The sequence below is a fragment of the Epibacterium sp. ABZ3_068 genome (assembly GCF_056159265.1).
The window spans coordinates 1,995,607-2,051,014 of record NZ_JBSWUV010000001.1 but is presented as its reverse complement, the minus strand read 5'-3'; the positions used below and the strand labels follow the sequence as shown (position 1 = coordinate 2,051,014).

General features: G+C 57.6%; 56 protein-coding genes and 1 pseudogene (1 of these 57 cut by a window edge). 28 read left to right on the top strand and 29 right to left on the bottom strand.

Going from position 1 to position 55,408, the window contains the following annotated elements; translation table 11 throughout:
- The first annotated feature begins 129 nt into the window (after positions 1-129).
- On the top strand, positions 130-1,092 hold the full coding sequence (gene mdh / locus ACXAEW_RS09900; RefSeq protein WP_474941159.1) for a malate dehydrogenase: 963 nt from the start codon (positions 130-132) through the stop codon (positions 1,090-1,092).
- A gap of 114 nt (positions 1,093-1,206) precedes the next feature.
- Here the strand turns inward: mdh and ACXAEW_RS09895 are convergent, their stop codons facing one another.
- The gene (locus ACXAEW_RS09895) at positions 1,207-2,316 is read right to left on the bottom strand and encodes a glycosyltransferase family 2 protein (RefSeq protein ID WP_474941158.1); all 1,110 of its coding nucleotides are present in this window, start codon (positions 2,314-2,316) and stop codon (positions 1,207-1,209) included.
- Between the two features lie 436 nt (positions 2,317-2,752).
- On the opposite strand from ACXAEW_RS09895, the gene sucC reads away from it, so the two are divergent.
- The 11 genes from sucC to ACXAEW_RS09840 all read left to right on the top strand — a co-directional run bounded on the left by sucC (position 2,753) and on the right by ACXAEW_RS09840 (position 14,228).
- Positions 2,753-3,946 carry an ADP-forming succinate--CoA ligase subunit beta gene (gene sucC / locus ACXAEW_RS09890; protein WP_153215732.1) on the top strand — a complete coding sequence of 398 codons (1,194 nt, stop codon included), beginning with the start codon at positions 2,753-2,755 and terminating at the stop codon, positions 3,944-3,946.
- 3 nt (positions 3,947-3,949) lie between these two features.
- Positions 3,950-4,456, top strand: a complete 507-nt coding sequence (locus ACXAEW_RS09885) for a hypothetical protein (RefSeq protein ID WP_153215731.1) — start codon at positions 3,950-3,952, stop codon at positions 4,454-4,456.
- A 3-nt stretch (positions 4,457-4,459) separates the two neighbouring features.
- A complete protein-coding gene (locus ACXAEW_RS09880) occupies positions 4,460-5,299 on the top strand; it encodes a glycosyltransferase family 25 protein (RefSeq protein WP_474941157.1) in 840 nt (279 codons plus the stop codon).
- Between the two features lie 18 nt (positions 5,300-5,317).
- Positions 5,318-6,202: a succinate--CoA ligase subunit alpha gene (gene sucD / locus ACXAEW_RS09875; protein ID WP_474941156.1), complete on the top strand. Its 885-nt coding sequence runs from the start codon at positions 5,318-5,320 to the stop codon at positions 6,200-6,202.
- 237 nt (positions 6,203-6,439) lie between these two features.
- A complete protein-coding gene (locus tag ACXAEW_RS09870; protein ID WP_153215728.1) occupies positions 6,440-6,715 on the top strand; it encodes a hypothetical protein in 276 nt (91 codons plus the stop codon).
- 42 nt (positions 6,716-6,757) lie between these two features.
- Positions 6,758-9,712, top strand: coding sequence for a 2-oxoglutarate dehydrogenase E1 component (locus ACXAEW_RS09865; RefSeq protein WP_474941155.1), 2,955 nt, complete (start codon positions 6,758-6,760; stop codon positions 9,710-9,712).
- Positions 9,713-9,725: 13 nt separating this feature from the next.
- A complete protein-coding gene (odhB, locus tag ACXAEW_RS09860) occupies positions 9,726-11,219 on the top strand; it encodes a 2-oxoglutarate dehydrogenase complex dihydrolipoyllysine-residue succinyltransferase (RefSeq protein ID WP_474941154.1) in 1,494 nt (497 codons plus the stop codon).
- A gap of 131 nt (positions 11,220-11,350) precedes the next feature.
- Positions 11,351-11,803, top strand: coding sequence for a hypothetical protein (locus ACXAEW_RS09855; RefSeq protein ID WP_474941153.1), 453 nt, complete (start codon positions 11,351-11,353; stop codon positions 11,801-11,803).
- Between the two features lie 30 nt (positions 11,804-11,833).
- A complete protein-coding gene (lpdA, locus tag ACXAEW_RS09850) occupies positions 11,834-13,228 on the top strand; it encodes a dihydrolipoyl dehydrogenase (RefSeq protein WP_474941152.1) in 1,395 nt (464 codons plus the stop codon).
- 60 nt (positions 13,229-13,288) lie between these two features.
- A complete protein-coding gene (locus tag ACXAEW_RS09845; protein ID WP_474941151.1) occupies positions 13,289-13,807 on the top strand; it encodes a hypothetical protein in 519 nt (172 codons plus the stop codon).
- Between the two features lie 112 nt (positions 13,808-13,919).
- The gene (locus tag ACXAEW_RS09840) at positions 13,920-14,228 is read left to right on the top strand and encodes an EthD family reductase (RefSeq protein ID WP_474941150.1); all 309 of its coding nucleotides are present in this window, start codon (positions 13,920-13,922) and stop codon (positions 14,226-14,228) included.
- A 186-nt stretch (positions 14,229-14,414) separates the two neighbouring features.
- On the opposite strand, the gene ACXAEW_RS09835 is transcribed toward ACXAEW_RS09840, so the two are convergent.
- From ACXAEW_RS09835 to ACXAEW_RS09820, 4 genes are read right to left on the bottom strand one after another with little or no spacing between them, the layout of a single operon-like run.
- Positions 14,415-15,020: a pyridoxamine 5'-phosphate oxidase family protein gene (locus ACXAEW_RS09835; protein ID WP_474943022.1), complete on the bottom strand. Its 606-nt coding sequence runs from the start codon at positions 15,018-15,020 to the stop codon at positions 14,415-14,417.
- Entirely contained in the window at positions 14,998-15,690 is a 693-nt protein-coding gene (locus ACXAEW_RS09830) for a lysophospholipid acyltransferase family protein (RefSeq protein ID WP_474943021.1), read from the bottom strand. The genes ACXAEW_RS09835 and ACXAEW_RS09830 overlap by 23 nt, the downstream gene beginning before the upstream one ends.
- 50 nt (positions 15,691-15,740) lie before the next feature.
- On the bottom strand, positions 15,741-16,631 hold the full coding sequence (locus ACXAEW_RS09825) for a cell division protein FtsX (RefSeq protein ID WP_474941149.1): 891 nt from the start codon (positions 16,629-16,631) through the stop codon (positions 15,741-15,743).
- Positions 16,628-17,305 carry a cell division ATP-binding protein FtsE gene (locus ACXAEW_RS09820; protein WP_474941148.1) on the bottom strand — a complete coding sequence of 226 codons (678 nt, stop codon included), beginning with the start codon at positions 17,303-17,305 and terminating at the stop codon, positions 16,628-16,630. Before ACXAEW_RS09820 ends, ACXAEW_RS09825 begins: the two co-directional genes overlap by 4 nt.
- Before the next feature lie 212 nt (positions 17,306-17,517).
- On the opposite strand from ACXAEW_RS09820, the gene ACXAEW_RS09815 reads away from it, so the two are divergent.
- On the top strand, positions 17,518-18,420 hold the full coding sequence (locus ACXAEW_RS09815) for a zinc-ribbon domain-containing protein (protein WP_474941147.1): 903 nt from the start codon (positions 17,518-17,520) through the stop codon (positions 18,418-18,420).
- 26 nt (positions 18,421-18,446) lie between these two features.
- Here the strand turns inward: ACXAEW_RS09815 and ACXAEW_RS09810 are convergent, their stop codons facing one another.
- From ACXAEW_RS09810 to argH, 5 genes are all read right to left on the bottom strand, one after another.
- The gene (locus tag ACXAEW_RS09810) at positions 18,447-21,080 is read right to left on the bottom strand and encodes a TIGR02302 family protein (protein WP_474941146.1); all 2,634 of its coding nucleotides are present in this window, start codon (positions 21,078-21,080) and stop codon (positions 18,447-18,449) included.
- Between the two features lie 37 nt (positions 21,081-21,117).
- A complete protein-coding gene (gene lysA, locus ACXAEW_RS09805) occupies positions 21,118-22,383 on the bottom strand; it encodes a diaminopimelate decarboxylase (RefSeq protein ID WP_474941145.1) in 1,266 nt (421 codons plus the stop codon).
- 84 nt (positions 22,384-22,467) lie between these two features.
- Complete coding sequence (locus ACXAEW_RS09800) at positions 22,468-22,626, bottom strand: argininosuccinate lyase (RefSeq protein ID WP_474941144.1); 159 nt, start codon at positions 22,624-22,626, stop codon at positions 22,468-22,470.
- Between the two features lie 47 nt (positions 22,627-22,673).
- Positions 22,674-22,850, bottom strand: coding sequence for a hypothetical protein (locus tag ACXAEW_RS09795; protein WP_474941143.1), 177 nt, complete (start codon positions 22,848-22,850; stop codon positions 22,674-22,676).
- 41 nt (positions 22,851-22,891) lie between these two features.
- Positions 22,892-24,286, bottom strand: coding sequence for an argininosuccinate lyase (gene argH / locus ACXAEW_RS09790; protein ID WP_474941142.1), 1,395 nt, complete (start codon positions 24,284-24,286; stop codon positions 22,892-22,894).
- 20 nt (positions 24,287-24,306) lie between these two features.
- Between argH and ACXAEW_RS09785 the strand changes: the two genes are divergently transcribed.
- The 4 genes from ACXAEW_RS09785 to phbB all read left to right on the top strand — a co-directional run bounded on the left by ACXAEW_RS09785 (position 24,307) and on the right by phbB (position 28,238).
- Entirely contained in the window at positions 24,307-24,870 is a 564-nt protein-coding gene (locus tag ACXAEW_RS09785) for a TlpA disulfide reductase family protein (protein WP_474941141.1), read from the top strand.
- Positions 24,871-25,069: 199 nt separating this feature from the next.
- Positions 25,070-25,909: an EAL domain-containing protein gene (locus ACXAEW_RS09780; protein ID WP_474941140.1), complete on the top strand. Its 840-nt coding sequence runs from the start codon at positions 25,070-25,072 to the stop codon at positions 25,907-25,909.
- 240 nt (positions 25,910-26,149) lie between these two features.
- A complete protein-coding gene (locus ACXAEW_RS09775) occupies positions 26,150-27,325 on the top strand; it encodes an acetyl-CoA C-acetyltransferase (RefSeq protein ID WP_474941139.1) in 1,176 nt (391 codons plus the stop codon).
- A 190-nt stretch (positions 27,326-27,515) separates the two neighbouring features.
- Entirely contained in the window at positions 27,516-28,238 is a 723-nt protein-coding gene (gene phbB / locus ACXAEW_RS09770) for an acetoacetyl-CoA reductase (protein WP_474941138.1), read from the top strand.
- Positions 28,239-28,313: 75 nt separating this feature from the next.
- Here phbB and ACXAEW_RS09765 read toward each other — a convergent pair whose 3' ends face one another.
- A complete protein-coding gene (locus ACXAEW_RS09765; RefSeq protein WP_474941137.1) occupies positions 28,314-28,460 on the bottom strand; it encodes a hypothetical protein in 147 nt (48 codons plus the stop codon).
- A gap of 111 nt (positions 28,461-28,571) precedes the next feature.
- On the opposite strand from ACXAEW_RS09765, the gene ACXAEW_RS09760 reads away from it, so the two are divergent.
- Together ACXAEW_RS09760 and yddG are read left to right on the top strand one after the other, a co-directional pair.
- Positions 28,572-29,519 carry a transcriptional regulator GcvA gene (locus ACXAEW_RS09760; RefSeq protein WP_474941136.1) on the top strand — a complete coding sequence of 316 codons (948 nt, stop codon included), beginning with the start codon at positions 28,572-28,574 and terminating at the stop codon, positions 29,517-29,519.
- Positions 29,516-30,394, top strand: coding sequence for an aromatic amino acid exporter YddG (gene yddG, locus ACXAEW_RS09755; RefSeq protein ID WP_474941135.1), 879 nt, complete (start codon positions 29,516-29,518; stop codon positions 30,392-30,394). Before ACXAEW_RS09760 ends, yddG begins: the two co-directional genes overlap by 4 nt.
- A gap of 121 nt (positions 30,395-30,515) precedes the next feature.
- Here yddG and ACXAEW_RS09750 read toward each other — a convergent pair whose 3' ends face one another.
- The 3 genes from ACXAEW_RS09750 to ACXAEW_RS09740 all read right to left on the bottom strand — a co-directional run bounded on the left by ACXAEW_RS09750 (position 30,516) and on the right by ACXAEW_RS09740 (position 31,848).
- Positions 30,516-30,683, bottom strand: coding sequence for a YdcH family protein (locus ACXAEW_RS09750; protein ID WP_474941134.1), 168 nt, complete (start codon positions 30,681-30,683; stop codon positions 30,516-30,518).
- A 184-nt stretch (positions 30,684-30,867) separates the two neighbouring features.
- Positions 30,868-31,629 (bottom strand): tRNA1(Val) (adenine(37)-N6)-methyltransferase, encoded by a 762-nt coding sequence (locus tag ACXAEW_RS09745; RefSeq protein WP_474941133.1) that lies wholly within the window; start codon positions 31,627-31,629, stop codon positions 30,868-30,870.
- Positions 31,630-31,632: 3 nt separating this feature from the next.
- Positions 31,633-31,848: a putative signal transducing protein gene (locus ACXAEW_RS09740; protein WP_474941132.1), complete on the bottom strand. Its 216-nt coding sequence runs from the start codon at positions 31,846-31,848 to the stop codon at positions 31,633-31,635.
- Positions 31,849-31,905: 57 nt separating this feature from the next.
- On the opposite strand from ACXAEW_RS09740, the gene ACXAEW_RS09735 reads away from it, so the two are divergent.
- Entirely contained in the window at positions 31,906-32,904 is a 999-nt protein-coding gene (locus tag ACXAEW_RS09735; RefSeq protein WP_474943020.1) for a polyprenyl synthetase family protein, read from the top strand.
- 117 nt (positions 32,905-33,021) lie between these two features.
- On the opposite strand, the gene ACXAEW_RS09730 is transcribed toward ACXAEW_RS09735, so the two are convergent.
- The 4 genes from ACXAEW_RS09730 to soxR all read right to left on the bottom strand — a co-directional run bounded on the left by ACXAEW_RS09730 (position 33,022) and on the right by soxR (position 38,074).
- Positions 33,022-33,855 carry a 4-(cytidine 5'-diphospho)-2-C-methyl-D-erythritol kinase gene (locus ACXAEW_RS09730; protein ID WP_474941131.1) on the bottom strand — a complete coding sequence of 278 codons (834 nt, stop codon included), beginning with the start codon at positions 33,853-33,855 and terminating at the stop codon, positions 33,022-33,024.
- The gene (locus ACXAEW_RS09725) at positions 33,848-35,584 is read right to left on the bottom strand and encodes a tetratricopeptide repeat protein (RefSeq protein ID WP_474941130.1); all 1,737 of its coding nucleotides are present in this window, start codon (positions 35,582-35,584) and stop codon (positions 33,848-33,850) included. The genes ACXAEW_RS09730 and ACXAEW_RS09725 overlap by 8 nt, the downstream gene beginning before the upstream one ends.
- Before the next feature lie 211 nt (positions 35,585-35,795).
- Positions 35,796-37,445: an electron transfer flavoprotein-ubiquinone oxidoreductase gene (locus ACXAEW_RS09720; protein WP_474941129.1), complete on the bottom strand. Its 1,650-nt coding sequence runs from the start codon at positions 37,443-37,445 to the stop codon at positions 35,796-35,798.
- 161 nt (positions 37,446-37,606) lie between these two features.
- Complete coding sequence (gene soxR, locus ACXAEW_RS09715; protein WP_474941128.1) at positions 37,607-38,074, bottom strand: redox-sensitive transcriptional activator SoxR; 468 nt, start codon at positions 38,072-38,074, stop codon at positions 37,607-37,609.
- A 90-nt stretch (positions 38,075-38,164) separates the two neighbouring features.
- On the opposite strand from soxR, the gene ACXAEW_RS09710 reads away from it, so the two are divergent.
- From ACXAEW_RS09710 to ACXAEW_RS09700, 3 genes are all read left to right on the top strand, one after another.
- Positions 38,165-38,545: a VOC family protein gene (locus ACXAEW_RS09710; protein ID WP_474941127.1), complete on the top strand. Its 381-nt coding sequence runs from the start codon at positions 38,165-38,167 to the stop codon at positions 38,543-38,545.
- Between the two features lie 246 nt (positions 38,546-38,791).
- A complete protein-coding gene (greA, locus tag ACXAEW_RS09705; RefSeq protein WP_474941126.1) occupies positions 38,792-39,262 on the top strand; it encodes a transcription elongation factor GreA in 471 nt (156 codons plus the stop codon).
- A 27-nt stretch (positions 39,263-39,289) separates the two neighbouring features.
- Complete coding sequence (locus ACXAEW_RS09700) at positions 39,290-40,312, top strand: hypothetical protein (protein WP_474941125.1); 1,023 nt, start codon at positions 39,290-39,292, stop codon at positions 40,310-40,312.
- A gap of 201 nt (positions 40,313-40,513) precedes the next feature.
- Here the strand turns inward: ACXAEW_RS09700 and ACXAEW_RS09695 are convergent, their stop codons facing one another.
- The 4 genes from ACXAEW_RS09695 to ACXAEW_RS09680 all read right to left on the bottom strand — a co-directional run bounded on the left by ACXAEW_RS09695 (position 40,514) and on the right by ACXAEW_RS09680 (position 43,856).
- Positions 40,514-41,776, bottom strand: coding sequence for a molybdenum cofactor synthesis domain-containing protein (locus ACXAEW_RS09695; RefSeq protein ID WP_474941124.1), 1,263 nt, complete (start codon positions 41,774-41,776; stop codon positions 40,514-40,516).
- Entirely contained in the window at positions 41,773-42,297 is a 525-nt protein-coding gene (gene mobB / locus ACXAEW_RS09690) for a molybdopterin-guanine dinucleotide biosynthesis protein B (protein ID WP_474941123.1), read from the bottom strand. Before mobB ends, ACXAEW_RS09695 begins: the two co-directional genes overlap by 4 nt.
- The gene (gene mobA, locus ACXAEW_RS09685) at positions 42,294-42,932 is read right to left on the bottom strand and encodes a molybdenum cofactor guanylyltransferase MobA (protein WP_474941122.1); all 639 of its coding nucleotides are present in this window, start codon (positions 42,930-42,932) and stop codon (positions 42,294-42,296) included. The genes mobB and mobA overlap by 4 nt, the downstream gene beginning before the upstream one ends.
- 90 nt (positions 42,933-43,022) lie before the next feature.
- Positions 43,023-43,856 (bottom strand): formate dehydrogenase accessory sulfurtransferase FdhD, encoded by an 834-nt coding sequence (locus ACXAEW_RS09680; RefSeq protein ID WP_474943019.1) that lies wholly within the window; start codon positions 43,854-43,856, stop codon positions 43,023-43,025.
- 103 nt (positions 43,857-43,959) lie between these two features.
- Here ACXAEW_RS09680 and ACXAEW_RS09675 point away from each other — a divergent pair, with 103 nt between their 5' ends.
- Positions 43,960-44,718, top strand: a complete 759-nt coding sequence (locus tag ACXAEW_RS09675; protein WP_474941121.1) for an AzlC family ABC transporter permease — start codon at positions 43,960-43,962, stop codon at positions 44,716-44,718.
- Complete coding sequence (locus ACXAEW_RS09670; RefSeq protein ID WP_474941120.1) at positions 44,715-45,047, top strand: AzlD domain-containing protein; 333 nt, start codon at positions 44,715-44,717, stop codon at positions 45,045-45,047. The genes ACXAEW_RS09675 and ACXAEW_RS09670 overlap by 4 nt, the downstream gene beginning before the upstream one ends.
- A 10-nt stretch (positions 45,048-45,057) precedes the next feature.
- Here ACXAEW_RS09670 and ACXAEW_RS09665 read toward each other — a convergent pair whose 3' ends face one another.
- The 5 genes from ACXAEW_RS09665 to ACXAEW_RS09645 form a co-directional block, all read right to left on the bottom strand.
- Entirely contained in the window at positions 45,058-45,669 is a 612-nt protein-coding gene (locus ACXAEW_RS09665) for an acylphosphatase (protein WP_474941119.1), read from the bottom strand.
- An 18-nt stretch (positions 45,670-45,687) separates the two neighbouring features.
- Positions 45,688-45,822 carry an aa3-type cytochrome c oxidase subunit IV gene (locus tag ACXAEW_RS09660; protein ID WP_474941118.1) on the bottom strand — a complete coding sequence of 45 codons (135 nt, stop codon included), beginning with the start codon at positions 45,820-45,822 and terminating at the stop codon, positions 45,688-45,690.
- 132 nt (positions 45,823-45,954) lie between these two features.
- Positions 45,955-46,413, bottom strand: a complete 459-nt coding sequence (locus ACXAEW_RS09655) for a DUF6173 family protein (RefSeq protein WP_474941117.1) — start codon at positions 46,411-46,413, stop codon at positions 45,955-45,957.
- A gap of 30 nt (positions 46,414-46,443) precedes the next feature.
- Positions 46,444-47,490, bottom strand: a complete 1,047-nt coding sequence (locus ACXAEW_RS09650) for an MBL fold metallo-hydrolase (RefSeq protein ID WP_474941116.1) — start codon at positions 47,488-47,490, stop codon at positions 46,444-46,446.
- Positions 47,491-47,493: 3 nt separating this feature from the next.
- On the bottom strand, positions 47,494-49,194 hold the full coding sequence (locus tag ACXAEW_RS09645) for an acyl-CoA dehydrogenase (RefSeq protein WP_474941115.1): 1,701 nt from the start codon (positions 49,192-49,194) through the stop codon (positions 47,494-47,496).
- Between the two features lie 185 nt (positions 49,195-49,379).
- Here ACXAEW_RS09645 and ACXAEW_RS09640 point away from each other — a divergent pair, with 185 nt between their 5' ends.
- Positions 49,380-50,330: an L-threonylcarbamoyladenylate synthase gene (locus ACXAEW_RS09640; protein WP_474941114.1), complete on the top strand. Its 951-nt coding sequence runs from the start codon at positions 49,380-49,382 to the stop codon at positions 50,328-50,330.
- Between the two features lie 6 nt (positions 50,331-50,336).
- Here ACXAEW_RS09640 and ACXAEW_RS09635 read toward each other — a convergent pair.
- A pseudogene (locus tag ACXAEW_RS09635) lies at positions 50,337-50,909 on the bottom strand (YqgE/AlgH family protein); the annotation flags it as partial.
- 143 nt (positions 50,910-51,052) lie between these two features.
- On the opposite strand from ACXAEW_RS09635, the gene ACXAEW_RS09630 reads away from it, so the two are divergent.
- Together ACXAEW_RS09630 and ACXAEW_RS09625 are read left to right on the top strand one after the other, a co-directional pair.
- The gene (locus ACXAEW_RS09630) at positions 51,053-51,883 is read left to right on the top strand and encodes a protein-disulfide reductase DsbD domain-containing protein (RefSeq protein WP_474941113.1); all 831 of its coding nucleotides are present in this window, start codon (positions 51,053-51,055) and stop codon (positions 51,881-51,883) included.
- A complete protein-coding gene (locus ACXAEW_RS09625) occupies positions 51,880-52,332 on the top strand; it encodes an NUDIX hydrolase (protein WP_474941112.1) in 453 nt (150 codons plus the stop codon). Before ACXAEW_RS09630 ends, ACXAEW_RS09625 begins: the two co-directional genes overlap by 4 nt.
- Here the strand turns inward: ACXAEW_RS09625 and ACXAEW_RS09620 are convergent.
- Positions 52,302-55,408 carry the 3' portion of an efflux RND transporter permease subunit gene (locus ACXAEW_RS09620; RefSeq protein WP_474941111.1) on the bottom strand. Its footprint extends 286 nt past the window's final position, so 3,107 of the gene's 3,393 nt are visible here — the last part of the coding sequence; its start codon lies beyond the right edge, outside the window — the gene reads right to left on this strand; it ends in the stop codon at positions 52,302-52,304. The two genes, ACXAEW_RS09625 and ACXAEW_RS09620, sit on opposite strands and share 31 nt — an antisense overlap.

The window sequence follows — 55,408 nt, the reverse complement described above, 5'->3', positions numbered from 1 at the left end:
TCTTTTGCAGCTGCGAAGGGGGTAATTTCAAGTGTTTGAAACGGTTTGGATGTGGCTCGACCCTTGCACGATGCTGCGGAAGTCCTTAGGCATCCTCATGACTTTCAACCGGACCGGAGATACATTCCAATGGCTCGACCCAAAATTGCCCTTATCGGCGCTGGCCAGATCGGCGGCACCCTGGCGCACCTCGCAGCCCTGAAAGAACTTGGTGACGTTGTTCTGTTTGACATTGCAGAAGGCACCCCCGAAGGCAAAGCGCTGGACATCGCTGAATCCGGTCCGTCGGAAGGGTTTGATGCCACACTGAAAGGCACCCAGGATTACGCCGACATTGCTGGCGCGGATGTTGTAATCGTGACCGCAGGTGTACCGCGCAAGCCCGGCATGAGCCGCGACGACCTGATCGGCATCAACCTCAAGGTGATGAAATCCGTTGGCGAAGGCATCCGCGACAACGCGCCGGACGCATTTGTAATCTGCATCACCAACCCGCTGGACGCGATGGTTTGGGCGCTGCAGCAGTTCTCTGGTCTGCCGGCACACAAAGTCTGCGGCATGGCCGGTGTTCTGGATTCGGCCCGTTTCCGCCACTTCCTGGCCGAAGAATTCAATGTCTCCATGAAAGACGTCACTGCATTTGTTCTGGGCGGCCACGGCGACACCATGGTTCCGTCTGTGCGCTATTCCACCGTTGCAGGCATCCCGCTGCCGGATCTGGTTGCAATGGGCTGGACCACTCAAGAGAAGCTGGACGCGATTGTTCAGCGCACCCGTGACGGCGGCGCAGAAATTGTTGGCCTGCTGAAAACCGGCTCTGCCTATTATGCCCCCGCAACCTCGGCGATCGAGATGGCGGAAGCCTATCTGAAAGATCAAAAGCGCGTTCTGCCCTGCGCGGCCTATTGCACCGGCGAAATCGGCGTGAAGGACATGTACGTTGGCGTTCCGACCGTAATTGGCGCAGGCGGCATCGAGAAGATCGTAGACATCACCCTGACCAAAGAAGAGCAGGAAATGTTCGACAACTCTGTCAACGCGGTTAAAGGTCTTGTTGAAGCCTGCAAAAGCATCGACAGCTCGCTGGCGTAAGCCATCAGGCAAAACAGAAAAAATAGGGGCACATCTGATGTCCCTATTTTGCATTTTGTTCGTTTAAACTACAGTCGGATAAATTTTAGCACATGGCATATGTTACGCAGACGCCTACTTTTCTGCGCCCGCAATTGTGCTAGCTTCCGTTGGCGTCGGGTTTTCACTATGTGTCGCGCTCAAGGCCGCATCAAAGCTTTTTTCATCCAGGTCTACTCTCAGACCAGGCCAAGTACTTTCAATGGCGGGACGAGGATCAAAGCGTTTGCGCATTAATTTTCCGTGTGCTTCAAGCTTTTGCGCCTGAAAATCATCCACGGTCTGCACCGCATTGAACAGGTGATCGAGCCCTTTTGGGCCTTCCCTCTTCAGAACATCTAACATTTGACTAATGGTTCTGGTTCGGCTTGGTTGCAGCCCTGGACGACTGGGGTCGTTTTGCTTGGCGTGGTAGCGCCAAACCAGTCGCTGCATTTTTTTGGCCCAATGAGCGTTGGTAAAACTATCAAAATGCAACAATGCAGCTTCTGGGTAATAGATCCGAGCTGGATTATTGGCCCAGTCCGCCCGCGGTGCAGGTTGATGCACATCGGGGAGCAGCCCAACGCCTAGGCGGAAAAAGGATTTATAACCGCTGTAGGCCGAAAGGCCTCGGTGCAAAAGCCCTGTATGCGCACCATAAATTTCCTTAAACAACTCAGCATCTGCATCGCTTATTTTCTCGCTTTCTCGCACAAACGGCAAACGAAACACCCCGTCAAAAACATCTTTTGGCGGCCGAGACTGCAAATACACGCGTTCCGCATTTGGGATGGATAGAACAAAAATATCCTCTGGCAAATCAGCGAGAGTTCCCAAAACTTTGTCGCTGTCGATCAGGAATTCATCTGCATCTATGTGTAACAGCCATTGGCATTTGCTGTGTTTGAACGCATGCCGCATATTGTGTTTCTGACGACCAATGATCACGTCGGGGCGCATTCCTTTATGCGCATTTTCCCAGTATGTCTGGTCCGTGACGGTGATTTTGACCCGGTCATCGCCTGCGACCAACTCCTCAAGCGTCGTGTCGGAACGCTCTAGATAAAGATGCATTTCCCGCGCGCCGATTGACAAATGATACGCAACGAAACTGATCAACAAAGGAGTGGGCTCCAGCGCCGTGGTAACGGTACCCCAAAGGCGTAAATCCTTATTTTTACGCCATTTATTCCAGAAACGCATCTTAGTTCTCCTGCATGACCATCACAGGTGTTGTTATCATCGCTCCCAACTTCGCGGCTACTGCAAACTGTGCAAGTTCCAAAAGACAGGTACAATTCGTTCCCTCAATGCCCTAGGGGGCAATTCGCTTCAAGTCCGCACAAGCAGACTCTTGGAAGTCCCGCACCGCATCACTCCTGAAGAACATATCATGCAAATCTCTACCCACTGGCCACGTCCAGTTGGCGGCCTTCGTGACTAAAACGAACATATTGAGACATGCGAATCACGTTAGCGCCCATCGCTTCAGCGCTTGTGATCACACCCAGAAATACCGTGATCACAAAATCAAAAAATCTTCAATATTTCTTCTACCCCGGTCAAATAATCCTTTAACCCTTGGGTCTATCTGGTCTCAATACAGATGGACAATTGTAGCCAGACGGGACAGTTTCTCATGAACATCCATGAATACCAGGCCAAGGCCCTTTTGAAGAGCTATGGCGCGCCAGTATCTGAAGGTCGCGCTGTACTGAAAGCAGAAGACGCCAAAACCGCAGCAGGTGAGCTGGACGGCCCTCTTTGGGTTGTAAAAGCGCAGATCCACGCAGGTGGTCGCGGCAAAGGCTCCTTTAAGGAAGCAGACGCCGGCGAAAAAGGCGGTGTACGCCTGACCAAATCGGTGGAAGAAGCGGCTGAGGAAGCCAAGAAGATGCTGGGCCGCACCCTGGTCACGCATCAGACCGGCCCGGCGGGCAAGCAGGTCAACCGGATCTATATCGAAGCAGGTTCTGGCATCCAGACCGAGCTGTACCTGGCGCTGCTGGTCGATCGCCAGACCTCGCGCATTTCCTTTGTCTGCTCCACCGAGGGTGGCATGGACATCGAAGAGGTTGCCGAGAGCACCCCTGAGAAGATCCTGTCGTTCTCTGTTGATCCGGCCACCGGTTACCAGCCGTATCACGGCCGCCGCATCGCCTTCTCCCTGGGCCTGGAAGGCACACAGGTCAAAGAATGCGTCAAGCTGATGGGGCAGCTGTACCAAGCCTTCGTTGAGAAGGACATGGAGATGCTGGAGATCAACCCGCTGATCGTGACCGACACCGGTACGCTCAAGGTTCTGGACGCGAAGCTGGGCTTTGATGGCAACGCGGTCTACCGCCACGCCGATATCGCAGCTCTGCGCGACGAGACCGAAGAAGACCCCAAAGAGCTGGAAGCGTCGAAATACGACCTGAACTACATCGCGCTTGATGGTGAGATCGGCTGTATGGTGAACGGTGCGGGTCTGGCGATGGCCACAATGGACATCATCAAACTGTACGGTGCTGAGCCTGCGAACTTCCTTGATGTTGGTGGCGGTGCGACCAAAGAGAAAGTGACCGAGGCGTTCAAGATCATCACCTCTGACCCGAACGTCAAAGGCATCCTGGTCAACATCTTTGGTGGCATCATGCGCTGCGACGTGATCGCAGAAGGCGTGATTGCGGCTGTAAAAGAAGTTGGTCTGGAAGTGCCGCTGGTTGTGCGTCTCGAAGGTACCAATGTTGAGCTCGGCAAAGAGATCATCAACAACTCGGGCCTGGACGTCATCGCAGCGGACAACCTGTCCGACGGTGCCGAGAAAATCGTGAAGGCGGTTAAGGGTTAATCGTTGCAGATGTTGAAACCGTTACTTCTCGTTGCTGCACTTGTAGGTCTGGCTGCTTGCCAGACCACAACAAGTGTTCCTGTGCAAAACGATAACACTCCGCTCGAAGCTGTTCAGCCAATTTCCGCGGAACGTGCTGTAGCCCTCTTCAAGGCAACATGCGGTGCATCGTTGCCGAATTTTGCAAACCTGAAGTCCAAGTTGGTGCAGAACGGGTTTACTCATAAAGAACCGACTGGAACTGTTTTCAACATCCGCGAAGACGCTTCGGTAAAGCTTCTCAACGGCCCTGGCGCTGGTCGGTCCTGCTCTTTTGTATACGCGAGCCAACAGTCACGTGACGTGGCATTCGCTGCATATGAAAAAACCTTTGGACCGATTGCACAAACGCCACTTGGCCAGACTGCAGGCTACCAAAGCGGCGGCAAGACAACGCTTGTTTTGCTGACTGACCCCACGCGATCGAACGGATTGAATTACTTCAAGCTAAGCCTGTTGTCACAACGGTAACTTATGAAACTCGCGACGTATCTCATATCTCTGACCCGGGCGACCGGGCGACATGCCCAGATGGGCGTGACGCTTGCGGAGGCGCAGGTGGAGGCGGATTACGTCGAGGCGGTGGATTTGCAGGACACCCCGGAAGACAAGCTGTTGCAGCAGTGCAAGAGCTTTGGCCCCTGGGGTGTGTTTGCGCCGGGCAATATGGCCTGCACGCTGAGCCATGCAAAAGTCTGGGAGACTTTTCTGGCCTCGGATGCGGATGTGGCGCTGGTGCTGGAGGATGATGTCTTCCTGTCGCCGGAACTGCATCACTGGCTTGAGGACCTCAGCTGGTGGCCGGAAGGCTGCCAGATGGTCAGCCTGGAGTTCTGGCGCAGCAAATCAATGCGGGTTCTGTTGGGGGCGTCTTCGCGCTCTCATCTGGGTCGCAAGATTGCGCCAATGTTGTCCCGCTATCCTGGTGCCGCCGGCTATATGCTGACGCGCCAAGGGGCCGAGGTTATGCTGGCGCAGGCACCGTTTGACATGACGGTGGATGCGCTTCTGTTCAATCCGATGGTTTCCGCGCCTGCACGGGATCTGAAGCCTTATCAAATCGCACCTGCCCTGATCAAACAGGGCAATACGCCTCCTGACGAAGGCAGCTTTCTGGGGCATGCCGCGCGCAAGCCTTCGGGAGAGCTTTTGAAACGTCAAAAACGCCTGCGGGGCATCGCGGAATTGAAAGCCGTGCCCCTGCAACTCCTTCGTCTGGTCACGGGGGCCGCGCGTCTGACGCGTGTGACCTATGCCGACCGGACATTCACCGACGACAGCGCGGCGGCTGCCGCACAGGCACAAACCGCATAATCGAAAGGAAGGGACATCATGGCAGTCCTCATCGACGAAAACACCAAAGTGATCTGTCAGGGCTTTACCGGCTCGCAGGGCACATTCCACTCTGAACAAGCCATCGCATACGGCACCAAAATGGTTGGCGGCGTCACCCCCGGCAAAGGTGGCCAGACCCACCTGAACCTGCCCGTGTTCAACTCTGTTCACGAAGCAAAGCACGTGACCGAAGCCAATGCCTCTGTGATCTATGTTCCCCCGCCCTTCGCAGCTGACTCGATCCTCGAAGCGATCGACGCGGAAATGGAGCTGATTGTCTGCATCACCGAAGGCATTCCGGTGCTGGACATGATGAAGGTAAAGCGCGCGCTGGAAGACAGCAAATCGCGCCTGATTGGCCCCAACTGCCCCGGCGTGATCACCCCTGATGCATGTAAGATCGGCATTATGCCTGGTCACATCCACAAGCGTGGCTCGGTTGGCGTTGTGTCCCGTTCCGGCACCCTTACCTATGAAGCGGTTAAACAGACCGCAGACATCGGTTTGGGCCAGTCCACCGCTGTGGGCATCGGCGGCGACCCGATCAAAGGCACCGAGCACATCGACGTACTGGACATGTTCCTGGACGATGATGAGACCCATTCGATCATCATGATCGGTGAAATCGGTGGTTCCGCGGAAGAAGAAGCCGCCGAATTCCTGGCCGAGCAGAAGAAAAAAGGCCGCTGGAAGCCGGTTGCTGGCTTCATCGCTGGCCGTACCGCCCCTCCGGGCCGTCGCATGGGTCACGCAGGCGCGATTGTTGCCGGTGGTAAAGGCGGCGCAGACGACAAGATCGAAGCGATGAAATCCGCTGGCATCGTTGTTGCCGACAGCCCCGCTGGTCTGGGCGAAGCTGTTCTGAAAGCGATCGGCAAGTAATGCCGAACCGAGACTGTCCCTTTGACAGGCTCGACCTGAAGAATTGGGGTGGGCGTTTTGCGCCCGCCTCTGCGCCTGCGCGCCCCAGCAACCTGTACGATTGTGCTGCCAATCGGGCACAAGTGCCCTATTCGCAGCGCGATCCGGTCCGGGTTTCATTCTTCTGAAACCCCTTCAAGGCCACGCTGCCGCAATTGAACTGAAAAGATACGGTCCGAACCCGAACGAGGCACACCAATGACCAGGACAACTTGCTCCATTCGTATCTTAAATCCATTGCCCGTTGGAGCCGCCGCTTTTTGCTGTGTGCTGTTTTCCGTCACCTCAGCCGCTGCCATTACCGCGCCGCGTCAGGGGGTGCTGAACTTTGAACCCGGCACCAAGATCGAAGACATCAAAGCCCGGCTTGCAAATGAAATCTGCAAGGGCGCCGGTTCCATCACCATCACATCCGGACCGGAACCGGCCCTAGACCCGACCAAGGAACAGGTGACGTTTGAATGCAAACCCTGATCCGCGCCCTTCACCCGTATACCGTCTCTTCGGGAGCCTAATATGACCGAACAAAGCCCAAATGACATCTTCCACGCCTCCTCTTTCATGCAGGGGCACAATGCGGAGTACCTGGAGCAGCTTTATGCCCAATACGCCAATGACCCAAATGCCGTTGACCAGGCCTGGGCTGAGTTCTTCCGCCAAATGGGCGATGCAGAGCTGGACGTAAAAGCCGAAGCGCAGGGCCCGTCCTGGGCGCGCGGTGACTGGCCGCCGGTACCTGCGGATGAAGACACCGCAGCGCTGACTGGCGAGTGGCCGGTGGCCCCGGCTGAAGCCAAAGGCGCTGGTAAGAAGATCAAGGAAAAGGCCGCCGCCAAAGGTGTCGAGATTTCGGACGCGCAGGTTCAGCGCGCCGTTCTGGACTCGATCCGCGCGTTGATGCTGATCCGTGCCTACCGCATTCGGGGCCACCTGGCAGCTGATCTGGACCCGTTGGGCCTGCAGGGGCGGACCTCACATCCGGAGCTGGACCCGACCGCTTATGGGTTTACCGAAGCGGATATGGATCGCCCGATCTTTATCGACAATGTTCTGGGTCTGCAGGTCGCTTCCATGCGCCAGATTGTGGACATTGTGCGCCGCACCTATTGCGGTACCTTTGCGCTGCAGTACATGCATATTTCGGACCCCGAACAGTCTGCATGGCTGAAAGAGCGGATCGAGGGCTACGGAAAGGAAATCCAGTTCACCCGTGAAGGGCGCAAGGCGATCCTGAACAAACTGGTCGAAGCCGAGGGTTTCGAGAAGTTCCTGCACGTCAAATACATGGGCACCAAACGCTTTGGTCTGGACGGCGGTGAAAGCCTGATCCCGGCAATGGAGCAGATCATCAAACGTGGTGGTAACCTGGGTGTTCAGGAGATCGTGGTGGGCATGCCGCACCGGGGCCGTCTGTCGGTTCTGGCGAATGTGATGCAAAAGCCCTATCGCGCGATCTTCAACGAATTCCAGGGCGGCTCGTTCAAACCCGAGGACGTGGATGGCTCTGGTGACGTGAAATATCACCTTGGCGCCTCGTCCGACCGTGAATTTGACAACAACAAGGTGCACCTGTCGCTGACCGCGAACCCCTCGCACCTGGAAGCGGTGAACCCGGTTGTTCTGGGCAAAGTGCGCGCCAAACAGGACCAGCTGAACGACGCGTCGCGTACCAAGGTTCTGCCGATCCTTCTGCATGGTGATGCGGCCTTTGCGGGCCAGGGCGTGGTTGCGGAATGTTTCGCCCTGTCCGGTCTGCGCGGTCACCGCACGGGCGGCACCATCCATATCGTTGTGAACAACCAGATCGGCTTTACCACCGCGCCTCATTTCTCGCGCTCGAGCCCCTACCCGACCGACAACGCGCTGGTGGTCGAAGCCCCGATCTTCCACGTGAACGGCGACGACCCCGAGGCCGTAGTGCATGCGGCCAAGGTAGCAACCGAGTTCCGCCAGAAATTCGGCAAGGACGTGGTGCTGGACATTTTCTGCTATCGTCGGTTTGGGCACAACGAAGGCGACGAGCCGATGTTCACCAACCCCTTGATGTACAAGAAGATCAAGGGTCACAAAACCACTCTGTCGCTTTATACCGAGCGTCTGGTCAAGGACGGCCTGATCCCGGAAGGCGAGATCGAGGACATGAAGGCCGCGTTCCAGGCACATCTGAACGAAGAGTTCGAGGCCGGCAAAGACTTTAAACCCAACAAAGCCGACTGGCTGGATGGGCGCTGGTCACATCTGGATAAGCAGGACGCGGATTACCAACGCGGTGAGACCGCGATCAAGCCGGAAACACTGGCCGAAGTGGGCCGTGGCCTGACCAACCTGCCCGAAGGTTATCCGGTGCACAAAACCATCAACCGGTTCCTGAGTGCCCGCGCCAAGATGTTTGAAACTGGCGAAGGTTTTGACTGGGCCACTGGTGAGGCGATGGCGTTTGGCTCTTTGATGACCGAAGGGTATCCGGTCCGTCTGGCCGGTCAGGATGCGACCCGCGGCACCTTCTCGCAGCGCCATTCCGGCATTGTGAACCAGGACACCGAAGAGCGTTACTACCCGCTGAACAACATCCGCGCCGGTCAGGCCCAGTATGAGGTCATCGACTCGGCCCTGTCGGAATATGCGGTTCTGGGGTTTGAATATGGCTACTCGCTGGCGGAACCCAATGCGCTGACCCTGTGGGAAGCCCAGTTCGGTGATTTTGCCAATGGCGCGCAGATCATGTTTGACCAGTTCGTCTCCTCCGGTGAAAGCAAATGGCTGCGGATGTCCGGTCTTGTCTGCCTGCTACCACATGGGTTTGAGGGCCAGGGTCCTGAACACTCTTCGGCACGTCTGGAACGGTTCCTGCAAATGTGTGGCCAGGACAACTGGATCGTGGCGAACTGCACAACGCCTGCGAACTACTTCCACATCCTGCGCCGTCAGCTGCACCGGACCTTCCGCAAGCCGCTGATCCTGGTGACTCCGAAATCCCTGCTACGTCACAAGCTGGCGGTATCAAAGGCAGAGGAATTCACAACCGGTTCTAGCTTCCACCGCGTATTGTGGGATGATGCGGAGACGGGTGCGTCAGCGACCAAACTGGTGTCGGATGACAAGATCAAGCGTGTCGTCCTGTGTTCCGGCAAGGTCTACTATGACCTCTTGGAAGAGCGTGATGCGCGCGGCATCGACGATATCTATATCATGCGGATCGAGCAGTATTATCCGTTCCCGGCGATCTCACTGGTGAAGGAGCTGGAGCGGTTCAAAGATGCACATATGGTTTGGTGCCAGGAAGAGCCCAAGAACCAAGGTGCCTGGTCCTTTATCGAGCCCAATATCGAATGGGTGCTGACCCGTATCAAAGCGAAACATTCGCGCCCGGCCTATGTCGGTCGCGCCACCTCGGCCTCGCCTGCGACAGGTCTGGCCAGCGAACACAAAGCCCAACAAGCCGCGCTTGTAAACGAAGCGCTAAGCATCTGAGGAAGACAGAGAAATGACCACTGAAGTGCGCGTGCCCACCCTGGGCGAATCCGTGACTGAAGCAACCGTGGCCACCTGGTTCAAGAAACCGGGTGACGCGGTGGCGCAGGACGAAATGCTGTGTGAGCTGGAAACAGACAAGGTGACCGTAGAAGTGCCTGCCCCGGCGGCTGGCACCCTGGGTGAGATTGTGGCCCCCGAAGGCGAAACCGTTGGTGTGGATGCGCTTTTGGCGATGATCACCGCCAGTGGCGAAGCCGCAGCGCCTGCACCTGCCGCCGCCCCAGCGGCGGCGCCGGCAGCGGATGCCGGTGCGGCGACCGACGTTATGGTTCCAACCCTGGGCGAATCCGTGACCGAGGCAACTGTTTCAACCTGGTTCAAAGCGGTCGGCGACACCGTGGCCCAGGACGAGATGCTGTGTGAACTAGAAACCGACAAGGTTTCCGTCGAAGTGCCTGCCCCGGCAGCGGGCGTCCTGACCGAGATCACAGCGCCCGAAGGCACCACCGTGGATGCCACAGCCAAACTGGGTGTGATTGGCGGATCGGCGGGGGCAGCTGCCCCGGCTGCTGCGCCTGCTGCAACCGCCGCTCCGGCAGCTGCGGGCAAGGACGTCGCCAATGCGCCATCGGCGGAAAAGGCGATGGCCGAGGCCGGTCTGAACGCCGCCAGCGTTGCAGGCACAGGCCGCGACGGTCGCATCATGAAAGACGACGTCGCCCGTGCGGTTGCCGCTGCGGTTGCCGCCCCGGCTCCTGCTCCGGCACCGGCTGCCGTGCGCGCCCCGGTTCCGGCCGATGATGCCGCCCGTGAAGAGCGTGTCAAAATGACCCGCCTGCGTCAGACCATCGCCAAGCGTCTGAAAGACAGCCAGAACACCGCCGCGATGCTGACCACCTATAATGAGGTCGACATGACCGAGGTGATGGCGCTGCGCAAAGAGTACAAAGACCTCTTTGAGAAGAAGCACGGCGCGCGTCTGGGCTTTATGTCCTTCTTCACCAAGGCCTGCTGCCACGCGCTGAAAGAGGTGCCGGAAGTAAACGCCGAGATCGACGGCACCGACATCGTGTACAAGAACTACGTCCACATGGGCATCGCGGCCGGCACCCCCACTGGTCTGGTTGTGCCGGTGATCAGAGACGCGGACGCAATGGGCTTTGCCGACATCGAAAAAGCCATCGCCGAAAAAGGCAAGCGCGCCCGCGACGGCAAACTGTCCATGGCAGAGATGCAGGGCGGCACCTTCACCATCTCCAACGGTGGTGTCTACGGCTCGCTGATGTCCTCGCCGATCCTGAATCCCCCGCAGTCCGGCATCCTCGGCATGCACAAGATCCAGGACCGCCCGATGGTCATCAACGGTGAGATCAAGATCCGCCCGATGATGTATCTGGCCCTGTCTTATGACCACCGCATCGTCGATGGCAAAGGCGCCGTGACCTTCTTGGTCCGCGTCAAAGAAGCGCTGGAAGATCCCCGTCGTCTGTTGATGGATCTGTAATCTGGTCCCCGACCTTCCCACAGTAGACAGCGCCTGAGCCTAGGTCGGCGCAGTTTTGCTGTAGAAGGTCGGGCGCTGCCCGGCGATGCCGGGCAGTTTTCAATCACAGCTGATGCACCATTGATCAAACGATGACCCTCCTTCCACCTTCATCTACGCAAGTGAACAAGAGCCTTATTGGCTTTTGCGGATTAGGAATGGCGTGTATTTCATGCGTTAGCGCATTCGCTGGCGTATTTACCTCAGGTGTGAGCAGCCTTATGGGGTTCGCGATTTTATTCTTTTGGATCGTACCGCTCATTGTCGGTTTTACCGTTATTGACCACTACCGCGCAAAGAAGCACACAGTCGAAAAGCGCAAATCCAAGTGGACAAACAACGCCATCTTTCTTCTTTTTGTTGCCTATTTTGCAGCAAGATACATATGGGATATCAATCCGCTGGAACCATTCGCACCGCTTATTATCCAACACGGCGCGACGCTCATGTTTACCATCTCCATATTGCTACCATGCCGTCTGGCTTATGCAGCTTGGAAATGGATCGCATCACCTGACACAATAGAAACAACAGACCTAAAGTAGCCCTTCTGAACTAGGGCTGAGGAGCAAACCATGTCCCAATATGACGTCATCATCATCGGCGCAGGCCCAGGCGGCTATGTGTCGGCTATTCGCTGCGCCCAGCTGGGCCTGAAAACCGCCATCGTTGAGGGTCGCGAAACGCTCGGCGGCACCTGCCTGAATGTGGGCTGTATCCCCTCCAAGGCGCTCTTGCACGCGACGCACCAGCTGCATGAGGCAGAGCATAACTTTGCCAAGATGGGCCTCAAAGGCAAATCGCCTTCGGTCGATTGGAACCAGATGAAATCCTATAAGGATGAGGTCATCGGCCAGAACACCGGCGGTATCGAGTTCCTGATGAAGAAGAACAAGATCGACTGGCTGAAAGGCTGGGCCTCGATCCCGGCCGCCGGTCAGGTCAAGGTGGGTGAAGAGACCTACGCGACCAAGAACATCGTGATCGCCTCAGGCTCGGTTCCCTCGTCCCTGCCCGGTGTGACCGTGGACAATGACACGGGCGTTGTGGTCGACTCGACCGGCGCGCTGAGCTTGCCGAAAGTGCCAAAGAAGATGGTCGTCATCGGCGCGGGCGTCATTGGCCTGGAGCTTGGCTCGGTCTATGCGCGTCTGGGGTCCGAAGTCACCGTGGTTGAATATATGGACGCGGTCTGCCCCGGCATGGACAAGGACGTTCAACGCTCCTTCAAGAAGATCCTGGAAAAGCAGGGCCTCACCTTCATCATGGGCGCGGCGGTTCAGGGCGTGGATGCGACCAAGACCAAAGCCAAGGTGAAATACCAGCCCAAGAAAGGCGGCGATGAGGAAGTGATCGACGCGGATGTGGTGCTGGTTGCCACCGGTCGTAAGCCTTATGCCGAGGGTCTGGGTCTGGACGCATTGGGTGTCAAACTGACCGAGCGCGGCCAGATCGCGACGGACGCCCATTGGGCCACCAATGTTCCCGGCATTTATGCCATTGGCGACGTGATCGAAGGTCCGATGCTGGCCCATAAGGCCGAAGACGAAGGCATGGCGGTTGCTGATGTGATCGCGGGCAAACATGGTCATGTGAATTATGGTGTGATCCCGGGTGTGGTTTACACCACGCCGGAAGTGGCCAATGTGGGCGCCACCGAGGATGCACTGAAGGCCGAAGGTCGCAAGATCAAGGTTGGCAAGTTTTCCTTCATGGGCAATGGCCGCGCCAAGGCGGTGGGTCAGGCCGATGGTTTTGTGAAAATCATCGCGGATGCGGAAACCGACCGTGTGTTGGGCGCGGCAATCATTGGCCCCGCCGCCGGTGACATGATCCACGAGATCTGCGTAGCGATGGAATTTGGCGCCTCTGCCGAGGATATCGCCCTGACCTGCCACGCCCACCCGACCTATTCCGAAGCCGTGCGCGAAGCCGCACTGGCCTGCGGCGACGGCGCGATCCACGCGTAAGTCAAACACACCAAAGCCCGCTCATCATTTTGAGCGGGCTTTTTATTGGATTTATTTATTATGAAAAGCCTGATTTCGGCGGCTATTTTTGCCGTCACTGTGATGTTTGGCGCTGTATCAGCGTCAGCCGACGATAGCCGAGCCGCACGCATCATGTCGTTATTTACAACATATTGCTTGCCGGACTATTCGCTCCTTCTGCAGGCAAAGCTTCGTTTAAATCTGGAGAAGGTCGTTCAGCCGACCGGCGACAGCCCTTTCTGGTTCGATGACACGTCTGGTGCGTATTTATACGTCGATAGAAACCGATGCACGATCACGACCCCGCGCGAGGATCCTTTGAACCGTGAGGATGGAGCCGCGCTAAAGGAAATGCTTGATCGATTTTTGCCAGAGCGTTTTCCCGAGCTGGAGTATGAACCAAATTCCACATGGGGCGCCCCAGATTTGGCAACGGTTTGGATGAAAGGCCCCAGTGGGTCTTGGGATCGCTGGGGGGTCTTTTCCTTTGTGATGCTGGAACCCGGCGCAGATCAGGGCAGCGCTCTTGCCTATGTTCGGCATCCCGATGAAAGATGACGCCGTCCCGTCACCTGCACAATATCCTCCGAAAGGCTGGCTTTTGTTGATGTCGCCCCTACGCTAGGCTCGTGTCACCTGGACATGTTGTCCGGGTTTGGGAGGATTAAAAATGGCCGTTTCATTACAGGTGATCTATCCGGTCTCGGACGAGAGCCGATTTGATTATGATTACTACGTCGGTACACATATTCCGATTGTCGAGCGGGATATGGGGCCGCATATCGATCAAGTGGTGGTGACCAGGGGCATCGCAGGCGGAGCAGATGTACCGCCCGCATTTCATGCAGTGGCGACCATGACCTTTGCCGATCAGGCGGCGCTGGACGCGGCCTTGGGGAATGCAGGCGCCGCGCTGGAAGACATTCCGAATTTCACCAATGTTCAGCCGCAGATGCTGATTGGTGAGGTCCTAGCCTGATTTCGCATGCAAAAAGGGCCGGTGAATTCAATCACCGGCCAGTTTCCTAGGGCTCTCTTTGGGGGTCTGAGCCAAATTAGGAACGAACACGACACCGGGACATATGTGTCGATAGGGATAAAACGGAACGACTGTGCAATTCCGTCGCAAAATTCTGACTTTTGTTCCACGCAGTTTTGCGCGGGGCTACCACATGGTTTTTGCAGCACGTGGAGCCCATTCCCGGTCATAGGCCTCACCGCCAGATTCGCCATCGGAGGCCTCTGCCAGAAGCTGACCCACCGTTGGCAGGCCTTCGCTTTCATCGCCGCAGGTCCAGGTCTTGGCCCGCATCAGGGCGCGGGCGCATTGGGAATAGATCTCGGCGATGGTGATGACAATCACGGTGGCGGGTTGCTTGCCGTTCTTGTCGAACCGGGCGCGCAGATCAGCGTCTGCAGTCAGCTTGGCCGTGCCGTTGACGCGAATCACATTGTTGGAGCCGGGCACCAGAAACATCAGCGATACACGGCCATCGCGAACGATATTGCGCAAGGAATCCAGCCGGTTGTTACCGCGCCAATCGGGCAGCGCAAGGGTTTTGGGATCCAGCTCCATCACCACCGGGCCATCGTCGCCGCGCGGGCTGTCGTCGGTGCCTTCGGGCCCGACGGTGGCCAGCATACACAGGCGCGACGCCATGATCCATTTGCGATACAGTGGCGTCATCTGAGTTACCACTTTACGTAAAGAAGGCGCTCCCGGTTTACCGTAAAGCGCCTCTAGCTGATCAACTGTTTCGATGTAATCCATCTGGGTCAAATCCCGCTTCCTTCATCAATGCATCGGAGCGGGTTTCGACCCGTTCCTCCAGCAGTTTCATAAATTCGTCTTTGGGCAGACCCGCCGGGATCGGGTCGAGAAATTCCACCACCGCCGTGCCGGGTTTACGCAGGATGCCTTTGCGGGGCCAGAACAGACCCACGTTTGTGGCAACAGGAACACAAGGCTGGTTCAACTGTTCATAAAGGACCGCAGCGCCAATTTTATAGGGTTTGAAATCCCCCGGTGCGACGCGGGTGCCCTGAGGATAGATGACTAGCTGGCCGGGTTCGGCGAACTCCTTGGCCACGTCCTGCACCATCTTGGCAATGGCTGTGCCGCCCTTGCCGCGGTTCACCGGAACACAGCCCAGCCGTTTGGCATAAAGGCCAATGACCGGTGTCCACATCAGTTCGCGTTTCATAATGAACTTGGGCCAGGGCATCCGGCCAAAGAGCACCAGAATATCGAGGAAGCTTTGGTGTTTGGAGGCTACGACAACCTCATCAGTGGGGATGGTGCCTCGGATTTCGGTTTTGATCCCCACCATCCAACGTGCTGACCACAGGACCCAGGCGCAGTAGACCTTGCAGGCGAGTTTGGCACCGGATTTGGACAGGATGGCCAAAGGAGAAAAGAGAATGCCGAGGATCAGCATCATAGCGTAGATCTGCACCACATAGATCAGTGAGCGCAGCCATTGGATAAGGATCACGACAGCTCTCCCAGTCGTTTCTTGGACGCGCGGGTGGTGGCGACAAAGGCCACAAGCGCGCCGAGCGGGGGAATGGTCAGCGGCAAAAGCCAGCTGAAGCCGGTAAAGCCAAGCCCGGTAAGGAAGCCGCCTTCCTCGGACGCGGCAGGGAGAAGTAAAACGCCGATCATGCCAAAGGCCACACCAACTGCGGCCCCGATCAGGGCGCGCAGAGTAAAGCGACGAATAAAGGCATGGGCGATATAGGTATCAAGCGCGCCTACCAAGCGAAGCACTTCGATCACCTGAGAATTCGCGGCAAGGGCAGCATTGGCCGCCAAGGTGATCATGGCTGCGGTTGCGCCTCCGATCAGCAGGATGGAGATCACCGCCAGAAGGCGCAGTGCACGGGCTGCATCCACCAGCGGTTCACGCCAGCGGGTGTGATCATCCAGCACCGCGCCGGGCACCTCTGCCTGAAGACGCAGACGCAGGCCAGTGGTATCATAAGGCGGATCGCCGGCCAGAACTTCGATCAGCTGCGGTACCGGCAGGCTGTCGAGAGGCAGGTCCGAGCCGAACCAGGGCGACAGCATCGCCGCCTGTTCTTCGGGGGTGATCACCCGCACATCAGCAACGCCGGGAGTTTGTTGTAATATGGTGACGGCCGCGTCGGTCTGAGCTTGGCGTTGATCTGCCGGCGCGTTGATACGCAGGGTTGCAGCCCCGGCCAGCTCATCCGCCCAACGGTCCGCCAGACGTCCCGAAGCGACCGAAAGCGCCAGTGCAAAGACGGTCAAGAAGGCCATCGCCCCGGACACAAAAAGGGTCAGCTGCGCCGTAAATCCGCTGGGTGGTACGACCCGGTCGGCCTGTGCGTCTCCCAGGATCAGGTTACGCGCGCTCATAGGTCAACCCCCGCAAGAGCCAATTGCCGGTTGGAGATGCGCAGGACACGCGCCTGAACCTGGTTTTTGGCGGCGCGGATCAAGGGCAGATCATGCGTCGCCACAAGGATCGTCTTCCCCATGTTGTTGAGTTCCACAAGCAGACGCAAAAGACGTTGGGACATTTCCCAATCAACATTTCCGGTGGGTTCATCCGCGATGATGACATCCGGGGACAAGATCACCGCACGCGCCAGTGCCGCGCGCTGGCGTTCCCCGCCCGAGAGTTCGGGCGGCAGCGCATCAGCACGCTCCGAGAGCCCTACCCAGCTGAGCAGCTCACGCAGATTGGCTTCTTCCTGGCTCAGATCTTTACCCGACACAGTCAATGGGAGGGCGATATTTTCCATCAAGGTCAGATGGTCCAGAAAGCGGCAGTCCTGATGGACCACGCCAACCCGGCGGCGCAAAAAGGCCATCTGGTCCCGGTCCAGTCCCTGAACGTCCATATTGAAGGCCCGCACACGCCCCGCAGTCGGCGCCAGCGCCCCATAGCAGAGTTTCAGCAAAGTCGTTTTACCCGCACCGGACGGGCCGGTCAGGAAATAGAATGCACCAGGCGCGAGTTGTACCGAGACGTTGCTCAGCAATTCTCCACCGCCATAGTTATAGGCCACATTGTCCAGCTCGATCACGGCTGCCCCCTCAATTCACGCGCCAGTTTTGCCCTACGCGGGGGCGGGTTTCAATGGCTGCTGTTGCCTTGGCGTGTCACTGGGGACTTTGTGGGGCAGCTTGGCCAAGACTTGTGGCAATTGTGTCTTTCGTGGAAGCCCGGAACTGCTTATGATTTCTGGAAAATCAAAGGTGGTGTGCGGAAATGCCATCCGCGCCCGAGGAGATCCTAATGCGCCTCACATGTCCAAATTGCGGAGCCCAGTACGAGGTTCCCGATGATGTCATCCCTGCTGAAGGGCGTGATGTGCAATGTTCAGACTGTGGCACCACCTGGTTTCAGGACGGCCCATTCTCGGAAGCACCCGACAGCACCGGACCGGTTGCGGCACCGTCCTTTGACCCGCCGGAACCGGAAGGGGAACAGCAAGAAGATTTTGCGACGGCACCAGATCCGACAGGCGACAGTCAGGGGGATGCACCCCCAGTGACCCCATCCTTCGGCACTGAAGACACCTCGGCTGAGGATTGGTCAGAAGACGACGACGAGATCGAAGAAGATTACACCGAAGCCCCCGCGCCACAAATGGAGCATCCACGACGGAAGCTGGAACCCTCGGTCACGGATATTCTTCGGGAAGAAGCGGAACGCGAAAGCGCCCTGCGCGCGGCGGAAGCTAGCGGTTTGGAGACCCAGCCAGATCTGGGATTGGAGCAGCCCAGTTCCGGCGACACGGAGAGGCGCGCCGAACAAACACGGGAACGAATGGCTCGGCTGCGCGGCGAAGACCCGAATGCTGTTGAGGAAGAGTTCACCGGATCGCGCCGGGGGCTTTTACCGGATATTGAAGAAATCAACTCTTCCCTACGTGGCGGATATGAGGTCCCGGCGGCGGCTGATGCGCTCCAGTATGACGAAACGGTCGGACGCCAGCGCAGCAGTTTTTTGCGCGGTTTTACAATTGCGATCCTTCTCACCATTGCCGCGGCGCTTATCTATCAGAACGCAGACCCGATCTCGACCCGTTTGCCGGGAGCGGCACCTGCGCTTGAGACATTTGTGGATTGGGTGAACGCCTCCCGTGTCTGGCTGCACACACAGGTGGAGCAGTTGGCAAAAGACCCTGCGCAGTAAGCCGTTTTTGTTATAGCCCGACCCGTTTAGAAACGGTCCAGCAGCCGCTGGAGATAGTTTCGCTCAGTCTCACTACGGTTCTTCTCTTCGGAACGGCGGCGGATATCTTCGAGCAGATCCCAGGCCCGGCGATAGGCCTGTTCCTCCCCAACCGTACCACCCTGGCTGGCGCCAGCACCGCCCCGCCCAAGGGGGTCTGTCCCTTCGGCCCGGTTTTGCTGGCCAGTCTGCCCTTGGCTGCCCGGGTTATCCTGTTGTTCGGCCATGGCTTCTCCCAAGGCACGCATACCGTCGCGCAGGGCTTCCATCGCCTCGGACTGGCGGTCCAGCGCCTCGGCCATATCGCCCTGGCGCAACGCCTCTTCTGCGTTTTCCATTGCCCGTCCGGCGCGGTCCAGCGCCTCGCGCGTGTCCTCTCCTTCAGAAGAGCTGCTAAAGGGCAGCCCCTCCTGCTGGCGTTGCAGCTCATCGCGCAACTGTTGCTGACGGTCCGCCAAAGAACGCTGGCCCTGGCCCTGCTGCGGCACACCTTCGGACCCCTCACCTGCCTGACCTTGCCCGTTCTGCGCCCCCCCCGGCTCGTGGCTTTGACCACGCCCCTGACCGCCGTTGCGCCCTTCGTTCTGACCGCTTTCGCCGGATTGGGCATTGGGATTGAACTGTTCCTGAAGGTCGCGAAAGGCCTGATCAGACAACCCCTGCTGTTGCCGCAGGGTTTCCGCAAGCCCTTCCATCGCCTGATCGCCCGGAGAGCTTCCCTGCCCCTGCTGACCCTGGGTGACCTGCATGTTCTCCATCAATTCCTGGAATTCGCGCAGGGCCTGTTCGGCCTCGGCCATGCGGCCCTGTTCCATCAGCTCTTGGATGCGGTCCATCATCGCCTGAAGGTCATCCTGGCTGAGTTCCAGAGAATTTTCGCCGCGTTCACCGCGCTCCAGATCCTCGGCGTCAGCTTCGGCCTGTCGCCGCAACTGGCGCAGATAGTCCTGCGTGGCCTCCCGCAGCTCCTGCATCAGCTCGGCAATCTCCTGATCGGAGGCCCCATCACGCATCGCCTGGCTCAGGCGGTCTTGTGCACGCCGCATCCGTTCCAAGGCGTCGGCAATGTCGCCCTCTTCCAACTCCAGCGCAAAATCCCAAAGGGCGGCGGCAATTTCGTCCTGTTCAGACGTGTCCAGGCCAGTACTGACGTAGGTTTCCAGCCGTCGCAGAATCGCCCGCAACCGCAGATAATCACCGGTCGCGCGAAAGAGATCATCCGGTTTATGGGTCAATGTCCGCAGGATCTGGGCGACGCGGGGTCCGTTGGCGCGGGCCCACAAAAGGTCGCGCCGCTGTTCAATAACGGCCGCGGCCAGCGGATCAAAGAACCGACGTGTTGCCAGCGGCGCGCCGAAGCCTGCGCTTTTACCGGTCTGACCCGCAGCATCTTCGACAGAGAAGTTATAGACCATTGGCATATTGGCCCAGGGATGCTGAGAAAAATCATCAACCAGAAGCTCAGTGAAATTACTCCGATCGCCGGTCAGGGGCAGCGGCAAATCCAGAACAATCGCCTCGCGCGGGTCAGGGTCTATGGCAAGCCCATGACGTCGATCCAGCGCCAGAAGGTCCAGATCAATCCGGACCTGCCCGCGTTCGATTCCATAATCATCTGTCCCGGTAAACGGCATCTGCATCTGACCATTGGCCGAGACTTCCGGCGCGCCCGCCACTTCAACACGCGGGGCCGTGTCAGGTAGCACGTTCACAGCCCAACGGTGGCCGCCGGGTCCGTTGATTTCAATAGTCCCGCTTTGCGTGATCTCGAATGCCTGTTCGGAATCGGCAGCAGAGGGCAGCGCGTCGGTCCGGCCCGAAACCGTTTCCGCCAGAGTCAGATCTCCGATTTCACCGTAAAACCGCAAGGTCACAGTGCTGCCTTCAGCCACGTTTAGCGCCTCACCCGGTTGATCCGCCAGATAAAGCACCGGCAGGCCAGTATAGTGCGGCGGCTCCAGCCAACCTTCCCATGACGGGCCGGTCTGGGCCTGCGCGGCTCCGGGAGCCAGTATCTGCAAACTCCCCACATGGAGAATAGACCCGAAGAGAAGCGCTACCACCAGAAGGGTGAGCGCCATGTACCGAAGTGCAAAGGGGTCAGCGGATGTCAGACGCAGGTTGGGCACCGGAGCAGAGGATCGGGCCGCGCGGGTTGCCATACGGCTTTGATGCAATCGCCACAATCTGGCCGATGCAGCATCCCCCTGCCCGATTGCCTGATCGTCCAAAAGCGCAGCAATGGGGCGTCCCGACAAGGTTTGGTCCAGATGTGCCTGCGCCACCTGCCAGCTGGGCCAGCGCAGTTGCAGCGCACCCCAAACTGTCGCCGCCACGAAAGAAAGCCCCAAAACAACCGAGCTTCCCCACAATATTTCGACCGGCAGAAGTTCCGCAACGCCCAACATCACGGCGGCCAGTATGCAAAAGAGAACAGAGGCTGCAGGCCAGAAGGCCCGCATCAGGTTTTCGCTGAACAATCCCAGCCGTGTCAGCCAAAGCTGACGTGCAACAGGTTCGAGGCGCGGATCAAGACCCGCAGCCCAGATCGGCTTGCGCCGTTCCCGCGCCTTTTCCCATGCTTTGGAGCTGGGTTTGTTCTGGCTGTCATGTTCGGACATAGAAAACTGCCTCCGGATGCTCCAAAGGCAGAATGCTTCAGAGCCACTCTGGTATGGTATCGCGATTTATCATTTCGTCAAAGCTCGGGCGTTTGCGAATAACCGCGAATTGATCTCCATTCACCAGAACCTCTGGTATCAGGGGGCGAGAGTTGTATTCGCTGGCCATTACCGCACCATAAGCCCCGGCGCTGCGGAAGGCGACCAGATCACCAGCCTCCATCGGGGGCATGTTACGGCCTTTGGCAAAAGTATCACCGGATTCGCAGACCGGCCCGACGATATCATAGGGGTGTGTTTCAACCCCCGCAGCGGCTTCGATCACAGGTACGATGTCGTGATGCGCCTCATACATGGCCGGGCGGATCAGGTCGTTCATGGCACCGTCGATAATCAAGAAATCACGATCTTCACCGGATTTCACGTAGATTACTTTAGACAACATAATGCCTGCATTCCCCGCGATAAGCCGTCCGGGCTCAATCTCGATTTCACAGCCCAGGTGGCCCAATGTGTCTTGGATCAACCGGCCGTATTCAGATGGCAGAGGCGGCGCTTCGTTGGAGCGGGTATACGGAATACCCAGACCACCGCCGAGGTCAAGACGGCGGATATTGTGCCCTTCTTGACGAAGGTTTTCGGTCAGCTCCGCAACTTTTTGATACGCTAGCTTGAAAGGCTCCAACTCTGTCAATTGCGAGCCGATGTGGCAGTCGATCCCCACCACCTCGAGCCCCGGCAAAGAGGCCGCAAGCGCATAGACCTCTTTTGCGCGCGAGATCGGAATGCCAAATTTGTTCTCGGATTTGCCGGTTGCAATTTTGGCATGCGTTTTGGCGTCCACGTCCGGGTTGACCCGGATGGTGATCGGCGCGGTTTTGCCCAATTCCTGAGCAACGCGGCTTATCACAACCATTTCCGGCTCGGATTCAACGTTGAACTGGCGAATGCCACCGGTGAGGGCGGTGCGAATCTCTTCCTCGGTCTTGCCAACGCCGGAAAAGACGATCTTGTCCCCCGGAACGCCTGCAGCCTTGGCGCGCAGGTATTCGCCCTCGCTCACCACATCCATGCCTGCGCCCGCCTGGGCCAGGGTTTTCAGGATCGCCTGATTGGAGGCCGCCTTCATGGCATAACAGACCAGATGATCCGTCCCCTCCAGAGCCTCATCAAAGAGGCGGAAATGCCGCAACAAAGTGGCGGTGGAATAAATGTAACAGGGGGAGCCTACGGAGGCCGCAATCTCGGCCACCGGCACGTCCTCGGCGTAAAGCGCGCCGTCGCGGTAGAGAAAATGATCCATAGATCCGCGTTTAGGGAAAAGGACGCGGGGGATCAATCTTTTCTGAGTGGATCAACACAATAGCGCCTAAGACATGAACCGCGATTACAGTTTGCCCGAGACACCAACCTGTGCGCTGCCTGAAATCGTGATGCCGGATTTAGGGGTTTGGTCTGACTTGTCCGGTTGGGCCTCAGGATAGCGCGGGTTTGTTTCACAAGCCGCAAGTGGCGCGAGGAGAAACAAGAGACAAAGAGTTCGCAAGGGACTATCCTTTTTTGTTATGCCGTGCGTTCTGCCACGTCGCCCGATCACAGACCAACAGCGACAGACACCGGCCCTTTGCTGACGCCAACGCTGCTGCCCACATGCACACCGCTGCTGGAGACATTGACGCCAACGCCAAAGGTCGGGCGGACGGGTTCGCCATCCGCGCCGCAGGAGGCCAGAACCATCAAAGCCGCCATCAGGCAGAACAATTTGGACATATCGGGCCTCCTTCTTTTTTACACACGCGCGCCCTTTCGGGTCAGCTGTTCAGGATTTCTTTCCAGCGGGCGACCTGCGCGCGAACCTGTGCCGGTGCGGTGCCGCCATAGCTCATACGGGAGTTTACCGAGTTCTCCACGCCAAGCACGCTAAAGATATCATCGGTGATGCCTGCATGCACGCCCTGCATGTCCTCAAGACTCAGATCCGGCAGATCACAGCCGCGGGATTCTGCCATGGCCACCAGCGTGCCGGTCACATGATGCGCGTCGCGGAACGGCACCTTGAGCACCCGCACCATCCAGTCGGCCAAGTCCGTGGCAGTGGAGAAGCCAGAGCCGGCGGCGGCCGCAAGGCTTTCGCGGTTGCCGGTCATATCCTTGACCATGCCTTCCATCGCAGCCAGCGCCAGCATCCAGTTGTCCGCGGCATCAAAGACCTGTTCTTTATCTTCCTGCATGTCCTTGGAATAGGCCAGCGGCAGTCCTTTCATCACCATCATCAGCGCGGTGTTGGCGCCAAAGATCCGGCCAACCTTGGCGCGGATCAGCTCAGCCGCGTCGGGGTTTTTCTTTTGTGGCATGATCGACGAGCCGGTGGAGAAACGGTCCGACAGCGTCACAAATCGGAACTGAGCGGAAGACCAGATCACCAGCTCTTCGGCAAAGCGGGACAGGTGCATGGCGCAGATCGAGGCGACCGACAGGAATTCCAGCGCAAAATCCCGGTCCGAGACGGCATCCAGCGAATTTGCGGTTGGACGGTCAAAGCCAAGCGCGCTGGCTGTCATGTCCCGGTCAATCGGGAAGGAGGTGCCCGCCAAAGCCGCCGAACCAAGCGGTGATTCGTTCATCCGGGCGCGCGCGTCACGCACACGAGACAGATCGCGGCCAAACATCTCCACATAGGCCATCATATGATGGCCCCAGGTCACCGGCTGTGCGGTTTGCAGGTGAGTAAAGCCCGGCATCACCCAATCGGCGCCGGCTTCTGCCTGATCGACCAATGCCGCGATCAGCGCCAACAGACCCTTTTCCGCCGCATCAAACTGGTCCCGCACCCAAAGCTTGAAATCGGTCGCCACCTGGTCGTTGCGTGAGCGGCCAGTGTGCAGACGGCCTGCGGGTTCGCCGATAATTTCTTTCAGACGCGCCTCCACATTCATGTGAATGTCTTCCAAGGCGGTGGAATATTGAAACTTTCCCGTTTCAATCTCTGACAAAACGGTGAGCAGACCTTCCCGAATGGCTTCGGCGTCATTATCCGTTATAACGCCTGTGGCGGCAAGCATTGCCGCGTGGGCCCTAGAACCGGCAATGTCTTGTGCCGCCATCCGCTTGTCAAATCCGATCGAGGCATTAATTGCCTCCATGATCGCGTCTGGACCTGCGGCAAAGCGGCCGCCCCACATCTGGTTCGAGGTTTGATCTGTCATGGTGGAACCCTGGAGAAATTATGCGTCTGTTTCGTCACCTCACCCTTTATATGGCTCTTGCTCTCGGTGCAAATACAGCAATGGCCGCTGATCAGGCGACTTTGGAAGCGCTCCGAGAGGACAGCCTGCGCCGCCTCGTGGTGCATAGCGCCCCCAAGGACGTTTCGGACCAGCCGTTCACTTTGGCCGATGATGCGGGCACGGCAACTCTGCAGGACTATAAAGGCAAGGTTGTTCTGCTGAATTTCTGGGCCACCTGGTGCGCCCCTTGCCGCAAAGAGATGCCCCAGATTGCTGAACTGCAATCTGAATTCGGAGGCGAAGACTTTGAGGTTCTGACGATCGCAACGGGACGCAATTCCCCCGCGGGGATTCGCAAGTTCTTTGACGAAAACGGGATTACCAACCTGCCCCGCCACCAGGATGCAAAACAGAGCCTGGCACGGGAGATGGCAGTGATTGGCTTGCCGATTACGGTATTGCTGGACCGGGACGGCAAAGAGGTTGCGCGACTTTTAGGAGACGCAGAATGGAATTCAGACAGCGCCAAGGCAATTGTTCAGGCTATGATTGACGCCCAATAAACACGTGCTGATCGGCATCCTTATCGCGACCTTTACACGCGGGCTGCAAATGTGACGGAAGAGGCAAGGCGGGAGGCTTTCTGCAGCATAGCTGGCGCTCCCAAACTGCTTAAAACTCTATACTTAATCACCGCTTCACTCTTTTGCGGGATCCTGTGGATTGACGTATACTATGCGCATAACCATCGGGAGCCTTTCGGTGAACAAGACTCGCATCAAGCTGGCAGATATGGCCGACGGAACCGACACGCCGCTGAACTCAGCAGTGGCGAACCGGGACCGGTCAACATTGGATATGGTGGCCGACGCGATCAAATATGACCAGACTATGCTGGCATATCAGCCGATTATGCAGGCGATGCCCCCCAACAATGTGGCCTTTTATGAAGGTTACATTCGGGTTCTGGACGCCACCGGGCGTGTGATCCCTGCCCGTGATTTCATGGATGTGGTGGCAGACACCGAATTGGGACGCGAACTGGACTGCCTGGCCTTGCAGCATGGGCTGCGTGCCTTGGCTAAACATCCCAACATTCGCCTTTCGGTGAACATGTCTGCACGCTCCATCGGGTACGAGCGCTGGAACCAGGCTCTGAAGCGATTCATCAACAATGATAATTCCATCGGTGAGCGGCTTCTTTTGGAAATCACCGAATCCTCGACCCAGGGTGCTCCTGAGCTGGTTTTGGATTTCATGACACGCATGCAGGAACACGGCATCGCCTTTGCCATGGATAATTTCGGCGCAGGCAGCATGTCGATTGCCCATTTTCGCCAGTTCTTCTTCGATGCGGTCAAACTGGATGGGCAATTCATTCGCAAGATCAGCGAAAACTTTGACAATCAGGCCGTTGTGCGCGCGCTTGTCGGTGTCGCAAAGCAGTTCGACATGTTGACGGTCGCCGAATCTGTTGAAACCCAGGCTGACGCGGATTTCCTCGTTTCCATTGGTGTCGATTGCTTGCAGGGGTATTTGTTCGGCGCTCCAACCGTCCGCGCTCCTTGGGTCGAAGAACTGAAAAAGCGCAGTCGCGCCTAGGTTTTGTGTGATCACAGCCCGCAGGAAATACAACCTATGCGGAATTAATTTCCCCCACCACACGGCTGAATGCAGCGGTTTCAGTTGACTTTCGACTAAAGGCTGCGACACCTTGCAAATTGCTGCAGGTGCAGAAACTCGTTTACTGTGCCGCTGATGGGAGGGGGAATGCCGGTCGATCGACAGCTTAAAACTTGCGACCCGCTTCCGTAATATATGGATGTCAAAGGACCAAAAGTCATGACCAACGTTGTAATTGCATCCGCTGCACGCACTGCAGTCGGAAGCTTTGGCGGTTCATTCGCCAATACGCCAGCCCACGATCTGGGCGCCGCCGTTCTGGAAGCCGTGGTTGAGCGCGCCGGGATCGACAAAGCAGAAGTATCGGAAACCATTCTGGGTCAGGTTCTGACCGCGGCCCAAGGTCAAAACCCGGCCCGTCAGGCGCATATCAACGCTGGCCTGCCGCAGGAAAGTGCCGCTTGGGGTATTAACCAGGTCTGTGGGTCCGGCCTGCGCGCCGTCGCTCTTGGGGCACAGCACATCCAGCTGGGAGATGCGTCGATAGTTGCAGCGGGTGGTCAAGAGAACATGACCCTGTCCCCCCATGCCGCGCATCTGCGTGCCGGCCAGAAAATGGGCGACATGAAGTATATCGACACCATGATCCGTGACGGTCTGTGGGACGCCTTCAACGGCTATCACATGGGTCAGACCGCCGAGAATGTTGCCGACAAATGGCAGATCAGCCGCGAGATGCAGGATGAATTTGCGCTGGCGTCGCAAAACAAAGCCGAAGCCGCCCAAAAGGCCGGTAAGTTTGCGGATGAGATCGTTCCGTTCATCGTAAAGCACCGCAAAGGTGACATCACCGTGGACGCGGACGAATACATCCGTCATGGCGCCACGATCGAAGGCATGCAAAAACTGCGCCCAGCCTTTGCAAAGGACGGCTCTGTCACAGCTGCAAACGCGTCCGGCCTGAACGATGGCGCGGCGGCCACCCTGCTGATGAGCGCGGACGAAGCTGAAAAACGCGGCATCGAGCCACTGGCGCGAATCGCCTCTTATGCAACCGCAGGTCTGGATCCGTCCATCATGGGCGTAGGACCGATCTATGCATCCCGTAAAGCTCTGGAGAAAGCGGGCTGGTCCGTGAACGATCTGGATCTGGTCGAAGCAAACGAAGCCTTTGCCGCGCAAGCCTGTGCTGTAAACAAGGACATGGGCTGGGATCCGGCCATTGTGAACGTAAACGGCGGCGCAATTGCAATTGGCCACCCGATCGGAGCCTCCGGTTGTCGCGTTCTGAATACGCTTTTGTTCGAAATGAAGCGCCGCGATGCCAAAAAGGGTCTGGCAACGCTGTGTATCGGTGGTGGTATGGGTGTCGCTTTGTGCGTCGAACGTCCGTAAACGATTAAAGAAGCATCATTAATCAGGGCACCCTTTGGGGTGCCCTTTTGTTTTGACACCTGGTCGTTACGATAAGTCATACAAAATAAAATTTGGGAAAAGCAAAATCAGCTTCGCAATTTGCTTGCGCTGCGATGCAGAATTTTGCAATTTAATTACCAAGAGCCTATCCAAGTGGAGGAAGATTATCATGGCACGTACTGCACTCGTCACCGGGGGGTCCCGCGGAATCGGCGCTGCTATCTCTAAAGCCCTAAAAGCAGAGGGTTATACCGTTGCAGCGACTTATGCGGGAAATGACGAAGCCGCCGCCAGCTTTACCGAAGAGACGGGAATCAAAACCTATAAGTGGAACGTTGGAAACTACGAAGAATCCAAAGCCGGTATCGCAAAAGTTGAAGAAGATTTGGGTGGGATCGACGTTGTTGTCGCCAACGCCGGCATCACACGTGACGCGCCATTTCACAAGATGACACCAGAACAGTGGCAAGAAGTGATCGATACAAATCTGACAGGTGTGTTCAACACTGTGCACCCTGTCTGGCCCGGCATGCGCGAACGTGGCTTTGGCCGTGTGATCGTGATCTCGTCGATTAACGGTCAGAAGGGGCAGTTTGGTCAGGTGAACTATGCCGCGACCAAAGCAGGTGATTTGGGCATCATCAAATCTTTGGCGCAGGAAGGCGCGGCCAAAGGCATCACGGCCAATGCGATCTGCCCAGGTTACATTGCCACTGAAATGGTGATGGCAGTGCCTGAAAAAGTCCGTGATATGATCATTGGCCAAATCCCAACCGGGCGTCTGGGTGAGCCTGAAGAGATTGCACGCTGCGTGGCCTTCCTGGCCTCTGATGATGCGTCGTTTATCAACGGTTCGACTATCTCGGCAAATGGCGCGCAATTCGTCGTCTAAGCGGCATTTCCGTTCAAGACCAGCAAGGGCCGCCCATTACGAGCGGCCCTTTTGAATCCCGTAAGGACATGGCGCCTAGGCCCAGCGGGAAGAGGAAACACGGCTGCGTCGTTTCGGAAGTGTCCAGAGCATATCCCAAAAGGCCGAAAACGCCTTGGCCCGTTCCTGATGTGCACGATGCATGGCTTTCGCGAGATGCGCCTGAGTGGTTGCTTCAATCATCTTGGCCTCCTTTCGGATTAGCTTGGTTTTACTGTGTCCAGGATGCCCCTTTTATTTATTGCGGACAAACGAGACTTTTCCTGCCTTCAGTTAAGTATTACTTGTGTGAAGATGTCAGATCGGCTTCCTCCCCTCACCGCTTTGCGCGCCTTTGATGCGGCAGCGCGGCACATGTCCTTTGCCAAGGCGGCAGAGGAACTGAACGTGACACCTGCGGCCCTGTCCTTTCAGATCAAGACCTTGGAAGAGCATCTGGGAGACAAGCTGTTCCGCCGCCTGAACCGGGCGGTAGAGCTGACCGAGGCTGGACGGACCCTGGCTCCGGGCGTGGCTAATGGTTTCCTGAACCTGTCAGAAGCGTGGCAATCCACTCGGCGGCTGCAGGACAATACAACCCTGACCGTGACAGCCGGCCCTGCCCTGACAGCGAAATGGTTGGCGCCACGGCTCTATGAGTTTGCCCGCAGCCACCCGGACATTGATCTGCGGTTCTCCGCCACACTGCGCATGGTGGATCTGGAACGCGAAGATGTGGATATTGCGTTACGCTTTGGACTGGGTCCCGACGACGGGCTGAATGTTGTACCGGTACCGCCGGAATGGGTTTCGCCGGTTATGACGCCGGAATTGGCCAAACAATACCCCACGCCTGAAAGCCTCATGGCGGCGCCATTGATCTTTGATGAATCCATTGCTTTTCTGGATCCCCCATGTGATTGGCCCGCGTGGTTTCGCACCCAAGGAATCGGATACACCCCAACCCATGGGCTGCGGTTTTCACAGGCCGACCACGCGGTGGACGCGGCAATTTCCGGTGCAGGGGTCGTTTTGGGGCGGCGTAGCATGGTATTAACCGATCTGCACACCGGGCGTCTGGTGGCTCCGTTCAAAACCGCGCTGCAAACCAAAGCCCACTTCAGGTTGCTCAGCACAAAAGGTAGCGAGACCCGCCCTCAGGTTGTTGCATTCCGGGACTGGTTTATTGCTGAAATGGCAAAGACAGCCTACATCTCGGACGATTTTGAAATTATTCCGGTTGAGGACGTTCCCCCGCCATGAGCAAACCCCGCGCAACCGCCATCGGCTTTGTCGCGATCCTTCTGTGGGCGCTTTTGGCGCTGTTCACGGTCGGATCAGAGCCGACGCCCCCACTGCTTTTGAATGCGATCTGTTTCAGCATTGGTGGTGCGCTGGGGTTAATCTGGACCGCCAAAACCGCAAGCCTGCAAGACCTGCGGAAGATTTCGTGGAAAATCTATGCCTTTGGCTCGGTCGGGCTCTTTGGTTATCACGCGCTCTATTTCTCAGCCTTGCGCCTTGCACCCGCGGCCGAGGCCGGGTTGATCGCTTACCTCTGGCCTTTGTTGATTGTCCTATTTTCCGGACTGTTGCCGGGAGAACATCTTCGGGCCGGGCATTTGGTCGGCGCGGCTCTTGGATTTGCCGGGGCCGGGATAATTGTCACCGGAGGCGGCGCCGGATTTCAGACAGCTTATCTGCCGGGCTATGGGCTGGCTCTGTTATGTGCACTGACCTGGTCCGGCTATTCCGTCCTGTCACGACGGTTTTCTGATGTCCCAACAAGCGCGGTGACGGTCTATTGCATGGTCTCAGCTGTGGCGTCGTGGGGGTTACATTTCGCAATCGAAGACACAGTCTGGCCCAACAGCTCCGTCAGCTGGATGTCCGCAATCGGGCTGGGACTGGGGCCTGTAGGGCTGGCCTTCTTTGTCTGGGATATAGGCGTCAAGAAGGGTGATATTCAAATGCTTGGCACAATGTCCTATGCCACCCCTTTGTTGTCCACGCTGGTTCTGGTGGCAGCGGGATTTGCCGCCTTCAGCTGGAGCCTCGCGCTGGCGGCAGGCTTGATCACAGCCGCCGCCGTTCTGGCAACACTGGCCAGCCGTGACGCCCGCGCGCACGCCCGGTAGGTCCAGCTGTTTCCCGTGTATCAAATGAAAAGGGCCACCTGCGGATGACCCTTTTTACTTCTATCCCTATTTCTGTCTCAACGACGATAGCCCACGCCGTTCAGAGGCTACGCCCCTACCGTCAATCCGCCGACAAACGGGAGATCTGTTCTTTTATCTTCAACTTTTGTTTTTTGAGGGAAGCAATTTCCAGACCGTCTGTACCTGGCGACCGCTGGGCGACTTCCACCTCATTGCTCAGGTGCTCGTGCTTTTTCTTCAGTTCATTAAGATGCGAGCTGAGGCTCATGGCAATCCTCCTGTTGAGCGTTGAATGATCCCGACCGCGCCGGGCGTAGACAGTGGACCACAGAAGGACCGCCCCTGTCACGCTGCAGCTGCAAGAAATTCGACTCAACTCACCCGGATCGGCGCATAGATGCCGATTTTACGCCAATTTTGGCGAAAATTACGCAAATTGTGCAAGCCTCCTGTCACTTTGGCCACGCAAGCGCACAGCCGTGACGCAGTATGCCTTCGACTTCGGCGCGGTAATCCGGGCGGTCTCCCGGGTGAGTGGGTTTTTCGTGCAAAACGAACGGTGCATGCAGGCGCAAGTCCGCACGCCCCCCCTTTCGCGCCCTCAAAAGGATCAGTTCAGCCGCGCGACCAATACGCGGTGCGATGGGCAAAATCTCGGGACTGCCAAGACGCCCTGCGCAAGCAACCAACACATCCGAAAGCCGGTCAGCGCGTTGGATCAGGTGCAGGTAACCCTTTGGAGCAAGCCTGCGACTGGCGGTGTCGAGCCACATGTCCAGCGGGGTTTCTTCCCCCAAGGCGATGCGGCGACCACCGTCGTCGGCCTGACTGTGCGCCCCTGCGCGATAGTAGGGCGGGTTTGCGATCACGTGATCAAAGCGGCGCTGACGCAAGTCATTCGGAAGATCCGTTAGGTCGGCTTGCACCACGCATAGATCCAAACCATTCAAAGCGCCATTTTGCCGCGCCAGATCCGCATAGGCAGGCTGCAACTCCACCCCTGTGAGCGCCAGATCTGTGCCCCGTCGCCCCAGACATATCAACGCCTGCCCGGCTCCGCAGCCAAGCTCCAGCACGCTTTGCCCCGATTTGACAGGCACCGAAGCGGCCAGAAGCACCGGGTCCACGCCCGCACGATAACCGTTTTTGGGTTGCAGCAGAGTAACTTGCCCCCCAAGGAAGGCATCACGGGTCAGAGCATCCGGTGCAAACACGGATCAACGCCCCAAAGGGATGCCATTGTCATGCATCACCAGCTCTGCCGCGGAATAATCATCCGGATGAACCATCAGCCGACGTGGAAAAATTCCGATCCCTCCCTCAAGGACGCTCATATTTACGTCCATCTGAAAGCAGTCTATATCCTCTCCCTCAAGAAGGGCTGAAGCAAAGGCAAGGATTGTTGGATCTGTGCTGCGCAAAAGTTCTTTCATGGGGATGGATCTAAGGCCAAGGACCCGCAATTGTCGAGCCTTGCAGACGGGAAAATGATGGATCAGGTCAACGCGCAAAAGCCGCATGAACAGCTGGCAGCACAATTGGACACAGAGATGGAGGCTGTCAACGCGCTGATCCGCGAACGGATGGCATCAAAACATGCACCGCGCATTCCCGAAGTGACAGCGCATCTGGTAGAGGCAGGCGGCAAACGTCTGCGTCCGATGTTGACTTTGGCCGCGGCAAAGCTGTGTGGTTATGCGGGGCAGGACCATCTGAAACTGGCCGCCACGGTTGAGTTCATTCACACGGCAACTTTGTTACATGACGATGTGGTCGATGAAAGCGGCCAGCGGCGCGGACGCCCAACGGCCAACCTTTTGTGGGATAACAAAAGCTCGGTCCTGGTCGGCGATTACCTGTTTTCACGCAGTTTCCAGCTGATGGTCGAAACCGGCTCCTTGCGGGTACTGGACATTCTGGCCAATGCCTCGGCAACCATTGCTGAAGGCGAAGTGCTGCAGATGACGGCCGCCAGCGATCTGCGCACGGATGAGGATGTTTACCTGCAAGTTGTGCGCGGCAAGACAGCGGCTCTGTTTTCAGCCGCAACCGAAGTGGGCGGTGTGATTGCGGGCGTCTCAGAGGATGCGGTTCAGGCACTGTTTGATTATGGCGATGCGCTGGGAATTGCATTTCAAATTGCCGATGACCTGCTGGATTACCAGGGGGATAGCAAAGTCACAGGTAAGAACGTCGGTGATGATTTCCGCGAACGCAAACTAACTCTGCCGGTGATCAAGGCCGTGGCACAGGCGACTGACGAAGAGCGCGAATTCTGGAAACGCACCATCGAAAAGGGTAAGCAGCAAGAGGGTGATCTCGAACAAGCACTGGCGTTGATGTCTAAATACGAAACGCTTGAGGCTACGCGCCAAGATGCGCTGGCATGGTCTGCCAGGGCGCAATCCGCGGTAGCCAGACTGCCAGATCACCCGCTGCGCCAGATCCTTTCGGATCTTGCCGATTACGTTGTAGCCCGCCTGAAATAAACGCCTACTGCCCGGAGCGCTCCCGCGCCTGTGTCTTGTTTTGCATGGGCAAAACTAGACAAACAGCCATGGGCCAAGCGCCCATGAGGGCTCAAGGACGGGCGGGAGCGCATGGTTTCAGGTCAGCACGCATGGCGCAATCCACCACTCGGGAAATGCAGCTTGCAGGCATTTACCGGCATTCTCTGCCTGCGCATTCTGCGCGAACAGGGCAAAACAGGTGGCGCCTGACCCGGACATCCGCCACAACAAGGCACCCTCTTGCCCAGACAGCGCTTCCAGCACAGCTGCGATACCGGGGTGCCGCGAAATGGCCGGTGCTTCCAGATCATTTCGCATCGATATCAACCAGTCGGACAACTCCACGGGACCTGAAAAATCAGGCAGACTCTCTGGCATGGGTGCATTGTCTTTCTGACCAAGCGCCTGGAAAACCGGCGGTGTTGCAACCGGGATGCGAGGATTGACCAAAAGCGCGGGGAGTGCGGGGAGCCCCAAAACAGGGTTAACCTGCTCCCCTGTTCCCCGCATTCGGGCAGCGCTGGCCTTGAAGCACACAGGCACATCAGCGCCGAGACACTGCAATTGCTTCGGGACCGCCATGCCAAAGGTCTCGACCAATGCCCGCAGGGTTGCGGCGGCATCAGAGGAGCCGCCCCCGATGCCAGCTTCTGCAGGCAGATGCTTGTCCAAGAAAATCGCCGCATCCGTCACGCCTGCGAGCCGCGCAGCCTTCAGAACCAAATTGCTGCCATCCGTGGGAACCCCCGCTGCAAGCGGGCCTGTAACAGACAAGCTCAACCCAGTTCCAACGGGCTGTTTCTCAACCGTGATCCGATCACCAACGTCTGCAAACACCACCAGCGAGTCGAGCAGGTGATAGCCATTTTCGCGCTGGCCGGTGACATGGAGAGTCAGGTTGATTTTGGCGGGCGCAAAGGCCTCAGCCATCCTGTGCGACCTTCAGCGGCTCCGCACCCTCTTCTGCCAGAACCGCGTCCAGGCCGATTTCGAGTTTGCGACGGATCCGGTCCGGATCAGCTTCACCACCGGTGTCTTCGGGATCGATAAACGACAGAGCCCGGCGCCACTGGAATTCCGCTTCACGCGCACGGCCAACGGCCCAATAGACATCTCCCAGGTGGTCATTGACCACAGGGTCCACCGGCATCAGCTCAACGGCGTTTTCCATGTGCCCAACAGCTTCTTCATAACGTCCCAGACGATACAAAACCCAGCCAAGCGAATCGACGATATAGCCGGACTCCGGCTCTGCTGCGACGGCGCGTTCAATCATCGACAGAGCTTCGTCCAGCTTGATTTGCTTCTCAACCAGCGAATAGCCGAGATAGTTCAGAACCTGGGGCTGATCCGGATTAAGGTCGAGTGCGGCGCGAAAATCAGCTTCGGCCATTTCCCAGTTTTTCAGGCGCTCATGGCTGATCCCACGGGCATAATGCAGGATCCAGCTGCGGGATGTGCCTTCCTCGGTCAGTTCCAGCGCACGGTCATAAGAGGGCAGCGCCCGCGCATAGTCTTCCTGCTGACGCAAGAGATCCCCCAGTTCCATATGAACCGTTGGATCATCAGGATAGGCTTTGGCCAGGCTGCTCAGGACTTCGGCTGCGGCGTCAGGCTTGTCAGAGCGGCGCAGCGCCTCGGCGCGGCCCAGTTCGGCAGCATGATATTCCGGATGGGTCGCAGGCACTTTGCCATAGGCCTCGATCGACAGGTCATAGCGGCCAAGTTGGTCCATAACATCCGCGCTGAGCAAAAGCGCATCTACGTGATCTGGGCGCAGTGACACGGCCAGTTGAGCATAAATCAGTGACAGATCAGCGCTTGCTTCACCGCTGAGGGCAACACTCAAAGTAAAGAACGTCTCTGCCAGCCCGTCCACAGGAGTTGGGGCAATATCAAACACCAAAGTATCGTCAGCCTGAAGTTTGCCCATCACGGCGCTCAGCGCCGGGTCAAACCGCCCAGAAAACGCACGATCCATATATGCTATGGCTTCATTATTGCGATCCAGCTGAGACAGAATCTGAACATAGGCCAAAGCGGCACGGCGCGACGAGCGGGCAAGGCGTTGGTCTTCGGCTTCCATCAGATCAGCAGCGCCCTGATAGTCCCCGACAGAAGCCAGCGCCAGCGCAAGGTGATAGTTGGCAAAGAACATCAAATTCTTGTCCTCTGCCAAAGTGGTCAACTCTTCGACCGCTTTGCTGACAGCGCCTGTTCCAAGATAGGCCCAGGCATTGATCAGCCCATCCGTCAGGTTGCCAGTTCCTTGGGTTTTAAGATCACGGGCCAGAAGGCCTTCAAAATCTTTAGCCTTGGCCATTGCCCCGGCGACGGCGACATTTGCGATCTGGCTAACGGCTTTCTGCTCCCACAGGCGGCGGGCAATCGGTTCGGCGCGGTCCAACTGCCCCAGAGCCATGCGCGAAAAGACCACATTGTCCAACAGGACCGCATTTTCAGGGTCACGGGCCAAAGCACGGGAAAAGTAATCCGCAGTGGCCGCATAATCACCGCCATATGTGGCCGCTCTCCCTGCCAGATAGGCCCCGGCCAGCCCGTGCGAAGCGCTTTGCGAGACGGCCATCGTAGAGGTCGTCGCAAGCAGCGCGGCAGATGTGGCGGCAAAGGTCAGGGAGCGGATAAAACGAAAGGCCACACGGGTCTCCTACTCAAAGGGGCAAATCTCAACTTCCAAGCTAGGCGCTTGAGCGAGCGGAGGCAATGGCACTTGGATCAACTTGCCGCCATCCGCTGAGGCTTTTGCAAAATCTATGGGCAGGAAATTTAGAAATTCCAAAGAAAAACCGCCGGGGCTCCGGGTCCCCGACGGTCTATTCAGTACATTCGTCCGACCTGGGCCGAACAGCTTACATATTCGGGTAATTCGGCCCATCACCGCCCTGCGGTGTTGTCCATGTAATGTTCTGCGCCGGGTCCTTGATATCGCAGGTCTTGCAATGGACGCAGTTTTGGAAGTTCACAACGAACTCTTTCACGCCGTCTTTTTCCAGCACCTCATAAACGCCTGCCGGGCAATAGCGCTGCGCAGGTTCGTCATACATGGGCAGGTTGTCATAGATCGGCTTGTTCGCATCCGCCAGCTTAAGGTGTGCGGGCTGGCTCTCTTCGTGGTTGGTGAAAGAGAAGGAGACGTTGGTCAGCCGGTCAAACGACAGAACACCATCGGGTTTGGGATAGTCGATGGGCTTATGCGACGCCGCCGGTTCTGTGGACTGGGCGTCATTTTTGCCATGGCCAATGGTGCCGAACAGCGAGAGACCAAGGATGTTGTTGGTCCACATATCGAACCCACCCAGGGTGAGCGAAGCTGCAAGCCCCCATTTGGACCACATCGGTTTGACGTTGCGCACCATTTTCAGGTCTTTGCCAATCGGGCCTTTGCGCACGTCTTCTTCGTATGCGTGCAGCTCATCACCGGAGCGGCCATCCTGGATCGCGGCATAGGCGGCTTCGGCTGCCGCTTTGCCCGAGAGCATGGCGTTGTGGTTGCCTTTGATGCGCGGCACGTTGACCATACCTGCAGAACAACCCAGCAACGCCACGCCGGACGCGACCAGTTTCGGCATTGACTGCCAACCGCCCTCGGTGATCGCGCGCGCGCCATAGGCCACGCGTTTGCCGCCCTTCAGGAGATCCGCAACAATCGGGTGATGCTTGAAGCGCTGGAATTCCATATAGGGGAACAGGTGCGGATTCTTGTAGTTCAGGTGCACCACAAAGCCGACATAAACCTGATTGTTTTCCAGATGATAGATAAAGGATCCACCGCCCGCATTCGAGCCCAGCGGCCAGCCCATAGTGTGGGTGACAGTGCCCTCTTTGTGCTTGGCCGGGTCGATCTCCCAGATCTCTTTCATGCCGATGCCGTATTTCTGCGGCTCTTTGCCAGACTGCAGATCGTAGCGTTCGATTACCTCCTTGGAGAGCGACCCGCGCACACCTTCGGACAGGAAGACGTATTTGCCGTGCAACTCCATGCCGGGTTCAGAATTCGGACCCAGCGATCCGTCCGCCTCAAGACCAAAGACACCGGCGACCACGCCTTTGACTTCGCCGTTGTCACCATAAACGAGTTCGGAACAGGCCATGCCGGGGAAGATTTCAACGCCCAGTTCTTCGGCCTGCTCCGCCATCCAGCGGCAGACATTACCCATCGACACGATGTAATTGCCGTGGTTGTTCATCAGCGGCGGCATGGGGAGGTTTGGGATGCGAATTTTGCCCGCCTCACCCAGCATATAGAAATTGTCTTCGATGACCGGCGTATTCAGCGGAGCGCCTTTTTCTTTCCAGTCGGGAATAAGCGCGTCCAGGCCACAAGGATCCAGCACAGCACCTGACAGGATATGTGCGCCGACTTCGGACCCTTTTTCCAGGACCACAACGTCCAGATCTGCGTCCAATTGTTTCAGACGAATCGCTGCCGACAGACCAGCGGGACCAGCGCCCACGATCACGACATCATATTCCATCATCTCACGTTCAATCTCGGCCATTCTTGCGGTGCTCCCTGGCTACATTTCGCTACGGCCCCAGCTGGGCGCAATATTCTTTCGCGGTTGCTTAGCGTCTGCATAAGCAAGCCGTCAATCCAAACTCTGTGTTTGCAACGATGCGTCGCAGCAAAGGTGACTTAACGTTCTGTTATTTTCGACATTCAATCGCTGCTTTGCGGCAAAGGGCGGTCTCCCATCAAATACCTGGGCCCTGGACCATTGCTGCGGGCGCTGTCATCACGATTATAGAGTTTGCATTTCGGCAAGGAGAGGCAGCCGCAACCGATGCAACCGTCCAGATTGTTCCTGAGTTTTTGCAAAGTAGCGATTCGCTGATCCAAATGGTCCCGGAAATTGAGCGAGATCTGTTCCCAATCCTCTGGGGTGGGGGTCCGATTGCCGGGAAGGTCCGCCAGGAAGCCGCGAATATCCGGCAGCGTAAACCCGAACTGCTGCGCGATCATGATGAAAGAGAGCCGACGGATATCTGCGCGCATGAAGCGGCGCTGACCGCCTGGGTTCCGCCAGGGCGTAATCAGCCCCTGTGCCTCGTAATACCGGATCGCAGAAACCGCCAGCCCGGTGCGTTCTGCCAAATAGCCAATAGAAACACCTGCGGATTGCGCCATTTTCCCTCACGAAAAACCTTGACCTAAAGTTAGGTTTAGAAATTAGCGTGAGGTGAAACAGAGGTCAAATATTGAAAAGGGGATCAAAAAATGAGTGCCGTTTTAGAACATGCGAACGTGACCGTCGCCAATCCCATCGCAACCGCAGGATGGATGCAGAACGTATTTGGTTGGGACATCCGCTGGCAGGGAGAGGCCAAGGATGGCGGATACAGTGTCCATGTGGGCAACGACAACAGCTACCTTGCCCTCTACACTCCGGATGCCGCACTGGGTGAGGCTCCAGTCAGCTACAAGACACGCGGCGGGCTTAACCATCTCGCCGTCATCGTGGAAGACTATGAAGGCACAGAACAGGCCGTAAAAGCCGCAGGTTTCAGGCCCGGCGAACATCACGATTACGAGCCCGGACGCCGGTTTTACTTCCGCGATGAAAACGGGATCGAGTTTGAAATTGTAAACTACGGTTGATTCAGAATTGCCGAAAGGCCGTGTGAAAGCCCCTCGAATTCTCGGCAGTTTGCCGCTGGATGGGACAGTTTCCTTGCGAAAACTCACACGTGCCCCCTTGTCGCCCCCTTGCAATCTGCCTCAGGATTGGGTCAGGTATCTGCCAACTCGTTCAATCGCCCCGCCCGCACCCCCTGCGGCGGGGCGGACCCGTTCGAAGCAATAACAACCGCTGTTTACAGCCACAAAAAGACGCCGGACCTTCCTATGGAAAAAATCCCAATGACGCCTTCTGGCTTTGCCGCGCTTGAGGCCGAGCTGAAAAACCTGAAATCGGTCGAGCGCCCTGCAATCATTCAGGCGATTGCAGAAGCACGCGAGCTGGGCGATTTGTCTGAAAACGCCGAATATCACTCGGCACGAGAGAAGCAATCTTTCATCGAAGGCCGCATCAAAGAGCTGGAAGGCATTCTGTCGCTGGCAGATGTTATCAATCCAGCCAAGTTGAGCGGCTCTATCAAGTTCGGTGCCAAGGTTTCGGTTGTTGATGAAGACACCGATGAAGAAAAGACTTGGCAGATCGTGGGCGAACATGAGGCCAATATCGAAGCAGGCCTGTTGAATATCAAATCTCCCATTGCGCGGGCCTTGATTGGCAAGGAAGAAGGCGACAGTGTAGACGTGCGGACGCCCGGCGGTGTGCGCTCTTACGAGATCCTTTCGATCGTTTACGCCTAAGTCCTTTCTTATCAGAGCTTTGCCCTCATGACCGGCACGACGCCAACCAACACCAAGCCCTCGAGTTCGCACGCCCTGCCCGTGTTTGAACGCAGTGATGTACATCCTCTGGGGCTCGCAGAATGGGTGGCGGCGGGCCTCAGTCTTATTTGGGTTCTCTTCTTCTTGTTAAGCGGGGCATTGAACGGTGACGGCACCGGAGTGGCCAGCTGGACTGACCCTGTGCAGTCTCTGTTCGCTCTCTTGTTGCCCGTTTTGATGCTGTGGGTGGCGGCTTTGTCGATCCGCTCGACCCGCCTGGTGCAGGCAGAAGGTGAGCGGCTTCATGCGATGATTGACAATCTGCGCACGACCTATCTGACGCAGGCACAGCAAAATGCGGCCGTCGCTGAACCGTCGATGACCAAAAAGCTGGAAGAAATTATCGAAGCCGCCCGCAATACGGAAACCGCACTGGCGACATTCCAAAGCAGCCGACGCGAGCCCCATCGCGACGGGGGTGGCACAGCGCCCCCCCCTGCACCCGCCGAGGATCAGGGCGCATTGGCCTTGGGCACACCGGCAGAGGATATGAAACCGCCTTTACCTGTGCATCAATTTATCCGAGCCATGAACTTCCCAGAAACGGCGGAGGATCAAGATGGCTTTGTCGCACTGCGACTGGCGCTTCAGGATCGCAAAGCCAGTCAGGTCATTCAGGCGGCGCAGGATGTACTAACGCTTCTCAGCCAGGACGGGATCTATATGGATGATCTGCGCCCGGATATGTCCCGCCCAGAAGTCTGGCGTCAATTTGCCCAAGGCGCACGCGGCCGGGAAATCGCCGCACTGGGAGGCGTTCGGGACCGTGCAGCACTTGCGCTGGCGTCAGCCCGGATGAAACAGGATCCGATCTTCCGCGATGCAGCACATCACTTCCTGCGCCGTTTCGATCAGATGTTTTCCGAGTTTGAAGGCGATGCATCTGACTCAGAAATCTCGGCCCTCAGTGAAACCCGCACCGCACGCGCTTTTATGCTATTGGGCAGAGTTGCCGGGACATTTGACTGATAAACTGACCAAAGTGCTCCCGCCCGTCGTCAGGTCCTGTCGGCCCGACTTCCGTTGGGCTTGGCAGCGCTCCTTCGGAGCGCTGCAGTCAGCCTCAGGCGCAACCCGCACCGTGCGAAGCACGGTGCCACGCCCAACTGCGAAGCGCATCCCACAAGGGATGTGACGAAGCAGGCGGGAGCGCATGGTTCGCTCATCGGCCTACAACCACAACCCAAAGCCGGTGTAGGGATAAAACATCACTGGGTCGCCTTCAGAAATCTCGGCAGCGCCATCATCCAGCTCCACAAGCCCGTCCGCCCAGCTCAACCCGCTGATCCGGCCTGAACCTTCGGATTTGAACACTTCTACGCGCCCTTCACGAACCCGCGCCCGCAGATACTCTCGCCGTCCGGGCTTCTTACGTTTGCTAAATGCTGCAGGTAGCGGGAAGCCTTGCGGCGCCACCCAACCTGCCCCGGACAAAAGCTCCATCGCAGGGCGTGCAAAAATCAAACTGCAAACAAATGCGGCAACGGGATTGCCCGGCAGACCAAAGACAGGCACACCGTTCCACATCCCAAGGGCCAAAGGACGACCCGGTTTGATCGCGATGCGCCATTCTTGCATCGCTCCAGCCTCACGCAAGAGAGCTGACATATGATCTTCATCGCCAGCCGAAGCTCCACCGCTGGTCAGGATCACATCCACCTGTGCCGCGCCTTCATTCAGGCACGCCTGTAGGCGATCCCGGTCGTCCGCCACCCGTCCAAGATCAATAGGCCTGTGCCCCATCTGACGCAACATCCCCAACAGCATCGGTCGGTTTGCATCAAAAATCTGTCCTGGCCGGGCATTGCCTCCGGCTTCAACAAGCTCATCCCCTGTAGAGAGCACACCAACTTTCAACGCGTGCCTCACCATGAGCTTTGCGCTGCCTGTCGCTGACACCAACGCGAGATCAGCAGCTGTTACCCGGCGCCCAGCCGGGAGGATCACGTCACCTGCTCCAACATCTTCGCCGGCTTTGCGCGCGTTTGCACCGAGCCGCAGAGGCCCCCTGCAGGCAATCGATGTTCCGTCCGTTGTCACATCCTCTTCCAGGATCACTGTGTCCACGCCTCTGGGCAGGCTGGCCCCGGTTAGAATGCGTATCGCTTGTCCAGCAGGAACCTCCCCCTCAAAGGCCAAGCCGGCAGCTGCACGTCCCGGCACCAGTGGGAGGAGATGCTCTCCCTTTTCCAGCCCGCCCGCGAATCCATAGCCATCAACAGCAGAGTTCGGCAGCGGCGGGTTGGAGCGCTGCGCCACAACATCTTTGGCAAGCACGCGCCCCAGAGCCTCGGCCAATGGCACCGTTTCAATATCTGTCACCGGATGCAGCCGCTCTCGCAGCAGGGCAAGCGCCTCATCCACGGGCGTCCAGTTGACACCGGCGGGCAAAGCAAAGCAATCGTTGCGCAATGGCGGTGGCTTTAATGTCATTGGGGGACATCCTTTTTGCCCTTCTCGGCCTTCAGGTTAAGCTCAGCCGCGATGAAATCCGCAATCCCTCTGGTGTCGTTCAAATCAAACTGCGGACGCTCCAGATCCAAAGGCGTATCCGTTGCAACCGCTCGGATTGTCATGTCTTGCGGCGCGATCAACGGTTGCCCGGCTGCGGCACGGTGCGCCTCGATCTTGGGATGTTTCTCGCATTTGTAGCCTTCGACTAGAATCAGGTCGACCGGGCGCATACGGGCCAGCAACGCGGTCAGCGTAGGTTCTTCTGCCCCGCGCAACTCCTGCATGATAGCCACACGTTGATCAGAGGCCAAAACCACCTCCTGCGCGCCTGCTACCCGGTGACGATGGCTGTCCGTTCCGGACTGGTCCACATCCGTGGAATGATGCGCGTGTTTCAGGGTGGATACTGTAAAACCGCGCGTCGTGAATTCGGCCACCAGCCGCTCCATCAACCCGGTCTTGCCATTGTTCTTCCAGCCAGTAACACCATAGACCTTCATTTCAGAAGCTCCTCTGCCCGTTGCAAATCCTCGGGCGTGTTGACATTGAAGAAAGGATCAAAAGGGTCCGCCTCAAACAAAGCTTCGCGCCCACCGTGCTTATCGGTCCACAGAACCACCTTGCGCAGCCCCGCCTGCAAAGCTGCCCGCAAATCCTCTCGCAAGGCCACAGGCCAAAGCCCAAAAGTCGGGTGCCGGTTCACCTTGCTGCGGCCACCAGATTTCAGTTCATCTCCAGTCCGCGGGGTCGTGGCCAGTACAAGCGGACGGGTCTGGCCCTCAGAAGCGGCAACCAGGCGTGCAACCAGATCATCGGGAAAAAACGGCGTGTCAGCTGCCGCGGTGACAATTGCCTCAGCCCCCTGCTCTGCCGCCCAGTCCAAACCGGCCAACACACCTGCAAGCGGCCCTACGTAGCCACCGACACTGTCAGGCACAACAGGCAGGCCCAGATCGGCAAACCGCTTTGTATCCCCATTTGCATTCAACACCAGCCCCGCGACCTGCGGCGACAGGCGGTCAACCACATGGGATAAAAGGCTTTGCCCTCCAACCTTCAGCAAGCCCTTGTCGCCCCCGCCCATCCGTGTCGCAAGTCCCCCTGCAAGGATGACCCCAAGCGGACCGTTAGTCATGTCTCACGTCCTTTGCCAGATGCGCCGGGCCTGTCCCGGACAGGCCGCGCGTTGAGCGGCCCTCGATGGGCCCGAAATGCGCACGCGCGTTCAATCTGCGCTCTTTCGGCGGTTTTTCTTCTCTTCGACCGGTGCATCTGCAGGGTCCATATCCCGGACCAGGCGTTCGTCACCGCTTAAACACACAAACCGTTGCCCGCGCATTCGGCCGATCAATGTCAGACCGATTTCGCGCGCGATTTCAACGCCCCAGGCGGTGAACCCGGACCGGGACGCCAAGACCGGAATGCACATCATAGCGGTTTTGATCACCATCTCAGAGGTCAAGCGCCCTGTTGTATAGAGAATCTTGTCCGCAGCCGAAACATTTTCAGAGAGCATCCAACCAGCGATCTTGTCGACCGCATTATGGCGGCCCACATCCTCCATATAAACCAGCGGCCGGTCTTGCTGGCACAGCACAGTTCCATGGATCGCCCCCGCCTCCAGATAAAGCGACGGCGTGCGGTTGATCTGATGCGCAAGCCCATAAAGCCAGCTGGTTCGCAGTTCGGCACTGGGCAGGCTCACACCCTCCAACCCTTCCATCATATCGCCAAAAACCGTGCCCACCGCACAGCCAGAGGTGCGGGTCTTCTTCTTCAGCTTTTCTTCATGCGAGGTCTCAACCGCGGTGCGCACCACAACGGTTTCCAGATCCTCGTCATAATCAATCCCGGTAACCTCATCCGTGGCCAACAGCATGCCCTGGTTTTTCAGAAACCCAAGCGCGAGATACTCCGGGTAGTCTCCAATGGTCATCGCTGTCACAATTTCTTGTGAGTTCAAGAAGATGGTCAACGGACGTTCTTCCACAACAGAGATTTCATTTATCTCTCCGTTCTGGTCTACGCCCCTGACCGTGCGGGTCAGACGCGGGTTCATTGGGTCAGGAGCAATCACATATCCGACGGGCTCTTCATATTTCGCCAATTGAATTACTCCCAGAACGGACTTAGACCAAATAGCATTCATTTAAAGGTATCCCATGGCAATCTCCACCACCAGTGCGGCATTTTGGAAGGGCTTTCGCGACGGTGCGCCTTTTATGCTGGTCTCCGGCCCCTTTGGGTTGCTCTTTGGCGTTCTGGCGAGTGAAGCCGGATTGGATGTGCTGACGGCATTCAGTTTTTCCATGGCAGTCTTTGCGGGGTCAGCGCAGTTCACGGCCTTGCAGTTGATGCAGGAACAGGCCCCTACGGCAATTGTCCTGATCTCCGCTTTGGCGGTAAATCTTCGGGTCGCAATGTATTCGGCTTCTCTTACACCCTATTTGGGTGAGGCACCGCTGTGGAAACGGGCGTTTGCCGCCTATTTCACGGTGGACCAATCCTATGCCTTGTCAATTGTGCAGTTTGAGACCGGAGAACCGCTGAGCCTGAACCAGAGGCTGGCGTATTTCTTTGGCACCAACGGGCTGGTCGCACCTATGTGGATGCTGGCCACGGTGGTGGGCGCAGTTTTGGGCAATCAGGTTCCAGAAAGCTGGGGCCTCGACTTTGTCCTGCCGTTGGCATTTCTGGCGATGATTGGTCCGATGCTGCGCACACCAGCCCATGTTGTGGCCTGCTTCACCGCAATCGCCGTTTCCCTGCCGGCTTCCATGCTGCCCTACAACCTCGGCCTGATCGTCGCAGGGTTGGCAGGCATGATTGCCGGAGCACAGGCAGAGCTGCATTTACCCCCAGCTGGCGGTCACAGTCCAAATGGCGCAACTGGCACAGCAACACAGGAGACACAGGCATGAGCAATATAGATCCAATCACCCTATGGACTGTGATCATTGGCCTGGCGGTCGGCAGTTTTGCCCTTCGATTTGCATTTATCGGAATTATGGGTGGTCGCGCGATGCCGGAATGGCTGATGCGTCACCTGCGCTATACGGCTGTGGCCATCATCCCGGCCCTTGTTGCGCCACTGGTGGTTTGGCCAACGCCAACAGGCGGCGAGCCTAGTGCAATCCATCTTGCCGTTGGCTGTGCAACATTGGCGGCAGGCTATTTCACGCGTAATGTCTTTGCCGCAATGGGTACGGGCGCGGTTCTGTTGGTGGGATATCTCAGCCTGATCGGCTGAGACAAATACCTTACCCGTTCAAAGCAGCATTGCTGGCGGCGATACCTTTTTTCAGGTCCTCGTCATCGCCTTCGTAGTAGAGTTCGCTTTGAATGTTCCCAAGTGTCTCGAACTGCTTTGCGAGCTTTTCAGGGTAGAACGTCACATCAATTGGACCCAGCCCCGGAACCTGCTGCAGAATGCGCGACGTTGCATTGGCGCAATAGGCACCAGGTACGCGACCATTACCTTTTACAAGCTGCAACGCAGCTTCGGCCTGTTCCGGCGTCACATCGAGACGCTGAGTCTTCACGTGGAACGTCGTACGCGCATGCGCGCTGCGATACGCCTGAAAGACCGCCGGGCGAATACCATACAGGACGTCATTGTACTCCGGCACAATATCCGCATGGAACGATCCCGCCGGATCAAAAATAACCCGCTCCGAGCCGCTGACCATCAGTGCAGTGTGCCCGCCCTTCCCCGTGCGATTGTTGATCACGGTGATCAGTGTAAGCGCTGGTGCGCCAGGATCAGTGTAAGCGACCCGTTGCAGGGTTGCCAAATCCGCATTTGGTTGTTGCGGCGCCGCGCAACCAGCCAAAGCCACAAGCACAACGCCCAGGCACAACAGTTTTTTCACGAGAAGTGCTCCGAAAGATCAGATGGCAAAAATTGCCAGGAAGATCACGAATCCCACAAGAACCACACAGAAACGGGTCACAAACGAAATAAATCCCGCATAGGTTTGTTCCTGAACGGTGATATCCATGGTTCCGTGTTTATGTTCAGCCATTCTTACAGGTCCTCGTCCCTAATCAATGTGTTCTGGATACTGAAATAACCGCCTGATGTCACCTTAGCTTTTGGTCGAAATATCACAGTATTGTGCCAATCACAGAAATTGTGACCGTAAGGTGACGACAAACTAGACGGAGGGGTTTTCCAGATCCTTGGCCAACCGGAAGCCTATGCGGTTGGCGGGTGCCTCTTTTACCGGCTTTTGGGTGGCCCGTAACATGACATTCAGCCGGGTAACATGCTGCACCAGCTGGGTCCGCGCACCGCTGGTATCGGTGCCGTAAAATGTAATAATATCAGGATCGAAATAGCCGATTCCTTCGATCCGCAGCACGCCGACATCCCCACCGGTCATCCCGATTGCCACTTCATGTTCCGCGTCCAGCTGCTTTTCAAAGTTCTGGATGTACAGCACAAGGCGTTCATAGGCCCAGCGGGCGGCGCTTTTGGTTTCAACCGGCTTTTGCAGCTCTTTGGGCACTGTGGTCAGCGCGGCGCAGGCGTCCGGGTCGGTGTGCACCTCGTAAACACACGGCAGTACAGCCGATTCTGCGACTTCTTCACTGGTTGCAATTTTATTGTCCATGCTCTTCCCCTTCTGGCCCAAAGACCCGTTCTACCCTTTACGGCGATAGAGCCAGGCACCATCTTCACGCGCCCAACGCTCTACCTCTCCCATATGGAAGAGATGGTTCACATGGGCAACCGCTTCAACCAACGCCAGCCCATATTCGCCAGTGCCGATCTTGCGTTTGAAGAGATAAGGAAAACAATCTGCGGCAGTATGAGGTTCGTCCAAAGCCTCTCGCAGGCGGTCCAGCGCACCATGGTGATTGTCGATCAGCTGACGCATGCGCAGAGGCAGACGCTGAAACGGCAGTTTGTGCCCTCCCAGGGCCAGATGTTCGGGGCGCGTGAGTTGCGACAGGCGCTCACAAGCCTCCAGCCAATCGGCCAGCGGATCCGCCATGGGTTCGGTTGCATAAACACCAATATTGGGGCTGATGGACGAAAGGATCTGGTCACCGCACAGCACCAGATTGTCATCCCTGCTCCAAAAAGTTGCGTGTTCGGGCGCATGTCCATTGCCGATATGGACATCCCACATGCGCCCGCCCATCTGGATCTGGTCTCCCTGTTTGACGCGGGCAAACCCCAGGGGCATCGGGTAAACGGTATCGGCAAAATTAAACGGCCGGTCCGACGCACGCGCGTCATAGATCTCCGGATCCATACCCGCGCTTCGATAATAGGCCAATGTTTCTCTGGGCCAGACCTCTTGTTCATCGAGCGTTAACATGCGGGAGAACAGCCAGGCCGTTCGGGTGGTGACAAGCTCGGCACCATATTCAGATTGAAACCATCCGGCCAGACCCACGTGATCCGGGTGATGATGGGTCACCACAACGCGACCCACGGGTTTTCCGCCCAAAGGGCCTGCCATCAGCCTCTCCCAAAGGGCGCGGGAGCGACGGGAGTTGATGCCGGTATCAATGATCGTCCAGCTATCGCCCTCATCCAGCGCATAGATATTTACGTGATCCAGCTTCATCGGCAAAGGCAAGCGCAGCCAAAGAACCCCCTCGGCCACCTCAATCGCCGCGCCTTCCTCGGGTGGGGTTTCAAAAGGAAACTTGAGCGTGACGTCGGGAACGCTGGTCATGATCTATCCTGCAAGCTCTTCGAGCGTAAGGGCAAATACGCCCTCACTGCCCGCGGTTGCAGCGGCCAGATGGGCGGCGTATTCGGGCAACATACGCGACATATAGAAACGTGCCAGCTTTTCGCGAGGACCGCCTGGATCGGCCTGGGCGGCCTTCAGATGATAATACCCCCCCAACACGCGGGCAAAGGCGCGCAGATAGGCAAGGCTTCCCGCAAACCGATCCTGCATGTCCTGTTTCACCAGCCAGTCGGTTGCATCGCGAAGCGCCTCGCAGGCGTTCCATAGCGCATCCGTCATTTTGGGGTTGGTCGCACGAGCCGTTTCGGCAAGGTCTTCGACTTCATCCAACAGCCGGCCGGCCATTTCTCCGCCGTCCATCATCTTACGCGCCACAAGATCCATGGACTGGATACCATTCGTCCCCTCATAAATCGCGGTCACACGGACGTCGCGATAATACTGCGCCGCGCCGCTTTCCTCGATGAAACCCATGCCGCCAAAGACCTGCACGCCGGTCTCAGCCACGCGCATGCCAACTTCTGTGCCGAACACTTTGGTGATCGGAGTCAGGAAGGCCGCGCGGGTTGCCCAGGTCGCGTCATCCGTGGCGTGAGACATGTCGATCGCATGGGCATTGGCCAGCATGATCGCCCGAGAGGCAAAAAGGTCTGCCTTCATCTCCATCAACATACGGCGGACATCCGCGTGATCCACGATGGTTCCTGACGCCGTGCGCCCTTGCTTTCGGTCCAGCGCATAGGCCAGCGCGTGTTGATAGGCGCCTTCGGCGGTGCCGACCCCCTGCCCCCCGACGCCAAGGCGGGCGTTGTTCATCATGGTGAACATGGCCGCCATACCGCCATGCTCATTGCCCACCAGCCAGCCGGTGGCCCCGTCATATTGCATCACACAGGTCGGGGAGCCGTGCAGCCCCATTTTATGTTCAAGGCTGACCACCTTCAGATCATTGGCCTTTCCAGGTTTGCCATTTTCATCGGGGATGAATTTCGGCACCACAAAAAGCGAGATCCCCTTGGTTCCCGGCACCCCGTCAGGCAGGCGCGCCAGAACCAGATGCACCACGTTTTCGGCAAAATCATTGTCTCCCCAGGAAATATAGATCTTTTGCCCGGTTACCGCATAGGTGCCATCGCCATTGTCCACGGCTTTGGACGTCAGCGCCCCCACATCCGACCCCGCTTGCGGTTCGGTCAGGTTCATGGTGCCGGTCCATTCGCCAGAGATCAGTTTCGGCAAATAAAGGTCCTTGATCGCCTCCGATGCATGCGCATCCAGCGCTTCGATCTGCCCCTGGCTCATCAAGGGGGCCAGTTGCAGAGAGAGGCAGGCCCCTGCCATCATCTCGTTCACGGCGGTTGTCACGGAAAAAGGCAGCCCCATCCCGCCATATTCCGGACTTGCATTCATACCAACCCAGCCGCCTTCAGTAATCGCTTTCCAGCCGTCCGCAAAACCGGGTGAGGTGCGCACAACGCCGTTTTCCAGGCGCGCGCCCTCCATATCGCTGCCGCGTTGCAGAGGGGCCATGACCTCATCACACAGACGCCCCGCTTCGCCGAGAATCGCTGTCACCAGATCCGGCGTAGCCTCGGCAAAAGTCTCGGTCGCGGTGGCCTCTTCAAAGCCGATGATCGTGTTCAGGATGAACTCATACTCAGATGTGGCGGCGCGATAGGTCATTGCGTCCCTTCCTATAGTCACTACAGATGTCGGGCCATCGCACATGGACGCAGGCCCCGGCGATGCGGGCATTGAACAGCGCGACAACCCTTGGCTTCACGAGGTCTTGGCGGTACACAGGGCCACCCTGAACATCATACCTACAAGCCCCAATCTCCTGATCAACCTAAACGCCGCGTCACAGCATGAACCCGATTTCAACCCTCAGCCTTGGCCCGTCCGAGGCCGATCTGGCCCAGGCCGCCGCCTTGTTGCGCCAAGGCGAACTGGTCGCCTTCCCGACAGAAACCGTTTACGGTCTGGGCGGCAACGCGCTGGTGGGTAAGACCGTCGCAGCTATTTACGCGGCCAAAGGACGACCTAGTTTCAATCCCCTGATCGCCCATGTAGCGGATGTGGATGCGGTAAAGGAATTGGTCCAATGGTCGGATTTTGCGCAACGGCTGGCGGATGCTTTCTGGCCCGGACCTTTGACACTGGTCCTACCGCTACGCCAGGGGCATGGCGTCAGCTCCCTGGTAACAGCCGGACTTTCGACACTGGCCGTTCGCGTGCCTGCCCATCCGACAGCGCAGCGCCTGCTCTCTTTGGTTGGCGGGCCCGTGGCTGCCCCATCTGCCAACCCATCCGGCCGCATCAGTCCAACCACTGCAACCCATGTTCACTCTGGGCTTGATGGGAAAATTGCTGCTGTTGTTGATGACGGGGCCTGTGGCGTGGGACTTGAATCCACCATCCTCGGTCTTGTTCATGACAAGCCTGTGTTGTTGCGCCCCGGCGGTCTCGCTGTTGAAGAGATCGAGAAGGTTCTAAAGCAAAGCGTTATGGACCGCGATCAGGCAGATCCGCTGACGGCGCCAGGGCAGTTGCTCTCTCATTACGCCCCAAATGCGACAATGCGTTTGTTCGCAGATGCGCCCCAAGCAGGAGAGCTGTTTCTGGGTTTTGGTGCGGTGGACGGTGACCTGAACCTCTCCCCCGGTGGCGACCTAGCTGAGGCCGCTGCCAATCTGTTTGACTATCTCCACCAGCTGGATGCAAAAAACGCCCCCATTGCAGTGGCTTCAATCCCAGACCATGGTCTGGGACGTGCAATAAATGACAGGTTACGGCGCGCGGCAGCACCGCGCGAGTGAGAAATTTCAGGCGTGCCCCGCCCGGGCCGACAAGACGATCGGATCAATCCCCAAGGTCTTGAGCGCGGCAACCCATTTGTCGCCATCAATTGTGTCAAAGATCAGTTCGAACGATGCATCGGTCGTGAGCCAGCCGTTTTCACCAATTTCTGCCTCCAGTTGACCGGGCCCCCAGCCCGCATAGCCGAGCATGATAATAAATCGCTCAGGCCCGCAGCCCCCGGCAATGTCTTCCAACACATCCAGTGTGGCGGTCATGGAGAACCCATCGGCCACCGCCAGCGAACTTACATTTGATTCATATTCTGAAGAATGAAGAACAAATCCACGCTGGGTCTCAACCGGCCCGCCAAAACGCACAGGGATCTGCCGGTTGGGGGCTTCTGTGATCTCTATGTCCAGTTGTTCAAGGATATCGCCCAGGACCACACCGGGGGCAGCTTTGTTGACAATCAGCCCCATTGCTCCCTCTTCCGTGTGGGAACAAAGATAGACAAGGGATTGGTCAAACCGGGGATCTCCAATTTCAGGCATGGCAATCAGGAGTTTACCGGTCAGATCCATAGACTGATGCTCGCTTTTGTTGTTATTGACCTCACCACAATGCCCCCCGCACGTGCATCGTGCAAGAGCTTAGCCCGCAAACAAATTCACGCGATAGTTTAGCAACTTGAAGAATTGCCTTCTTGGATTCTGGATGATTAACGCTCATGTAAGGAGGCATGACAAAGTTTTCCGCCTCCACATATCTTGCCCTTGCAACTGTTTTGACCCTGTCGTCGTTCTTTTTGGGGACGTCAGCGCATGCACAAAGTTTGCCCGATGATCTGGTTCAGATCGATGTTCTGGATGGCGGCACGACCCGAGAAGGCACGGTCATGGGTGCCCTACGGGTGACCCTGTCGGACGGTTGGAAGACCTATTGGCGCACCCCCGGAGACGCCGGGATTCCGCCGACGTTCTCCTGGAAAGGGTCGCAGAATGTGGCGGATGTCAAAATTACCTGGCCTGCCCCAGAGGTGTTCCTGACCTCTGGCCTGCGTACACTTGGCTATCACGATCAGATGGTCTTGCCCGTTGAAGTGACCCCCAAAACCAAGGGAAGACCTGTGCGCCTGAAGGGACAGATCGGCATCGGGATCTGCCGGGAGGTCTGTGTGCCATCGCAGTTGAGCTTTGACCATGCGCTGGATGGCGAGGCAAACCGCAACCCGGCCATTCTCGCAGCCCTTGCCAGTCGCCCGTTTTCAGCGCGCGAAGGGGGGGTAAGATCCGCAACCTGCCGCCTGTCGCCGACGCAATACGGGATGAAAGTCACCGCACGGATCACCATGCCCTCGGCCGGTGGAACAGAAATTGCTGTAATCGAGCCCGGCTCCCCCTTCTTGCAGGCAGGCGAAACGCAGGCCCGTCGCGAAGGGCGTGTTCTGGTCGCAGAGACCGAGTTCTACAGTGTGGATGATACGTTGATCTCTGTTGATCGTTCCGCCGTGCGGATCACGGTTTTGGGCCAGAAGCACGCGGTTGATATTCAGGGCTGCACCACCGGATGACCTCTCCCAAACGGCCAGTACTGGGCGCAATTGCTGTTGTCTGCCATATAGTTGACGGAGCAGCCCATGTGATCCTGGTTCAGCGCGGAAAGGACCCCAACCGCGGAGCCTGGGGATTTCCCGGTGGCCATGTCGAATGGGGAGAAGCCCTGTCAGAGGCCGCTGTGCGTGAGCTTCTGGAAGAAACAGGTGTCAGCGCTGAGGCGATTGAGGTTTTCCCGCCCGTGGACGTTATCCAGCATGACGAAAGTGGCAAAGTAATCCTGCATTATGTTCTGGGCGCGGTGCTTTGCGCCTATCGCTCTGGCACACCGACGCCGCTGGACGATGCCGACGATGCGCGTTGGGTTTCGGTTGAAGAGATTGAACGCCTGGGGCTCGATCTCCTCCCGCAGGTCGCGGATGTTGCCCGTGCCGCTCAGGCGCGGGTCTTGCGCAGCGAAAGATAGCGTAAGGCTCCCACCCCATAGGCCAAAAGGCAGACCCCTGCCGCACTCAGCACAAAGAGCAGAAAGGCGACAGATAAGGGCGCAATCCTGTCGGCCTGCGGCAAGGCCTGCGCCAACGGTGGCCAAAGATGGCCTGTGACCATGACCCACCCCAGGGTGAGTGCAAAAAGACACAGCATCACCAAAGACGCGCCCCCCAACAGCGGCGACAAGCCAGCATAGCGCAATCCCCGGCGCAGTGCGATGCGCACCCGTTGCAGGTCTTCCTGAATGGCAATCAGAGCCGGCACCACAAGCAAGACCAGCCCCATGCCAAACCCAAGGCCATAGACCAGCGTGATAACGGTCGGCTTCAAAAACTGGGCCTGCTGGGACCCTTCATACATCAGCGGAGCCAGACCAAGCACCGTGGTCAATGTCGTCAACAGCACCGGTCGCAATCGGTCAGAGGCGCCTTCGATGATCGACGGGCGCAAGCCGCGCGTCTCGGCATATTCATCGATGGTTGTCACCAGAACAATCGAGTCGTTGATAATGATCCCGGTCATCCCCAGCAGCCCGACAACGGTAAACATCGACAGAGGGACATCCCAGATATAGTGCCCCCAGATCGTCCCGACGAGGCCGAACGGAATAATCGCCATCACCACAAACGGGCGCGTCCAACTGCCAAAGATCCAGGCCAGCACCAGGTAAATACCCGCGAGGACCAAGACAAGCGCATCACGCGCATCCAGCAGAAACGTATCTTCCTGCTCGCTCAGGCCGGACAATTGCCATTCCACCTGTCGTTCGCTGGCAATACCCGGCAGGATTTCCTGCTCCAAACGCTCTATGATTTCCGCAGCGCGGGCCGGGTCATCTTCGGAAATATCGCCTGTCACGCTTAGCACCCGCAGGCCGTTTTCACGCTGTACCGTTGTGAAACCACTGCGTCGGGTGACCGAGACGATGTCGGCCAAAGGTACATAGGCGCCGCTGGGTGCGCGCAACTGCATGGTTTCCAGAAAATCTGCTGATAGCTCACCTGCAGGCAGCTCCACCCGGATTTCAGCGTTTCGAGGACCGTCCGGGTAGGTTGCAGCCTCGATCCCGCCAAGGCGTGCACGAAGAACACTGCCCAGGTCATCAATGGAGAACTCCATGGCCTGCCCCTGGGGAGTAAGGTCTAGAACCAGCTCCTCCTTGTCATAGGCAAGCGTATCTTCGACCGCTGAGACCTCACCAAATTCGGCAAGTGCAGTTTTAAGGTCTTCGGACGCAGCTTTCAGGACGTCAAGATCGCGACCATAGAACTGCACATCCAGTGCATCCCCACCCGGACCAGAGCGCCAGCCACGGAAGGAAACGACCTCTACCAGCGGGTGGCGCTGGACGCGGTCCTGCAATTCTCCCACAAAAGCAAAGGAGGAATAGGGGCGAAGGTCTGCATCAATCAGTTCAATCGAAATCCCGCCCAATAGGTTGGCATCCTTACTGTCGACACCCCCCAACCCACGCCCGGCATTGCCACCGACTTCGGCCATCACAAATTCCAGCGGGTTAAGGCCATAACGCTCTTCGTATTCTTTGCCCAGTTCTTCGGTCGCGCGCTGCATCTCCTGCATCATCGCCAGAGAATCCGCGCGCGTTGCCCCTTCGGCCATTGCAAAATTGCCAGTAACCGAACCGCGCTCCGGCGCATTGAAGAACCGCCATTGAACATCGCCGTTGATAAACAGGACCATCTGAGTAGCGAGCAGCAGAACGGCACCTGCAAACACCGCATAGCGCGCGCGCACGACCACCCCCATAAGAGGACGGAAAAGATTTTCGCGCGACCAGCGGAACCCTTTGTCCACCATACGGTTTGGGTACTCATACCAATTGCCTTTGCCGGCATGAGACAACGCATGAGCCATGTGGTTGGGCAGGATAAAGAAACATTCCACAAGAGAGGCCGCAAGGACGGCGATAACCGTCAGGGGAATGTCCCGGATCAGATCTCCAAATCGGCCACTGATGTTTGTCAGGCCAAAAAACGCGATGATGGTCGTGAGCGCCGCTGCCATCACCGGCAGCGCCATTCGGCGGGCGGCATTTTCGGCGGCCTGGACCGGGCTTTCCCCCAATCTCCGGACACGAAAATCGGCGTGTTCGCCCACCACGATGGCATCATCCACGACAATCCCAAGGGTTATGATCAGGCCAAACAGGCTGATCATATTGATCGTCAGACCACCTGCATACATCACGGCAATGGCCGCGAACATCGCCGCCGGAATCCCGGCGGCCACCCAAATTGCGATACGTGCATTCAGGAACAAAAACAGCAGCAGAACCACCAATCCAAGTCCCATCAGACCGTTGTCCAACAAGATATCCAAACGGCCAGAAATCGCCTCTGCCCGCGTGCGGATCAGACGGGCAGAGACACCCTCTGGCAGGGTTTCCTGAAAGGCATCAACCGTTTCCTGTACGGTATTTTGAATCTTAATCGCGTCTCCCTTATCCGAGCGATCCACGCGGATTGACATCGCACGATCATCGTCTACGAAATAGGATCGCTCACGCGTGACCCCATCAACCCGAACCCGCGCCACATCGCCCACGGTCAGGACGGATCCGTCGTCGTTCACGCGAAGTACGATTTCAATCAATTCTTCCGGGCTGCGCCGTTCAACGCCGGTTCGGACACGGGCATTTGCGCCTTCCACCTCCCCCGCCGGGTTCGCGTCCACCTCACCTGCGATAGCGCTTGCGATATCCGCCATAGTGATGTCATTGGCAACAAGTTGTGCGGACGTGACCTCGACAATGGTTTGGGGCGCAGCAAGGCCACGAATCGTAGTTCGTGTCACACCTACATCAAAAAGACGCACAACCAGCTCATCGGCGAATTGCGCTAATTGTTCCGGGTCGATCGGGCCAGAGATGACGATGTCTGTTACTCTGTCACGCCACCCACCGCGGCTCACGGACGGGTCGTCTGCCTCTTCCGGCAACGTGGTGATCGCATCAACCGCGGTCTGCACGTCATCTGACGCGCGTGACATGTCCCAACCGGGTTCGAATTCCAAACTTATGGACGCACGCC

Excerpts from the sequence above, each read along its gene's own strand:
- ACXAEW_RS09630 (WP_474941113.1), top strand. The coding sequence starts at position 51,053 with ATGACAAAGTTTTCCGCCTCCACATATCTTGCCCTTGCAACTGTTTTG.
- ACXAEW_RS09785 (WP_474941141.1), top strand. The coding sequence starts at position 24,307 with ATGCGTCTGTTTCGTCACCTCACCCTTTATATGGCTCTTGCTCTCGGT.
- ACXAEW_RS09855 (WP_474941153.1), top strand. The coding sequence starts at position 11,351 with ATGACCCTCCTTCCACCTTCATCTACGCAAGTGAACAAGAGCCTTATT.
- ACXAEW_RS09760 (WP_474941136.1), top strand. The coding sequence starts at position 28,572 with ATGTCAGATCGGCTTCCTCCCCTCACCGCTTTGCGCGCCTTTGATGCG.
- ACXAEW_RS09775 (WP_474941139.1), top strand. The coding sequence starts at position 26,150 with ATGACCAACGTTGTAATTGCATCCGCTGCACGCACTGCAGTCGGAAGC.
- ACXAEW_RS09845 (WP_474941151.1), top strand. The coding sequence starts at position 13,289 with ATGAAAAGCCTGATTTCGGCGGCTATTTTTGCCGTCACTGTGATGTTT.
- ACXAEW_RS09825 (WP_474941149.1), bottom strand. The coding sequence starts at position 16,631 with ATGAGCGCGCGTAACCTGATCCTGGGAGACGCACAGGCCGACCGGGTC.
- soxR (WP_474941128.1), bottom strand. The coding sequence starts at position 38,074 with ATGGCGCAATCCGCAGGTGTTTCTATTGGCTATTTGGCAGAACGCACC.
- ACXAEW_RS09660 (WP_474941118.1), bottom strand. The coding sequence starts at position 45,822 with ATGGCTGAACATAAACACGGAACCATGGATATCACCGTTCAGGAACAA.
- mobB (WP_474941123.1), bottom strand. The coding sequence starts at position 42,297 with ATGAAGGTCTATGGTGTTACTGGCTGGAAGAACAATGGCAAGACCGGG.
- sucC (WP_153215732.1), top strand. The coding sequence starts at position 2,753 with ATGAACATCCATGAATACCAGGCCAAGGCCCTTTTGAAGAGCTATGGC.
- ACXAEW_RS09720 (WP_474941129.1), bottom strand. The coding sequence starts at position 37,445 with ATGGCCGAGATTGAACGTGAGATGATGGAATATGATGTCGTGATCGTG.
- ACXAEW_RS09675 (WP_474941121.1), top strand. The coding sequence starts at position 43,960 with ATGGCAATCTCCACCACCAGTGCGGCATTTTGGAAGGGCTTTCGCGAC.
- ACXAEW_RS09840 (WP_474941150.1), top strand. The coding sequence starts at position 13,920 with ATGGCCGTTTCATTACAGGTGATCTATCCGGTCTCGGACGAGAGCCGA.
- sucD (WP_474941156.1), top strand. The coding sequence starts at position 5,318 with ATGGCAGTCCTCATCGACGAAAACACCAAAGTGATCTGTCAGGGCTTT.
- ACXAEW_RS09830 (WP_474943021.1), bottom strand. The coding sequence starts at position 15,690 with ATGATGCTGATCCTCGGCATTCTCTTTTCTCCTTTGGCCATCCTGTCC.
- ACXAEW_RS09670 (WP_474941120.1), top strand. The coding sequence starts at position 44,715 with ATGAGCAATATAGATCCAATCACCCTATGGACTGTGATCATTGGCCTG.
- ACXAEW_RS09895 (WP_474941158.1), bottom strand. The coding sequence starts at position 2,316 with ATGCGTTTCTGGAATAAATGGCGTAAAAATAAGGATTTACGCCTTTGG.
- mdh (WP_474941159.1), top strand. The coding sequence starts at position 130 with ATGGCTCGACCCAAAATTGCCCTTATCGGCGCTGGCCAGATCGGCGGC.
- lpdA (WP_474941152.1), top strand. The coding sequence starts at position 11,834 with ATGTCCCAATATGACGTCATCATCATCGGCGCAGGCCCAGGCGGCTAT.
- ACXAEW_RS09655 (WP_474941117.1), bottom strand. The coding sequence starts at position 46,413 with ATGGACAATAAAATTGCAACCAGTGAAGAAGTCGCAGAATCGGCTGTA.
- ACXAEW_RS09700 (WP_474941125.1), top strand. The coding sequence starts at position 39,290 with ATGACCGGCACGACGCCAACCAACACCAAGCCCTCGAGTTCGCACGCC.
- ACXAEW_RS09695 (WP_474941124.1), bottom strand. The coding sequence starts at position 41,776 with ATGACATTAAAGCCACCGCCATTGCGCAACGATTGCTTTGCTTTGCCC.
- ACXAEW_RS09880 (WP_474941157.1), top strand. The coding sequence starts at position 4,460 with ATGAAACTCGCGACGTATCTCATATCTCTGACCCGGGCGACCGGGCGA.
- ACXAEW_RS09750 (WP_474941134.1), bottom strand. The coding sequence starts at position 30,683 with ATGAGCCTCAGCTCGCATCTTAATGAACTGAAGAAAAAGCACGAGCAC.
- ACXAEW_RS09640 (WP_474941114.1), top strand. The coding sequence starts at position 49,380 with ATGAACCCGATTTCAACCCTCAGCCTTGGCCCGTCCGAGGCCGATCTG.
- ACXAEW_RS09740 (WP_474941132.1), bottom strand. The coding sequence starts at position 31,848 with ATGAAAGAACTTTTGCGCAGCACAGATCCAACAATCCTTGCCTTTGCT.
- phbB (WP_474941138.1), top strand. The coding sequence starts at position 27,516 with ATGGCACGTACTGCACTCGTCACCGGGGGGTCCCGCGGAATCGGCGCT.
- greA (WP_474941126.1), top strand. The coding sequence starts at position 38,792 with ATGGAAAAAATCCCAATGACGCCTTCTGGCTTTGCCGCGCTTGAGGCC.
- ACXAEW_RS09815 (WP_474941147.1), top strand. The coding sequence starts at position 17,518 with ATGCGCCTCACATGTCCAAATTGCGGAGCCCAGTACGAGGTTCCCGAT.
- argH (WP_474941142.1), bottom strand. The coding sequence starts at position 24,286 with ATGACAGATCAAACCTCGAACCAGATGTGGGGCGGCCGCTTTGCCGCA.
- mobA (WP_474941122.1), bottom strand. The coding sequence starts at position 42,932 with ATGACTAACGGTCCGCTTGGGGTCATCCTTGCAGGGGGACTTGCGACA.
- yddG (WP_474941135.1), top strand. The coding sequence starts at position 29,516 with ATGAGCAAACCCCGCGCAACCGCCATCGGCTTTGTCGCGATCCTTCTG.
- ACXAEW_RS09810 (WP_474941146.1), bottom strand. The coding sequence starts at position 21,080 with ATGTCCGAACATGACAGCCAGAACAAACCCAGCTCCAAAGCATGGGAA.
- lysA (WP_474941145.1), bottom strand. The coding sequence starts at position 22,383 with ATGGATCATTTTCTCTACCGCGACGGCGCGCTTTACGCCGAGGACGTG.
- ACXAEW_RS09680 (WP_474943019.1), bottom strand. The coding sequence starts at position 43,856 with ATGAACCCGCGTCTGACCCGCACGGTCAGGGGCGTAGACCAGAACGGA.
- ACXAEW_RS09835 (WP_474943022.1), bottom strand. The coding sequence starts at position 15,020 with ATGGATTACATCGAAACAGTTGATCAGCTAGAGGCGCTTTACGGTAAA.
- ACXAEW_RS09645 (WP_474941115.1), bottom strand. The coding sequence starts at position 49,194 with ATGACCTATCGCGCCGCCACATCTGAGTATGAGTTCATCCTGAACACG.
- ACXAEW_RS09735 (WP_474943020.1), top strand. The coding sequence starts at position 31,906 with ATGGATCAGGTCAACGCGCAAAAGCCGCATGAACAGCTGGCAGCACAA.
- ACXAEW_RS09870 (WP_153215728.1), top strand. The coding sequence starts at position 6,440 with ATGACCAGGACAACTTGCTCCATTCGTATCTTAAATCCATTGCCCGTT.
- ACXAEW_RS09710 (WP_474941127.1), top strand. The coding sequence starts at position 38,165 with ATGAGTGCCGTTTTAGAACATGCGAACGTGACCGTCGCCAATCCCATC.
- ACXAEW_RS09730 (WP_474941131.1), bottom strand. The coding sequence starts at position 33,855 with ATGGCTGAGGCCTTTGCGCCCGCCAAAATCAACCTGACTCTCCATGTC.
- odhB (WP_474941154.1), top strand. The coding sequence starts at position 9,726 with ATGACCACTGAAGTGCGCGTGCCCACCCTGGGCGAATCCGTGACTGAA.
- ACXAEW_RS09650 (WP_474941116.1), bottom strand. The coding sequence starts at position 47,490 with ATGACCAGCGTTCCCGACGTCACGCTCAAGTTTCCTTTTGAAACCCCA.
- ACXAEW_RS09765 (WP_474941137.1), bottom strand. The coding sequence starts at position 28,460 with ATGATTGAAGCAACCACTCAGGCGCATCTCGCGAAAGCCATGCATCGT.
- ACXAEW_RS09625 (WP_474941112.1), top strand. The coding sequence starts at position 51,880 with ATGACCTCTCCCAAACGGCCAGTACTGGGCGCAATTGCTGTTGTCTGC.
- ACXAEW_RS09795 (WP_474941143.1), bottom strand. The coding sequence starts at position 22,850 with ATGTCCAAATTGTTCTGCCTGATGGCGGCTTTGATGGTTCTGGCCTCC.
- ACXAEW_RS09865 (WP_474941155.1), top strand. The coding sequence starts at position 6,758 with ATGACCGAACAAAGCCCAAATGACATCTTCCACGCCTCCTCTTTCATG.